General features: G+C 38.0%; 52 protein-coding genes and 1 pseudogene (1 of these 53 running past the window's edge). 24 read left to right on the top strand and 29 right to left on the bottom strand.

The genetic code is table 11. From position 1 onward, the window contains the following. On the top strand, positions 1-1,390 hold the 3' portion of the coding sequence (locus VB691_RS18960) for a Ppx/GppA phosphatase family protein (RefSeq protein WP_323293089.1). The gene continues 230 nt to the left of window position 1, outside the view; 1,390 of the gene's 1,620 nt are visible here — the last part of the coding sequence; its start codon lies off the left edge, out of view; its stop codon occupies positions 1,388-1,390. A 140-nt stretch (positions 1,391-1,530) separates the two neighbouring features. On the opposite strand, the gene VB691_RS18955 is transcribed toward VB691_RS18960, so the two are convergent. The 6 genes from VB691_RS18955 to VB691_RS18930 form a co-directional block, all read right to left on the bottom strand. Beyond that, the gene (locus VB691_RS18955; RefSeq protein ID WP_323293088.1) at positions 1,531-2,463 is read right to left on the bottom strand and encodes an NAD-dependent epimerase/dehydratase family protein; all 933 of its coding nucleotides are present in this window, start codon (positions 2,461-2,463) and stop codon (positions 1,531-1,533) included. 64 nt (positions 2,464-2,527) lie between these two features. Beyond that, positions 2,528-3,637, bottom strand: a complete 1,110-nt coding sequence (locus VB691_RS18950) for a glycosyltransferase family 4 protein (RefSeq protein WP_323293087.1) — start codon at positions 3,635-3,637, stop codon at positions 2,528-2,530. 100 nt (positions 3,638-3,737) lie between these two features. After that, positions 3,738-4,736 carry a lysylphosphatidylglycerol synthase transmembrane domain-containing protein gene (locus VB691_RS18945; protein ID WP_323293086.1) on the bottom strand — a complete coding sequence of 333 codons (999 nt, stop codon included), beginning with the start codon at positions 4,734-4,736 and terminating at the stop codon, positions 3,738-3,740. Between the two features lie 19 nt (positions 4,737-4,755). Further along, entirely contained in the window at positions 4,756-5,688 is a 933-nt protein-coding gene (locus tag VB691_RS18940; RefSeq protein WP_323293085.1) for a sulfotransferase, read from the bottom strand. Between the two features lie 100 nt (positions 5,689-5,788). Beyond that, the gene (locus tag VB691_RS18935; protein WP_323293084.1) at positions 5,789-6,733 is read right to left on the bottom strand and encodes a class I SAM-dependent methyltransferase; all 945 of its coding nucleotides are present in this window, start codon (positions 6,731-6,733) and stop codon (positions 5,789-5,791) included. A 58-nt stretch (positions 6,734-6,791) separates the two neighbouring features. Then, complete coding sequence (locus VB691_RS18930) at positions 6,792-7,964, bottom strand: glycosyltransferase family 2 protein (protein WP_323293083.1); 1,173 nt, start codon at positions 7,962-7,964, stop codon at positions 6,792-6,794. An 84-nt stretch (positions 7,965-8,048) separates the two neighbouring features. On the opposite strand from VB691_RS18930, the gene VB691_RS18925 reads away from it, so the two are divergent. Continuing rightward, complete coding sequence (locus VB691_RS18925) at positions 8,049-9,626, top strand: hypothetical protein (RefSeq protein ID WP_323293082.1); 1,578 nt, start codon at positions 8,049-8,051, stop codon at positions 9,624-9,626. 16 nt (positions 9,627-9,642) lie between these two features. On the opposite strand, the gene nadC is transcribed toward VB691_RS18925, so the two are convergent. After that, positions 9,643-10,488, bottom strand: coding sequence for a carboxylating nicotinate-nucleotide diphosphorylase (nadC, locus tag VB691_RS18920; protein ID WP_323293196.1), 846 nt, complete (start codon positions 10,486-10,488; stop codon positions 9,643-9,645). A gap of 788 nt (positions 10,489-11,276) precedes the next feature. Between nadC and VB691_RS18915 the strand changes: the two genes are divergently transcribed. The 7 genes from VB691_RS18915 (at position 11,277) to VB691_RS18885 (ending at position 19,802) form a co-directional block, all read left to right on the top strand. After that, positions 11,277-12,875 (top strand): helix-turn-helix domain-containing protein, encoded by a 1,599-nt coding sequence (locus VB691_RS18915; RefSeq protein ID WP_323293081.1) that lies wholly within the window; start codon positions 11,277-11,279, stop codon positions 12,873-12,875. A 200-nt stretch (positions 12,876-13,075) separates the two neighbouring features. Next, a complete protein-coding gene (locus VB691_RS18910) occupies positions 13,076-14,758 on the top strand; it encodes a DUF3352 domain-containing protein (RefSeq protein ID WP_323293080.1) in 1,683 nt (560 codons plus the stop codon). An 86-nt stretch (positions 14,759-14,844) separates the two neighbouring features. Beyond that, positions 14,845-15,495: a cold shock and DUF1294 domain-containing protein gene (locus VB691_RS18905; protein WP_323293079.1), complete on the top strand. Its 651-nt coding sequence runs from the start codon at positions 14,845-14,847 to the stop codon at positions 15,493-15,495. A 198-nt stretch (positions 15,496-15,693) separates the two neighbouring features. Then, positions 15,694-17,004 carry a glutamate-5-semialdehyde dehydrogenase gene (gene proA, locus VB691_RS18900; RefSeq protein ID WP_323293078.1) on the top strand — a complete coding sequence of 437 codons (1,311 nt, stop codon included), beginning with the start codon at positions 15,694-15,696 and terminating at the stop codon, positions 17,002-17,004. A 33-nt stretch (positions 17,005-17,037) separates the two neighbouring features. Further along, positions 17,038-17,385 (top strand): phage holin family protein, encoded by a 348-nt coding sequence (locus tag VB691_RS18895; protein ID WP_323293077.1) that lies wholly within the window; start codon positions 17,038-17,040, stop codon positions 17,383-17,385. A 136-nt stretch (positions 17,386-17,521) separates the two neighbouring features. Beyond that, complete coding sequence (locus VB691_RS18890; protein ID WP_323293076.1) at positions 17,522-18,991, top strand: DNA phosphorothioation system restriction enzyme; 1,470 nt, start codon at positions 17,522-17,524, stop codon at positions 18,989-18,991. Positions 18,992-19,034: 43 nt separating this feature from the next. Beyond that, a complete protein-coding gene (locus VB691_RS18885; RefSeq protein WP_323293075.1) occupies positions 19,035-19,802 on the top strand; it encodes a YebC/PmpR family DNA-binding transcriptional regulator in 768 nt (255 codons plus the stop codon). 89 nt (positions 19,803-19,891) lie between these two features. On the opposite strand, the gene psbM is transcribed toward VB691_RS18885, so the two are convergent. The 5 genes from psbM to VB691_RS18860 all read right to left on the bottom strand — a co-directional run bounded on the left by psbM (position 19,892) and on the right by VB691_RS18860 (position 22,793). Beyond that, positions 19,892-19,999, bottom strand: coding sequence for a photosystem II reaction center protein PsbM (psbM, locus tag VB691_RS18880; protein ID WP_323293074.1), 108 nt, complete (start codon positions 19,997-19,999; stop codon positions 19,892-19,894). Between the two features lie 71 nt (positions 20,000-20,070). Continuing rightward, positions 20,071-20,364: a 2Fe-2S iron-sulfur cluster-binding protein gene (locus VB691_RS18875; protein WP_323293073.1), complete on the bottom strand. Its 294-nt coding sequence runs from the start codon at positions 20,362-20,364 to the stop codon at positions 20,071-20,073. A 164-nt stretch (positions 20,365-20,528) separates the two neighbouring features. Then, positions 20,529-20,864 carry a ribulose bisphosphate carboxylase small subunit gene (locus VB691_RS18870; RefSeq protein WP_323293072.1) on the bottom strand — a complete coding sequence of 112 codons (336 nt, stop codon included), beginning with the start codon at positions 20,862-20,864 and terminating at the stop codon, positions 20,529-20,531. 32 nt (positions 20,865-20,896) lie between these two features. Further along, positions 20,897-21,292 carry a RuBisCO chaperone RbcX gene (gene rcbX / locus VB691_RS18865; RefSeq protein ID WP_323293071.1) on the bottom strand — a complete coding sequence of 132 codons (396 nt, stop codon included), beginning with the start codon at positions 21,290-21,292 and terminating at the stop codon, positions 20,897-20,899. A gap of 82 nt (positions 21,293-21,374) precedes the next feature. Continuing rightward, complete coding sequence (locus VB691_RS18860) at positions 21,375-22,793, bottom strand: form I ribulose bisphosphate carboxylase large subunit (RefSeq protein ID WP_323293070.1); 1,419 nt, start codon at positions 22,791-22,793, stop codon at positions 21,375-21,377. Between the two features lie 540 nt (positions 22,794-23,333). Between VB691_RS18860 and VB691_RS18855 the strand changes: the two genes are divergently transcribed. From VB691_RS18855 to VB691_RS18845, 3 genes are all read left to right on the top strand, one after another. After that, positions 23,334-24,632: a hypothetical protein gene (locus VB691_RS18855; protein WP_323293069.1), complete on the top strand. Its 1,299-nt coding sequence runs from the start codon at positions 23,334-23,336 to the stop codon at positions 24,630-24,632. Between the two features lie 118 nt (positions 24,633-24,750). Beyond that, a complete protein-coding gene (locus VB691_RS18850; RefSeq protein ID WP_323293195.1) occupies positions 24,751-25,326 on the top strand; it encodes a Uma2 family endonuclease in 576 nt (191 codons plus the stop codon). Between the two features lie 143 nt (positions 25,327-25,469). Then, positions 25,470-26,072, top strand: a complete 603-nt coding sequence (locus VB691_RS18845) for a Uma2 family endonuclease (RefSeq protein ID WP_323293068.1) — start codon at positions 25,470-25,472, stop codon at positions 26,070-26,072. Positions 26,073-26,130: 58 nt separating this feature from the next. Here the strand turns inward: VB691_RS18845 and VB691_RS18840 are convergent, their stop codons facing one another. After that, entirely contained in the window at positions 26,131-26,274 is a 144-nt protein-coding gene (locus tag VB691_RS18840) for a hypothetical protein (protein WP_323293067.1), read from the bottom strand. A 114-nt stretch (positions 26,275-26,388) separates the two neighbouring features. On the opposite strand from VB691_RS18840, the gene VB691_RS18835 reads away from it, so the two are divergent. Beyond that, positions 26,389-26,793 (top strand): DUF4259 domain-containing protein, encoded by a 405-nt coding sequence (locus VB691_RS18835; protein WP_323293066.1) that lies wholly within the window; start codon positions 26,389-26,391, stop codon positions 26,791-26,793. A 36-nt stretch (positions 26,794-26,829) separates the two neighbouring features. Here the strand turns inward: VB691_RS18835 and VB691_RS18830 are convergent, their stop codons facing one another. The 5 genes from VB691_RS18830 to VB691_RS18810 form a co-directional block, all read right to left on the bottom strand. After that, complete coding sequence (locus VB691_RS18830) at positions 26,830-27,522, bottom strand: transferase (protein ID WP_323293065.1); 693 nt, start codon at positions 27,520-27,522, stop codon at positions 26,830-26,832. Between the two features lie 53 nt (positions 27,523-27,575). After that, complete coding sequence (locus VB691_RS18825) at positions 27,576-29,564, bottom strand: ribulose bisphosphate carboxylase small subunit (RefSeq protein ID WP_323293064.1); 1,989 nt, start codon at positions 29,562-29,564, stop codon at positions 27,576-27,578. A gap of 112 nt (positions 29,565-29,676) precedes the next feature. Further along, positions 29,677-29,976 (bottom strand): EutN/CcmL family microcompartment protein, encoded by a 300-nt coding sequence (locus tag VB691_RS18820; protein ID WP_323293063.1) that lies wholly within the window; start codon positions 29,974-29,976, stop codon positions 29,677-29,679. A 19-nt stretch (positions 29,977-29,995) separates the two neighbouring features. Continuing rightward, positions 29,996-30,331 (bottom strand): BMC domain-containing protein, encoded by a 336-nt coding sequence (locus VB691_RS18815; protein ID WP_323293062.1) that lies wholly within the window; start codon positions 30,329-30,331, stop codon positions 29,996-29,998. 60 nt (positions 30,332-30,391) lie between these two features. Next, positions 30,392-30,703: a carbon dioxide-concentrating mechanism protein CcmK gene (locus tag VB691_RS18810; protein ID WP_323293061.1), complete on the bottom strand. Its 312-nt coding sequence runs from the start codon at positions 30,701-30,703 to the stop codon at positions 30,392-30,394. A gap of 804 nt (positions 30,704-31,507) precedes the next feature. Between VB691_RS18810 and VB691_RS18805 the strand changes: the two genes are divergently transcribed. Beyond that, positions 31,508-33,406 carry an NAD(P)H-quinone oxidoreductase subunit F gene (locus VB691_RS18805; RefSeq protein WP_323293060.1) on the top strand — a complete coding sequence of 633 codons (1,899 nt, stop codon included), beginning with the start codon at positions 31,508-31,510 and terminating at the stop codon, positions 33,404-33,406. On the opposite strand, the gene VB691_RS18800 is transcribed toward VB691_RS18805, so the two are convergent. Next, positions 33,372-33,650: a hypothetical protein gene (locus VB691_RS18800; RefSeq protein WP_323293059.1), complete on the bottom strand. Its 279-nt coding sequence runs from the start codon at positions 33,648-33,650 to the stop codon at positions 33,372-33,374. The genes VB691_RS18805 and VB691_RS18800 overlap by 35 nt on opposite strands. Between VB691_RS18800 and radC the strand changes: the two genes are divergently transcribed. The 8 genes from radC (at position 33,649) to VB691_RS18760 (ending at position 42,815) form a co-directional block, all read left to right on the top strand. Beyond that, the gene (gene radC, locus VB691_RS18795; RefSeq protein ID WP_323293058.1) at positions 33,649-34,380 is read left to right on the top strand and encodes a RadC family protein; all 732 of its coding nucleotides are present in this window, start codon (positions 33,649-33,651) and stop codon (positions 34,378-34,380) included. The genes VB691_RS18800 and radC overlap by 2 nt on opposite strands. A gap of 142 nt (positions 34,381-34,522) precedes the next feature. Next, positions 34,523-35,224 (top strand): phosphate ABC transporter permease, encoded by a 702-nt coding sequence (locus VB691_RS18790; RefSeq protein ID WP_323293057.1) that lies wholly within the window; start codon positions 34,523-34,525, stop codon positions 35,222-35,224. A 126-nt stretch (positions 35,225-35,350) separates the two neighbouring features. Further along, positions 35,351-36,862 carry an MBOAT family O-acyltransferase gene (locus tag VB691_RS18785; protein ID WP_323293056.1) on the top strand — a complete coding sequence of 504 codons (1,512 nt, stop codon included), beginning with the start codon at positions 35,351-35,353 and terminating at the stop codon, positions 36,860-36,862. Positions 36,863-36,880: 18 nt separating this feature from the next. Further along, complete coding sequence (locus VB691_RS18780) at positions 36,881-38,113, top strand: hypothetical protein (protein ID WP_323293055.1); 1,233 nt, start codon at positions 36,881-36,883, stop codon at positions 38,111-38,113. Between the two features lie 17 nt (positions 38,114-38,130). Then, positions 38,131-39,120: a glycosyltransferase family 2 protein gene (locus tag VB691_RS18775; protein ID WP_323293054.1), complete on the top strand. Its 990-nt coding sequence runs from the start codon at positions 38,131-38,133 to the stop codon at positions 39,118-39,120. Between the two features lie 74 nt (positions 39,121-39,194). Continuing rightward, positions 39,195-40,199, top strand: coding sequence for a glycosyltransferase family 2 protein (locus VB691_RS18770; protein WP_323293053.1), 1,005 nt, complete (start codon positions 39,195-39,197; stop codon positions 40,197-40,199). A 2-nt stretch (positions 40,200-40,201) separates the two neighbouring features. Then, the gene (locus tag VB691_RS18765; RefSeq protein WP_323293052.1) at positions 40,202-41,071 is read left to right on the top strand and encodes a Tab2/Atab2 family RNA-binding protein; all 870 of its coding nucleotides are present in this window, start codon (positions 40,202-40,204) and stop codon (positions 41,069-41,071) included. A 424-nt stretch (positions 41,072-41,495) separates the two neighbouring features. Continuing rightward, positions 41,496-42,815, top strand: coding sequence for a TAXI family TRAP transporter solute-binding subunit (locus VB691_RS18760; protein ID WP_323293051.1), 1,320 nt, complete (start codon positions 41,496-41,498; stop codon positions 42,813-42,815). 116 nt (positions 42,816-42,931) lie between these two features. On the opposite strand, the gene VB691_RS18755 is transcribed toward VB691_RS18760, so the two are convergent. The 4 genes from VB691_RS18755 to VB691_RS18740 form a co-directional block, all read right to left on the bottom strand. Then, a complete protein-coding gene (locus VB691_RS18755) occupies positions 42,932-44,308 on the bottom strand; it encodes a pentapeptide repeat-containing protein (protein WP_323293050.1) in 1,377 nt (458 codons plus the stop codon). 566 nt (positions 44,309-44,874) lie between these two features. Further along, positions 44,875-45,852: a cysteine synthase A gene (locus VB691_RS18750; protein ID WP_323293049.1), complete on the bottom strand. Its 978-nt coding sequence runs from the start codon at positions 45,850-45,852 to the stop codon at positions 44,875-44,877. Between the two features lie 184 nt (positions 45,853-46,036). Continuing rightward, positions 46,037-46,282 carry a hypothetical protein gene (locus VB691_RS18745; protein WP_323293048.1) on the bottom strand — a complete coding sequence of 82 codons (246 nt, stop codon included), beginning with the start codon at positions 46,280-46,282 and terminating at the stop codon, positions 46,037-46,039. Next, a complete protein-coding gene (locus VB691_RS18740; RefSeq protein WP_323293047.1) occupies positions 46,279-48,291 on the bottom strand; it encodes a flavin-dependent dehydrogenase in 2,013 nt (670 codons plus the stop codon). The genes VB691_RS18745 and VB691_RS18740 overlap by 4 nt, the downstream gene beginning before the upstream one ends. Positions 48,292-48,446: 155 nt before the next feature. Between VB691_RS18740 and VB691_RS18735 the strand changes: the two genes are divergently transcribed. Continuing rightward, the gene (locus tag VB691_RS18735; RefSeq protein ID WP_323293046.1) at positions 48,447-48,680 is read left to right on the top strand and encodes a hypothetical protein; all 234 of its coding nucleotides are present in this window, start codon (positions 48,447-48,449) and stop codon (positions 48,678-48,680) included. Positions 48,681-48,774: 94 nt separating this feature from the next. On the opposite strand, the gene VB691_RS18730 is transcribed toward VB691_RS18735, so the two are convergent. The 5 genes from VB691_RS18730 to VB691_RS18710 form a co-directional block, all read right to left on the bottom strand. Beyond that, a complete protein-coding gene (locus VB691_RS18730) occupies positions 48,775-51,549 on the bottom strand; it encodes a hybrid sensor histidine kinase/response regulator (protein ID WP_323293045.1) in 2,775 nt (924 codons plus the stop codon). Positions 51,550-51,629: 80 nt separating this feature from the next. Continuing rightward, positions 51,630-52,964, bottom strand: a complete 1,335-nt coding sequence (locus tag VB691_RS18725; RefSeq protein WP_323293044.1) for a TIGR03279 family radical SAM protein — start codon at positions 52,962-52,964, stop codon at positions 51,630-51,632. Positions 52,965-53,204: 240 nt separating this feature from the next. Further along, positions 53,205-54,032 (bottom strand): hypothetical protein, encoded by an 828-nt coding sequence (locus VB691_RS18720; RefSeq protein WP_323293043.1) that lies wholly within the window; start codon positions 54,030-54,032, stop codon positions 53,205-53,207. Positions 54,033-54,110: 78 nt separating this feature from the next. Beyond that, positions 54,111-54,572 carry a CBS domain-containing protein gene (locus tag VB691_RS18715; RefSeq protein WP_323293042.1) on the bottom strand — a complete coding sequence of 154 codons (462 nt, stop codon included), beginning with the start codon at positions 54,570-54,572 and terminating at the stop codon, positions 54,111-54,113. Between the two features lie 472 nt (positions 54,573-55,044). Further along, positions 55,045-55,563 carry a zinc ribbon domain-containing protein gene (locus VB691_RS18710; protein ID WP_323293041.1) on the bottom strand — a complete coding sequence of 173 codons (519 nt, stop codon included), beginning with the start codon at positions 55,561-55,563 and terminating at the stop codon, positions 55,045-55,047. A 307-nt stretch (positions 55,564-55,870) separates the two neighbouring features. Between VB691_RS18710 and dnaN the strand changes: the two genes are divergently transcribed. Next, on the top strand, positions 55,871-57,049 hold the full coding sequence (gene dnaN, locus VB691_RS18705) for a DNA polymerase III subunit beta (RefSeq protein WP_323293040.1): 1,179 nt from the start codon (positions 55,871-55,873) through the stop codon (positions 57,047-57,049). A gap of 292 nt (positions 57,050-57,341) precedes the next feature. On the opposite strand, the pseudogene VB691_RS18700 reads toward dnaN, so the two are convergent. Beyond that, positions 57,342-57,671 (bottom strand): annotated as a pseudogene (locus VB691_RS18700) (zinc ribbon domain-containing protein); the annotation flags it as partial.

Genomic DNA, 57,671 nt, shown 5'->3' with positions numbered 1-57,671 from the left:
AAAACGCTGTAAAGACTTAGCCACCAGCCTCAACGTCGATCATATCATTGCAGCGGCCACCAGTGCCACCAGAGAAGCCCCCAATGGCTTAGACTTTATCTGGCGAGTTCAAGCAGAAGTTGGCATTACCATCAACTTAATTTCAGGATATGAAGAGGCCCGTCGCATCTATTTAGGGGTCTTATCAGGGATGGATTTTCAGGAACAACCCCACGTTATTATTGATATTGGGGGCGGTTCCACAGAAATTATCTTAGCAGATGCCCACGAACCCCGTTTTTTAAGCAGTACCAAAGTGGGTGCAGTCCGTTTAACCGCAGAATTTGTCACCACTGACCCCATTAGTGAGGCAGAATTTCTCAATTTACGGGACTATGTACGGGGAATGTTAGAACGTCCCATTGATCAGTTACGCAGTCAATTAAATGATGGTGAAAAACCCAAATTAGTAGGTACTTCAGGCACCATTGAGACTTTAGTAACAATTCATGCGGCCCAAACCTTAAATGAGGTTCCCAGTCCCTTACAAGGATATCATATTAGTCGCCAAGATCTCGAAGATTTGGTTAAAAAATTTGCTTTTTTGTCCTATGAAGAACGGATCAATATTTCAGGAATGTCTGAAAAAAGGGCAGAAATTATCCTCCCAGGGGCGGTCATTCTTTTAGAAGCAATGACGATGTTAGAATTAGAAAATATTACAATTTGTGAAAGGGCCTTGCGAGAAGGAATGATAGTTGATTGGATGTTAACTCATGGGTTAATTGAAAATCGCCTAAGTTTTCAAGCAGAAGTTCGTCAACGTAGTGTTTATAAAATTGCTCGTAAATATCAAGTTGATCTGCCTCATGGGGAACGGGTTGCTAATTTTGCTATTAGTTTATTTAAGCAACTTTCTGGGATATTTCATGAGTGGGGAAAAACCGAACAGGAATTATTATGGTCAGCAGCTATTTTACATAATTGTGGAATCTATATTAGTCATTCATCCCATCATAAACATTCCTATTATTTAATCCGCAATGCAGAATTATTAGGGTTTACGGAAGTAGAAATCGAAACCATAGCTAATATTGCTCGTTATCATCGTAAAAGTTCCCCCAAGAAAAAGCATGAAGAATACAGTAAGTTACCCGATAATTATCGTAAACAAGTTAAACAACTTAGTGCTATTTTACGGTTAGCAGTTGCTTTAGATAGGCGACAAATTGGAGCAATTCAAGATATAGATTGTAAATATGATCCAGAATATAAAAAGCTACATTTACATCTAGTTCCTACTTATTCTAATGATGATTGTGCCTTAGAATTATGGAATCTAGATTATAAAAAAATTGTCTTTGAAGAACTTTTTAATGTTAAAATTGTCGCTACTTTAGAATCAAGATAGTTAATAAAAGCATGAATAAATTTATCATCTTAAATTGATAGCTATTAATATGGATATTATATTGTTTGTTATAGAAAACTTTTTTTTATTTTTCTGGATGGTTCTATCAGATTTGTTACGGCAAAATATCATGCAGAAGATTAAAAACCAACTAATTCGGCACGAGACCAGGAAATAAAAGATTCAATGCCTTTTTCTAAGGGGATAGAAGGGCTAAACCCCAATTCTTGTAACTTTGTTATAGATGCTTTCCAGCAGCGAGGTGTACCTGGAGGAACAATTCCATCGAATTGCAAGTCGAGACTGATGCCTAGTGCTTGAACAATGAGGGTAGCAACTACTGTAATTGTAGCCTCTCGCCCACTGCCTAGATTATAAACTTCACCTTTCATAACAGCAGAAGTTGCTACAAGATGCACTGCTTTAGCAATATCAAAGGCGTGAATAAAATCTCGACTTTCTTGACCAGTCCCTTTCAAAATCAGTTTATGTTCGGTGAGAGCTTTTTGACAAATATCCCAAATAACTTGGCGGCGGAGTCCTGCTCCGTAAGCTGAGAAAATCCTGAGACTGGCTGTGGGTAAGCTATAAACTTGAGCAAATTCTAAACATAACTGCTCTCCTTGCCATTTGTGGAAGCCATAGGGAGATAAGGGAGCAGGAGGCTGACTTTCGCTAACAGGTAGGGAGGCCGGATTACCGTAAACTGCCGCGCTAGAGAGAAAGATAAATCGACAATTCGGTGCATAGACACGCAACGCATTAAGCATTTCAAAAGTGATCACCGAGTTGCCATAGAAATCTGCTGCTGGATCACTGATAGATAAACCGACTGAAGCACGTCCAGCACAGTGGACACAAACCCTAGGTGAATATTCTTGTAATAGGGAAGATAAGCCAGTATTCGGTAAATGAAAACGGTCATATTTTGCTAGATAAGAAAGTGGAGCATTTTCGGGACTTGAGTTATCAATTCCGATAACCGTCCAATGTTCCTCAAAAAAGTGACGGGCTATGTATCGCCCTAGAAAACCCGCCACACCAGTGATTAAAATTGTTTTACTTTCAGACATTGCCTACTATTTCAAGATTGCTTTTTCAGAGGTGATCTAATAAACTTGGCTATGCTATCTTTTGTCATGGCAATTTTCTTGCCAAAAACTTCAGAAGATCATCAACGACAACATTCCAATCAAAGACAGTTTCTGCCATTTCAACACATCGGCGAGAAACGGGATGCCACTCCCAATAATTACAATCTCCATATCTCTCAATTTTCTCTGCTAACTCTTCTAGATTGGGATTAGCTAACCAACCAATGCCAAATTGAGTTACCACACTCACAGTACCATTATCTGGATAGATAACAGTTAGAACTGGTGTTCCGGCGGCGGCACCTTCAGCACAGACCACAGGAAATCCTTCTCTTTTAGAGGGTAACACAAGTAATGTCGATTGCTTAATCAAGTCATTTTTTTGAGACTCATCTACCCGTCCCCAAAATTTAATATTATGTTGATTATCATATTGGCTTTTTAAAGATTCATATAATGGACCACTTCCTGCTAAATTAAGTTCATATTTTTTCTCTCCTAGTTGATTATACAAGAATGCCTTAATGACATACTCAGGATTTTTGTGTTGAGCCAATCTACCCAAAAACAAAATCGATTTATTTTTCTTGTCTTCGCTCTTACAACTATAAAGACTTGAATCAATTCCGCTAATAATAGCCTTAATATTGTTTCTACTTACCCCATATTGTTCGTTGAGTATATTGCCAATTCTCTGGTTAACACAAGAATGTAATATTTCTTTACGCCATGTCATTAAACGATAAATAAACCGCCAAAAAGTAGTATCATAAATTTCACACCAGTCGATCACAAATTTATTTTTAATAAAAAATGGAAGAACAATTGAGGGAATAACAGGCCATTTATTAAAAATAATTACATCAAATTTCTCAAGCTCTTTTTTTTGTTTCAATAAATCTAAAGTGAACCAAATAACATCAGGATAATTTCTTAATCCCCAGATACTTGTAAAATAGCGAAATGCTTTGGTAATTCTATAGACAGGAATACCATTAACTATATCTTTAGCTAGATCGCTCGGATTTAATCTAAGTGTATAAATTTCAAATTCGTGTCCTTGCTTAATTAGGGTTTGACCCAACTCATTGTATCGTATTTCCATTCCTCCAATATTGGGGAGAAAAACTTCAGAAATTACACCAATTTTCATACAATATTTACAACTCCGTTTATTCTCTGCTATATAATAATAACTTCCCATATTATACCATTAAATTTTAAATGTTTTAGCATATTTATTTATTTTTAATTCAGATTTTATTAGTCTTGGCTTTCATCATTCTTTCTATCCATAGATAAATAGCGAGTACGACAAAAACAATAACTATAGATAGTGTTATCAAAAGCCGTTGAATTAACGCAAAACTAACAACATCATTAGTGGGAACATTGATCAGTCCAAGCATTCCAATCCAACTCCACTCCATTAATCCCAAACTTCCAGGCGTAAAACTTAAAACCATCGCTAAGTAAATTAAAAGACTAGCAAACAAAATGTACCAAAATCCAATATTTAAGTCAATGGCCTTAACTACCAAGAAATTTCTTATAGCTATGTTTAAGTGCAAGATGATAGTCAGCCAAAATTCAGCAACGACAAATTTTGAATCAAAAAAGGGAATTGGATTTAAGGTATTTAATTTATTGTTTTCTATCTTTTTGCGTGAAAATCGTCTTTTAATATAACTAGATGCAGTAAGAAAAAAGCGAATCAAGTTACTATGCCATTTTTGATTAACTTGAAAACCGATAAACAAAGTAACCGCAGCCAAGAAAATTGCTACAGACAGAGAAATCTTTCCGAAAAATAATAATAAGGATGTGGGCAAAAAGATTAAGGGAATTAATAAATTTAATATTTGATTATATAGAGAAGCCAACAATCCTTGAGGAACAGAACCAACTTTATTAAATCGCAAAGCCATACTTTGAGTCGTCAACATACTAACCTGGGCAGGTATAAAAATACCAATTAATGAACCTAAAGAAATATAAAATAAGTAAAATTTCTGCTCTCGTTTTTGATCAGATATCAGTTTTTGAGTAATTAACTTCCAACGATAAGCAAGCGACCAAAAATTTATAAAAGTAACAAAAGGAATTAGACTTGTATAGAACCAATTTAAGTTTTTAAGTTGAGTTAATATGTCTTGAACATTATTTTCTGTAAGACGAAGGGTCAATAATGCGAGCAAAATACCAATGCTTAAGGAAAAGATGGTGTATATTATCTTGTTATTTTTAATCATAGATGTTTAATCGACACTATTATAGTTTATCGTATCCCCATTTATTAACTAGATTCACCCCCACTAATTCTGATGTTTGAATAACTTCTTGTTTAAATCTGTTCATCAACTCTAGACGGATGTCATCATCTATCTTTCGGGAGTTGTCTCGTTTCCATACAAATTTTTCCAAAATATTCTTTCCGATTAATTCAAATAACCCTGGAGGTAATAATTTAATCGCTATTTTTCTTGTGATTGGATGATAAACGATTTGATTTAAAAGTTCAGACCGAGGCTTAGAACGGGCATTTAATGATTTATACTCAGCCATAGGGATATACTCTAAATTCAACAAATCAAGTATTTCTCTATATATAAGTTCATTGTTTTCCCGAAAATCTTCATAAATAATTAATTTGATATTAGATTTTGGAAATAAATCATAGAATCTCTTAAGCTGTTCATAATATTTTGCTCTTTCTGAATAGAAAATTACAAATGGACAACTAACTTTTTTCGGAATATACTTTCCTTCCTTTCTCAAAGGTTCTAATGCTAAAGCTTTAACAAAATCTTTCTCATTTTCTTCAAGTTGATTTACATATTGATTATGCAATGAATAGAGGAATTGCACTGGTTCTCTAAGCATTATAATAATTTTGGCATCGGGAGCAAATGTATAAATTTCACTGGCGGCAACTTTTGAATATAAGTAACCCGTGGAAGATTCACCAATAACTTTTTCTGACATAGCATTGGCAAAAAGCTTTAAATAAGAATTTTTATTCCTAAAATGAAAATATAAGGGAGAACCATGATAGCTATCACTCTTTTCATGAAAATCCTTGCAAAAAAATAGAGGTTCTTTATATTTAGCCATATATATGTCAGGATGTTTAGATAAAAAATAATGGAGTGCTGTCGTTCCTGATTTTGGCTGTCCAACAAGGAAAAGATTTGGTTTTTTCATGACTTTTAATAATACCTATGAACTCCAAAAAAGATTTTATTGTGAGTGGCTAGTTGTTGCTTTGTTTACATTATTATATTATTATCTTCAGTTATTTGTTCTACCTTTTTTGTCCTATAGCAACCAATTCATCTCCTAAGTTTGTGACTTTCAAGAAAGCATTTGCTATTTTCATTAACATAAGAAAGGCAGTGGAATCGTTAACCTTAGAACGATAATCTGTATCATTGTCATCTTCTGTTTTTTGAGAAGGTTTAATTTTTGAGAAATAATTGAGCCACTCTCGTAAATAAATTGAAAAAGACCAAATTTTACAAACTTCAAACCCGGCTAATTTTAAAGCCTGAGCCATTCCCTTTTGTGTAAAAAAGATAAGATGTTCAGGAGGATTAACTGTGAGGGCATTTTTGTTTAACAGTCTCACCGATACACCACTGCGGTTAACAGTCCCAATCAAAACTACACCTCCAGGCTTGAGTAAACGAAAAACTTCCTTCAAAGCAGATTCTATATCATTAAGGTGTTCAATTGTGTCCCAGAGGACAATTCCTGAGAACGATGCTGATGGTAGAGATGTCTTAAGCAACTCTGAGGTATAAATGACCCCTCCAGATAACTCTCCTGCTATTTTAGCTACCCTTTGATTCAATTCAATTCCTTTCAGTTCAGTCCATCCATGTTGTTTCGCAAAAACAAGAAACTGCCCCGTTCCACAGCCAATATCCAATAATGGGCCTCTTCCAGCTTGCTTTTCAATATACTCTAACCCCTCTTTCCAAACATCCCAAACGTGTTTGTGAGACTCAGCAACATCAGTCCAACAAACTTGAGAAAGTTTCTCTTGATCGCCACTGGTGTAAAATTGCTCTAGTTCAACCGATGAAGGACTGGGATAAACATATAAAGATTTACAGGATTGGCAATCAAAAATAGAGTAATTAAACTTTATAAAATCCAGTTTTGCTTTTTTGCTTTTGCAAAGTGGACAGATAGGTTTATTCAAGCCTTCTGTTGTTATATTTTGAGAAGTATTGGTCTGATTCATGTTAGGTGTTTGACAATCAATTATGAGAGATTAGTTAAAAGTTAGTTTGTCTAAATATTCAGCTTCTTTTTAATCCCAAAACACTTAAAAAGAAACTAGAAAAGATGATTTGGCAGCCCATCGCCAGAGAAGTTACTGTTGGAATAACAATTCTCATCATATCCCTAGGCTCAAAAGAACCAAATAAATTTTGTTCCCACATCCAAATAGCATAAATTGAACCACTTACCCCGATTAATAACAATACACTTCCTACAATCAATCCTACTTCAAGTGTGAAGAAATTAAATAATTTTTTTAAACGATTATCTTCGGGTAAGAGTCCTTCCGTAATCGCAAAAACTTTTGTAAAAATCGCAAAAGAAACAATTTGTAGCCCAATAATGAGAGCCGTTGCAGAATAGAGTAAACTATGAACTCTCGGACTATTTAACAACCAGATGGTACTAATTAAACCCACTAACATTAAGAATAAACCAGGATACAAAAACAGCCAACGAGGACTATATAATAAAAGAAACCGTAGATGTCGCCAACCATCTCGCCAAGTTCTTAAGTGGGGTGAACGACTACGGCCATCAGGTGATAAAGTTGTTGGTACTTCTGTTATTTTAAGATTGTATAAAGAAGCTTTAACCACCATTTCACTGGCAAATTCCATCCCTGTTGTCCGCAATTTTAATGATTCAATGGCTGTTTTTCTAAACCCTCTTAGTCCACAGTGAAAGTCATCACAAGGACAAGCAAAAAATAGCTTACCAACCCAAGTTAATACTGGGTTGCCTAGATATCTGTGTAAGGGAGGCATCGCTCCTGGTTTAATGCCTCCCTTAAAACGATTTCCCATGACTAAATCATAACCTGATCTTAATCGCTCAAGAAATAAACCTAGTTGGGTAAAATCATAACTGTCGTCAGCATCCCCCATAATAATAAACTGTCCTTCAGCCGCCGCTATTCCCCCCCGTAAAGCACTACCATAACCTTTTTCTTTCACATCAACTATCCGCGCTCCCATACTAGCAGCAATAGATTGAGAGCCGTCCGTACTTCCATTATCAGCAATTAGCACTTCCCCAGAGATATTATGCTGCTTGAGGTATCCTTGTGCTTTTTCGATACAAGTTGCCAGGGTTTCAGCTTCGTTGAGACAAGGCATCACAATAGAAAGCTCTAGCACAGAAGAACCAATTGAAAAAGATTGAGTATTATGATGTTGATTTTGTGTCATTGTTAATTTATAGAGCAAGCTTTAACCAGACTAATCTCAACTAAACATTACAATAGCGCATTATTTGCCAAAAAGGATTCACCAATGAAAACTTTTATTCAAGTAGCCTTGATTGCTTTGTTGTGGCTTACTGTTATCAACCCTGGCCAATTATATGGGGATACACCCCGTAGGCTAACAATGGCTCATGCTTTGTGGACAGGCACTGAAGAAATTTCTTCTACATATCAGCCAACAAGTAGACTGGACATTGATGCTGGTTTGAAAGGTGTTGATGGTCGGCGTTATTATGCCTATGATATGGGACAGGCTTTACTAATGCTGCCTGGCGATTGGCTAGGAACTATGTTGATGGAATGGTTCCCTTCTCTCCCCTCAAAATTAGCCTTGTCTCCCGTCCGAGTACGATCATTGGTGGTTAGCTTCCTGATTTTTGTGCCTGTGAATGTAGCGACTGTCATGGCTTGCTTTTGGCTGCTTCGGCTTTTTGAGTTTCAGGAACGAATTGCTGGATTAACTAGCCTAGCTTGGCTGATGGGAACAACTGTTTTACATTATGGTCAAATCCATCAGCAAAATAATCAAATACTTTTGCTGACGACAATTGGTTATGCAACGGCTTTAGCTTGTGTCAAACGTAAGGACTTGCGCTTTGCTATCTTGAGTGGTTTAGCCCTAGGTGGGGCCTGGTTAATTCGCTCTGATGCTGTTATTCATACCTTCACAGTGTTCCTGTTTCTCCTAGGCTGTTGTATTTATGACAATCGTGATAAGTTTAAAGTCCTACAAGTTATAGGAATGTGGATAGGTGGTTTTATCCCTTTTATCTTACTAGGACGAATATTTCAATATATACGCTTCGGAACTTGGTTACCTAGCATTCTTATGGGACAATCACAAAGGAATACAGATCCTTTTTTTGCTGGTTTACCTCAAAGACCATCTAATTATGCTTTTTCGGGAGATTTTTTGGGGGGCCTGCTGGGGGTTTTGTTTTCACCAGCTAAAAGTATCTTCATCTATGATCCATTACTATTACCCTGTTTGGGGTTAGCTTTTTTATACTGGAGAAGATTTTCTCCTTATGTACAATGGTATATAATTAACACAGGTTTTAATCTAGCTTTATATATTGCTCTATCAGGTCGTATTATTTTTTGGCACGGTGATTGGGCTTGGGGACCGAGATATCAGGTTACTTCTCTACAATTGTTACTGATTCCCTTGCTGGGATTTTTTATCATGGAGTTGCTTTCATCAAAAAGTCTCAAAGCTTGGTTGATGAGAATCATTATCTCCCTGGCTATTCTGGTACAGATTGCTTCTGTCACAATGTTTTATCGTTTAGAGGTCGATCAGTCTCTGATGATGAGTTCTACTCCTTATTGGACATTTCGTTTAGGAATGCGAGTTACAAATATCGTCTGCTTAATCAATCCCTCTTTTTCTGAACAATGTATTAGTCAAATTAGAGTGGAGAACCCTCAAGAACCAAAAGTCTTAAAATATTATCCTTTGATAGAACGCAATAATAAACTATTTTATTTGCCTTTTTGGTTTTTTCAACCTAATCGACCCACACTTTCATTAATGTTTTTCGGTTTTTGGTCATTAGTATTGGTACTTGCTACTTTCACAACGATCAAATTTTGTCTAGGTTAAAGTTCAAAAACTAGAATTATTCATACAGTCTCATGCTTAAATCTAACCAAGGCGATCGCGTAATTGTCGCACTACTAGAAATATAATCAACCCCTGTTTCTGCTACTTCTCTGATGGTTTCTAACGTAATATTACCTGATGCTTCAATTTTAACCCGTTCATTCTCCTTTCTAATCATCGAAACAGCTTGCTTCATTAAATCGACTTTCATATTATCTAACATAATAATATCTGCCCCATATTTTAGAGCTTCTGCTACTTCTTGAAGATTACTTGTTTCGACTTCAATGGTTAAGGGATAAGGAATAGTTTTACGAATGCGTTTAATTGCCTCTTGAATACTTCCCGCCGCTTTGATATGATTATCTTTAATCATTGCCCCATCATCTAACCCCATACGATGATTAACTCCACCCCCTACCCAAACTGCATACTTTTCTAATATCCTTAATCCTGGGGTGGTTTTACGGGTATCCACTAACTGGGTGGGTAAATCGGCAATTTTATCCACATATTGCCGCGTCATGGTTGTAATGCCACTCAGTCGCATTCCTAAATTTAAGGCGACTCTTTCCCCAGTTAATAAGGCATCTAATGGCCCCTCAATCTTAGCAATAACCTGGCCAGGTTGGACAGTTTCACCTTCTTTTACCACAGGGATGAAAGTAACACCAGGATTTAATAATTGAAATACCCTAGCAGCGACAGGTAAACCTGCGATCGCACCCGATGCTTTAGCGATCCATTCTCCCGATCCCAAATCTGACAGCAATAATCCGTCCGTAGTGCGATCGCCGCGACCAATATCTTCTTGTAACCAATGAACAAGTAACGGATCTAAAATAATGGCAGAAGGTAACATCATTCTTTCATCTTCAATGATAACAGCTTTTTTTACTGGTTGCTCAACAATTTTTAAATAATTGTGATAAAAATATACATAATCAGAGAGGCTCGATGGCTGAGAATGCTTACCGTAAATCATAACGAATAGCTGAACCAATTGTCTAGTCTTGATCAGCCCCATTAAGCAAAGATTACAATTTGATCAATTAACTTTAATTTAATTTACAAATAATCAATTATACCATCTGTAGTTTGAGAGCAGTTAAGCTGTGCTTGTCCCAAAACTATACCAGATAACTATAGGTTTGCTTTTGCTTTTTTCTGAGTAATTCTCGGCTAAAATCCTTTGACAATAAGGCTTAGAGGGATTAATCTTGCCCAAAACTGGAGAGATATCCCCCTTAGTATTATTCATAAAATTCATTAAGGATTGCTAAATAAGGATAATTATTCTAGAGAAATAATAAAGTATACCTAAAAATTATAGAGACAGAGGTCTAGCAAAATGTTCATTATAAACAGATTATAAACACAATAATTAAATACTATGAAAACTGTGAGAAGTGTTGATCAACACCAAAAATGCAACGTTCAGTTAGAGGCTTTTAAACAAAAAGTTTCTCTATCTGATAAACTGACCAATCAAGTCAGAATTAAATCGATGTTGTGTGAGTGATAAGTCAAGGAATTATTATGATCAAGATGCTTGACTCATTAGAGGTTCCTAGGATTAATATTTAATTCAACCGAATCGATAACATGATGGTTTCTTGATTGATTTGTCGCCATCCACCATGAACTACCATGTCTTATACAATTTCTGATAGTTGTTCAATCTGTGAAAGCTGTCAAATCAAATGTCCTACGGGTGCCATCAAAATAGATGATGGTGAATATTGGATCGATCAAAAACTGTGTAATAATTGCGAAGGTTATTATGAAGAACCTCAGTGTATTGTCCAATGTCCCATCAGTAGTCCTAGCCCAACACAAGCTAAAAAAGGACGCTATAAAACTGTAGCCAGAGTTTCCACATCTCCCGAATTATTTATTAATGGAAAAAACACCCCATTTGCCTCATCAATGGTGATCTGGGAAGGGTGTAGTGTATTAACTCGTGCCACCGCTTTACCTTGGGAAAAAGACCCCGAAGGATACCTATATTATGAGCGATCTGTCAAACAAGGGAGAGGTAAAATCATCTTTCGCTTAAATGATACCTTAGATTTTTCATGCGAATCCATTGAATATTTATCCGACCCATCTAAACTAGAATTAATTGATATTAGAGCCGCTTGTTTGCATCTTTTATTTGCCGCATACACCACCACATTAGAGAAACCTTGGGAAGAAGAATTTATCATTAGCGATCAACAAATCGAGCAATATTTAGGCTTAGATAAACGTAAAGATTTAAGTAAAGCTACCAAATTAACCTTAATTAAGACCTTAGTACAACAACCCTGTCAATTACTAGCATCCATAGACTGGCCACAACAGGGAAAAGTCAAAGGGTTTACCGTCCCAGAAAATCCCCTTTGGCACTTATTAAAAATTCAACATCATTTTCAAATCGATGATTCCGGTTGTCAACATCTTACGGGTTTAACCTTTACCTTAAAAGCCGGAATTTGGGCTAAATACTTCTTAAATAAACAAGCCTATAGTCAACGTATTGCCTTCTATCAATATGGTTCTTTGCCTCACTTTTTATTAAATACCGTCATGAGTATTTGGCAACAACATCAAGGGGCCGTAAGAATCATGTTGTGGTTGCTCTTTAAAAGTAAAATGGGCAGAAAACAATGTATTACCGTTCCCACCTTAATGCGAGTTGCCTACGGCCAAGAAAAGATGGCTCAAGCAGACATTCAACGAGAGCAACGTAAACGGCTATTACGCACCTTTGAAAGTGATTTAGAAGTATTAAATCATTATGGAATAAAAGCCGTTTTTGACCCCGTTTCCTATCCCTCAACCATTCAACCTCTCTGGGTAAAATTAGCGGAACTTCCTGATGATGCCGAAGAAGCTTTAGACTTTTGGATTAATGATGGCTCTCAAGAACATCGTTTAACTGATGCGGGGCCTAGGGGTAAATGGAATTGGTTAATGAAAGCCAGAATTTTAAACTTTGAACTCCCTGCGGAATGGGAAGAACAACTTGCCAAATTTGAGCAGAAAAAACAACGCAAAAGTAATCGCAAAACTCGTGTTAAAAAATCACCCGAATTCTCCGCCGAGCAAATTCTCGCCGCGAGACAAAGCAAAGGATTAAGTCAAAGAGCTTTAGCGGAAAAAATAGGTAAAAGCCAAAGTTGGATTCGAGACTTAGAGAATGGGAGATTTTCCGCTAAACCAGAAGATCGAGCCATTTTACAAAGCGTCTTAGAAATCTCTTGAAGCGGGCGGAAGTTCCTAGCCGAATAACCTCTAGAATAATTGAAGACAATACAAACAGGACTTACCTGCTTCAACTTTTCAACCCGTAAAGAAATAAAATATAGCGTTTTAAGTTTAAATCTTTTTGAGAATCTTTTCTCGGTTTCGGACACAGAATGTCACAATGAATAATGGTAGTTAGTCATTCCCTACAGGTAACAGTGAAGCTTCGTCCTTTTTTCCTTACTCTCACTCTTAGTGTTATTCTGCTTCTGTCCCTTGCGGGTGGGAGTCTCTCTTGGATCTTGGGGCAAAGTCCCCTAAACTTATTACAGGGAGGGGTTACAAAAGAACCCACGGCAGCGATTTTTGTGCCGAAACAAGCCCCTGTTATGGTATCTTTGTTAGTGAATCCCGATCGCTTAGATGCCCTCGCTCGTTTGATCGCTTCTCCTCAAAATCGACGGCGATCGCATAAAGAATTATTAACCCTAGAAAAAACTCTCTTAGCAAAAACAGGATTAGATTATCAAACCCAAATTCAACCCTGGTTAGGGGAAGAAATTACCCTCGCGGTGACTTCTTTGGACTTCGATCATGATCCTGATAATGGGGTTAAACCAGGATATTTATTAGCAGTTTCTACTAAGGATCAACAATTAGCTAAAGAATTCCTCCAAACTTCCTATTCTAAGGAAGCGATCGCAGGAAGTTCTGATTTAATTTTTGAATCTTATAAAGGGGTTAATTTAATCGCACAACGGAATCCAAACCTGACCAAAAATACGCCATTATCTGCGAGTGCGGTGGTAGGAAATATGGTACTTTTTGCCAATGATACTGCTGTCTTAAGAGAAGCAATTAATAATGTTCAGGTTCCTGATTTAAACCTAAGAAATGCGACGGGTTATCAAGATGCGTTAAAGACCATTACTGATCCCAAAATTGGGGTAGTATATACCAATTTTCCGGCCCTTTCTGCTTGGTTAGCTAATTTACCTATTCCTGAATTACCAGAAATCACCCAAACCCTAACTATTGCTTTTTCCATCAAATCTGATGGGTTAGTGGCCCAAACTGCCTTAATTGGAGTCTCAGGAGAAAGTGATCGTCTCCCTGCTTTATCGGCCCCGGTGGGTGCATTAGCTTATCTTCCTGCTACGACTTTATTAACAGCAACGGGAACGGACTTAAATCAATTATGGCAGCAAATTGAAACAGGATTAGATGTTGATAGTCCCTTACAACAGGTCTTAAATCGTTCAATAAGCTATCTCCAAGAACCTTTAGGATTGAATTTAACTAAAGATGTGTTTCCTTGGGTGCAAGGGGAATTTAGTTTAGGCTTAGTGCCTGATCATGATGGGGGTGAACCAGATTGGATTTTTGTGGCTCAAAAAGTTCCTGATGTTGATATAAATGGGGTGTTAAAACAATTTGATGAATTGGCAAAAAGTAAGGGTTATAGTGCGGGTAATTTATCTTTGTCAGGGCAGACAGTTACGGTTTGGACAAAGCTAAGAACGGCAGTTAAAACTGATAAAAATAGTTTAGCCCGTTTGGAAGCACAAGTTAGCGGTGTTTATGGAGAAATTGATGATTATGTCATCTTTTCTACCTCAGTAGAAGCCATGTCTCAGGCAATTTCTTCTGATTCTCTAAAGTTAGTTAATACGGAAGAATTTCAGAACATTATTGCAGGATTATCCCCAGAAAATGACGGTTATTTCTATCTAAATTGGCAGGAAAGTGAGCCAATTTTAACCAAGAAGTTACCCATTGCACGGGTTGTAGAATTTGGGGTTAAACCTTTATTAAAAAATCTCCGATCTTTTACCTTAAGTAGTGAAGGAAGTGAACAAGGAATTCGTCGTGCAACCATTTTCTTTAATGTGGGGGTTTAACGGATAATAGTAGGTTGGGTTGAGGAACGAAATCCAACCTGCTTACTACAAATAAGCGTCTAAATATTAAGGTGAATAAAACAATAATGGAACCTGGTTTGCGTCAAGGAAAACTCATCAAATGGAAAGATGAAAGAGGATTTGGCTTCATTCAACCAACCGATGAAAGTCTAGAGGTTTTTCTGCACATTTCTGAACTTAAAGACTCAACTCGCCGCCCACAAGTAGGGGATATAATTTGTTATTATACTGTAACTGAAAATGGAAAAACTCGTGCTTGTAATGCTTTCATTTTAGGAGCAAGGATCAAGAAAAATTCTTCATCTACATCTAATAATATTAGTAAATACCCGTTTCCAATTTTAGAACTATTACTGTTATCAAGTCTGCCTTTGATCGGATCAATTCATTTTACTTGGATAACGGCAAATCCTATCCCACTGATTCTTTATCCTCTTATGAGTTTCCTAACTTTTGCTTTATATGCTAATGATAAGTCTCGTGCAAAACGCGGAGACTGGAGAATCTCAGAGCAAATGTTACACCTATGTGAACTTGCTGGTGGATGGTTAGGGGGATTTGTTGCTCAAAGAAAACTGCGACACAAAAACATCAAACGTTCTTATCAAGTTGTATTTTGGATAATCGTTACATTACATATTGCATTTTGGGTAGATTGGTTGTTTTTAAGTGGGACAATAATGAAAATATTTCTCCGTAGTAATTTTAAAAATTGATACTCTCTCGATTATTACTTCTTGTTAAATTCTCTTGATTAATCAATAGAGCAATTTTTTGAGTCATCAATTAGCAATGATAATTATTCTTCGATATTTTAACGTCAATTGATTGTTAAGAATATATGCAAAATAAATTAATAATTAATATAATTTGTTATGATTATAACATCACAAAAATAACTATCTTAATTGATTATGGTATCAACTCAAAATAAATCATTATCTTTAACAGAAATTGCTCAAAAAACCCGTGAAGCTGCTCGTCAATTGGGCATACTTTCAACAGGCGATCGCAACCAAGCTATTGAAGCGATCGCCCAAGCTTTAGAAAGCAATACTAAAGACATTATTCAAGCCAATGAAACTGACTGTCAAGCGGCAGAAACAGCCGGAATTCCTAAACCTTTATATAACCGTTTAAAGCTTGGAGAAACTAAACTTAAAGCCACTATTAAAGGGATCAGAGATGTTATTAAATTAACTGATCCAGTGGGTAGTATCTCCATGCACAGAGAATTAGATGAGGGCTTAATTTTAAAACGTATAAGCTGCCCTTTAGGAGTCTTAGGTATTATTTTTGAAGCCCGTCCCGAAGCCTTAATTCAAATCACCAGTTTAGCCATAAAATCAGGCAATGGGGTTATATTAAAAGGCGGTAAAGAGGCCATTAATTCTTGTCAAATTTTAGTTAAAGTGATTCGAGAAGCTTTAAGTAATACTAAAGTTAATCCTGATGCGGTACAATTATTAACAACCCGTGAAGAAATTCATAGCCTTTTAAAATTAGATGATTATGTAGATCTAATTATCCCCAGAGGATCAAATGAATTTGTTAGATTTATTCAAGAAAATACTAACATTCCAGTGTTAGGCCATGCGGATGGAATTTGTCATTTATACATCGATAAAAAAGCTGACTTAGAAAAGGCAATTTCCATTACAGTTGATTCTAAAACTCAATATCCTGCTGCTTGTAATGCCATCGAAACTTTGTTAGTTCATCAAAATATTGCCCCTCAATTTTTACCGGAAATAGCCAAAGCTTTAGCAACTTATCAAGTGGAATTAAGAGGAGATAAACTCACCCTAAAATATCTTGATATTACACCCGCAACAGAAGAAGATTGGAAAACAGAATACAGTGATTTAATCTTATCTATTAAGATTGTAGACTCTTTAGAAACAGCTATTAATCACATCAATATTTATGGTTCAAAACATACCGATGCTATTGTGACTGAAGATGAGAAAAATGCTCAAATATTCATGAACAAAATTGATGCTGCGGGAGTCTATCATAACTGTTCAACCCGTTTTGCTGATGGGTTTCGTTATGGGTTTGGGGCCGAAGTGGGAATTAGTACCCAAAAAATGCCCCCAAGAGGCCCTGTAGGGTTAGAAGGTTTAGTGACTTATAAGTATCAAATTACAGGAAATGGTCACATTGCGGCCACTTATTCCGGTGAAAATGCCAAACCTTTTACTCATAAAGATTTATCATTATAATAAGGGTAAAATTTTGTTTTAGGACATAGTATCATGGATTTTTTGATTGCTTGGCTCATAACTGCTATCAGTTTATTAATTATTGCACAGTTACCCATTGGGGTTGAAGTGGATGATTTTTGGAAAGCCTTAGTTGCTGCCATTGTTTTTGGGATTTTAAACGCTTTAGTTAAACCAGTGTTAATCTTCTTGACAATTCCCTTAACCATCATAACATTAGGGTTATTTCTCTTTATCATTAATGCCATTGTTTTTGGTTTAGCTGCTGCTTTAGTGCAAGGTTTTCGTTTAAGATATGGTTTTTTGAGTGCTATTTTTGGCTCAATTTTTCTGAGTATTGTTAATAGTTTATTAATGGGGGTTGTGGGAGGGGTAAAATAATCAGTTGTAGAGATATTTTTGTAACACAATTAAGATGCTTGTGACAAACTAGAAGTCTGTGTTACATTAAGCGGTAGAGGCAATTCATGAATTGCCTCTACATAAGTCAAAATTTAATTATAATAAGTGCCTAAATATGGACGAATATAATCAAATAAATTTAACAATTGATTGGGATAAATTAGTTAAAGAATATGAAAAGCGATCGCGTAATTATCGAGTTTCTGAAAAAAGCAGTTTCTACCAAACATTTCCCACCGGAACACCTAAAATTCCCAACTCAATAAAATTAAGAGACTATCAACAACAAGCAGTTATTAATTGGTTTAAAAATAAGGGAAGGGGAACTCTAAAAATGGCAACAGGAAGTGGTAAAACTATTACTGCTTTAGCCATTACTACAGAATTATATGAAAAAATTGGACTACAAGTTTTATTAGTGGTTTGTCCCTATCGTCATTTAGTTATTCAATGGGAAAGAGAATGTCAAAAATTTAATCTTAATCCAATTTTAGCCTTTGAAAGTGTTCATAATTGGCAAAGTCAACTTTCGGTAGAATTATACAATATTCAAGCTAAAAATAAATTATTTTTAACAATTATTACTACAAATTCAACCTTAATTAATCAAGGATTTCAATCTCAAATTAAATTTTTTTCAGAGAAAACCTTAATTGTTGGTGATGAAGCTCATCATTTAGGTTCCCCGCGTTTTGAAGCAAGTTTACCCCGAAATATTGGTTTAAGATTAGCCTTATCTGCTACCCCAGAAAGATACTTTGATGAAGAAGGAACCGATGCTTTATTAAATTACTTTGGGGAGGTTATTAAGCCCGAATTTACTCTTTCAGATGCTATTAAAAAGAAAGCCCTAGTCTCTTATTTATATTATCCAATTTTTGTCAACTTAACAGAATCAGAAGCCTTTAACTATGCCAAATTAACACAACGAATTGGTTGGGCATTGGGTAAAAATGATAGTATGAGAAACAATGAAAATTTAACCGCATTATTAATGCAAAGATCGCGCTTAATAGGGACAGCAGAAAATAAATTAAACGCTTTACGAGACTTGATGCAAACTCGCCGAGAAACCAAACATACACTATTTTATTGTGGAGATGGTTATTTAGACAATGGCAACCTGAATTATCAAAGACAAATTGAAGCTGTCACCCGCATTTTAGGAGTAGAATTAGGTTATCGTGTTAATACTTATACCGCAGAAACCCCATTAGAAGAACGAGAAAAAATTCGCCAACAATTTGAGAGAGGAGACTTACAAGGCTTAGTTTCAATTCGCTGTTTAGATGAAGGAGTAGACATTCCAGAAATACAACAAGCCGTGATTTTAGCTAGTACGGGAAACCCCCATCAATTTATACAGCGAAGGGGCCGAGTTTTACGACCCCATCCTAATAAAAAACAAGCCATTATTTATGATATGATAGTTATGCCACCCGATTTAGATCGGCAAACCTGGGAAGTGGAGCGAAACCTATTACGAAAAGAACTAAAACGGTTTATGGAATTTGCTAAAACTGCCCAAAATGCCGAAGAAGCAAGCCAAAAATTAATGGTGATTCAAGAACAATATCAACTCTAAATATAGTAAACTATAATTAAGTAAACCCGTTAGAATAATTCCAATGGCAGGACATAGTAAGTGGGCTAATATTAAACGCCAAAAAGAAAGAGTAGACGCGAAAAAAGGTAAAACTTTCGCTCAGTTATCCCGTGCTATAATTGTTGCTGCTAGACATGGAGTTCCTGACCCCACAGGTAACTTTCAACTACGCACTGCCATTGAAAAAGCTAAAGCTGCTGGTATTCCTAATGATAATATTGAACGGGCGATCGCTAAAGGGGCAGGAACCTACGAAAATGATGATACTATCTATGAAGAAATACGCTATGAAGGCTATGGCCCTGGGGGTGTTGCCATTCTCATAGAAGCCTTTACTGATAATAGAAATCGCACTGCAGCAGACTTACGTTCAGCTTTTAATAAAAATAGCGGAAACTTAGGGGAAACGGGCTGCGTAAGTTGGATGTTTGATCAAAAAGGGGTGGTAAGATTAGAAGGGAAAATTAATGAAGATGCCCTATTAGAAGCTTCTCTTGAAGGGGAAGCAGACAGTTATGAATTATTTACAGATGAGGAATATCTAGGGGCTGAAGTGTTTACCTCTGTCTCAAATTTAGATACCTTAACCCAGATCTTAAAAGACAAAAATTTTAATGTGACAGAAGCAGAATTAAGGTGGACTCCTAATAATAATATAGAAATAAATGATCCAGATCTAGCAAAATTTTTACTCCGGTTAATGGATGCTTTAGAATCTTTAGATGATGTACAGAATGTGACTGCTAATTTTGAGATGGCGGAAGAATTAATGATGTTGACTGTCGGTTAATACTATTCTCTGTTCCTCAAAAAAAATGGAGTAAACCAGATCTGTCTAGTTACCCCATTTTTCAACATTAAGCATTCGTAAAAAACGGCTTAAGATTCGGTTTCTTTGCGAGTTTGAATGAATAAAATCAGCAGAAACACGGTAGGAACTAGCACAAAAAGAATACTAGCAATAAAACCAAGATTGTTAACTTGCATGGATCTCCTTCCTCTCCGTCATCAAACGAAAACAACAACTCTTAGAATATCATTACCAAGGCCAATTATAGTTAGGGTTTAGTTTTCACTGTCACCGGGCCATTAACCATAGTTTGACAGGCTAAACGGTAACTATCAGGTTTTCTCTTGAGGACACGCTGTTCAAAATCAGTACGAGGCGATAGATTTTCCATCCCTGACACGATTTCGACAACACAAGTACCACATTGTCCATAACCCCCGCAGTTGGTCAATTTTCCTTTAAAGGTATAGATATCAACTTTATTTTGCAAAGCTTTTTCCCGTAGGTTGGAACCCTGTGCAAATACTACCTCTTTATTCTCTTTGACAAAATTAATCGTCATCTGCCCTCCTTTCACTGTCAGTGCTAAACTTGCTTCCTTAATATTAAGAAATTATAAGATATTTTGCGAAATGATCCAGATCTTAAGAAAAAAGACAAAAAAAACCTACCTAAAAACTAGCGTAGGTAGGCGGCAAAATTTTGTCTCGAAGCCTTTAAAACCTATTAGAAGGCACGAGTATTAGGCTTATGAACGATAAAGCTGGTGGTTTGACATTGTTTGATGTTGTCAAAACCAATCACACGAATATAAGCATTAGGATACTCAGAACGGCATTCCCGCACTTCAGCTAACACTTCTTGAGGAGAAGAAGCACTAAATAAAGGTAACTTCCACATTGTCCAGAAGTAGGTAGTGGGTTCGGGGGCTTCTTCAAATTCAACCCCAGGAATCATACCTTGATCTAACAAATATTGAATCTGCTTAACGATTTGTTGATCAGTTAAAGGGGGCAAATAGGACAGAGTTTCGTAACGACGCTCTTTAGGTAATGTTTTCATTGTTGGTTTATTCCTATCTCGGTTAATCACAGTTAAAGACAGTTTGAGTCATCACTCTCCGACTCAGGATGAGAGGATGAGGAGACAGAGAAAGAACTGGTAAGCCTCTCCAATAGCTGACGACGGTGTTCTACATTGGCCTGACTAATGCGATGACGTACCATCTGGGGAATAAATTCCAGCACCTCCGATGCGAGATATTCCCGCACCTTCAGAATTCGCAAGACTAACTCCTTATCTTCCGTCATTAACCCTTCAATAAACGGTTCTCCCTGTTGAATATTATGGGAGGACACATATTGTCTCAACCAAATGGCTTGTTTCGGGTTAGTTTCCGATAATTGGTCGATGATAACGCGAACCGCTTGATAAGTCAGGTAACTTTGCAAAACCTCTGCTGTGTCATTAGCAATTTTTTTGGGATACATGAGTACCTACCTGTCCTTCCTGGGACACTGTTGTTAGTTAATAGTGTTTGATATTCCCTAAAAACTAACAACTAACCCTAAATTAGAGTGTATCCATTGCCTCAAACTCAAATTTAATTTCTTTCCACAGTTCGCAAGCTGCGGCTAATTCAGGACTCCAGCGACAAGCCTCACGAATAACATCATTACCTTCACGAGCGAGGGAACGACCTTCGTTACGAGCTTGAATACAAGCTTCCAGAGCCACACGGTTAGCGGTTGCACCAGGAGCATTACCCCAGGGGTGTCCAAGGGTTCCACCACCAAACTGTAAGCAGGAGTCATCACCAAAGATTTCCACTAAGGCGGGCATATGCCAAACGTGGATACCACCTGAAGCAACAGGCATGGTTCCAGGCATAGAAGCATAGTCTTGGGTAAAGAAGATACCACGAGCGCGGTCTTCTTCAACGTAGTCTTCACGCATGAGGTCAACAAACCCCATAGTGATGCCTTTTTCCCCTTCTAATTTACCGACAACGGTTCCAGAGTGGAGGTGATCACCACCAGATAAACGTAAACACTTGGCTAAAACGCGGAAGTGAATACCATGATTTTTCTGACGGTCAATTACTGCGTGCATAGCACGGTGAATGTGCAGTAATAAGCCATTATCACGACAATACTTCGATAAACTGGTGTTGGCTGTGAAACCACCCGTTAAGAAGTCGTGCATGATGATGGGAGTGCCAATTTCTTTGGCGAACTCGGCCCGCTTCATCATTTCTTCGCAGGTTCCGGCGGTTACGTTGAGGTAGTGACCTTTAACTTCGTTAGTTTCTGCTTGAGCTTTTTCGATAGCATCTTGTACAAACAAGAAGCGATCGCGCCAACGCATGAAGGGCTGAGAGTTAATATTTTCGTCGTCTTTGGTGAAGTCTAAGCCACCCCGTAAGCACTCATAAACAGCGCGTCCGTAGTTTTTAGCAGACAGACCGAGTTTGGGCTTAATGGTACAACCTAATAAGGGACGACCATATTTGTTTAATTTATCCCGTTCAACGGTGATACCGTGGGGAGGGCCAGGGAAGGTTTTGATTAAAGCAACAGGAAAACGAATATCTTCTAAACGTAATGCCCGTAATGCTTTGAACCCGAAAACGTTACCTACTAAAGAGGTGAGAACGTTGGTGACAGATCCTTCTTCAAACAAATCTAAAGGATAAGCAATGAAGCAGAAATACTGGTTATCTTCATTAGCAACGGGTTCGATATCATAACAACGACCTTTATAACGATCTAAGTCGGTTAAGTTATCTGTCCAAACTGTTGTCCAGGTTCCGGTGGAAGATTCTGCTGCTACTGCTGCACCTGCTTCTTCAGGAGGAACACCTGGTTGGGGGGTCATGCGGAAGCACGCCAGAAGGTCGGTATCTTTGGGGGTGTAGTCGGGGGTGTAATAGGTCAGGCGATAATCTTGTACGCCAGCCTTGAACCCTGATTTAGCTGTAGCTTGTGCCATTTAGTCATTCCTCCATGAATGGGCATCGTTAATTTCTCGTTTATCAGCGCGCGAGTCAGCCTCAACTCACTCGCAATAGAGAAAAATATTAGAAAGTTATTCGGTTACGAGAAGTCTGCTCTACTAACCGTTAATTCACTTATCTGCTTTTCGAGTCCTAATCATATCATGAGAGGTTGATCGTTTTAACATTCTCTTTACCGCTAATTTTGTGTTTTTATATTACAATTCGTAGACAGTCTGATTAATTTAACTAATCAGTCCCTAATACCGGATTTATCGTAGTTCATTCGGTTTTCTCCCTTATCAGACATTGGATCATTTATCCTAAAAAATTTATAAATATTTACATAAGTTGAATGAGTGCTATGAGTATGATTGCTTAGTATCCTGGGGAAATTATTCGTCTGTCCTGTAAACAGATAATTTGACTATAAATTGTAAAGCCAAATTTAGCTAGAATTTTTGTGACAAAGCTTGACTCCCCCCTGTGTTAAATTCCGTAGTATAAACATTAAATTTGTCTCAAAAATAAAAACAATGATGCGAAAAAGTGCTAGTTTTTCTCTGTTAGCTGTAGCGACTTCTTTCACCGCCTTACTCGCTCCCGCCCAAGCTTTTACCCCTTTTAATTTAACCCAAACCTTCAATAATCCTACTACTGAAGCTGGCGACTGGTTTGGTGGTTTTGTGTCCACCAATCATACAAAGGCATTGATTGGGGCTGTTCTAGATGACACCGGGGCAACAGATGCGGGATCTGCCTATTTGTTTGATACGGAAACAGGCAACCTCCTTCACACCTTCAACAACCCCGACCCTCAAATTGGCGACCTTTTTGGCCGGTCTGTGTCCATTAGTAGCATATACGCATTGATTGGGGCTAATTTTGATGATGCAGGGGCAGAGAATGCCGGGTCTGTCTATCTGTTTAATACGGTAAACGGTGATCTTCTCCAAACCTTCAACAACCCCACCCCTGAAACTGGTGACGAGTTTGGCCATTTCGTGTCCATTGATGGGACAAATGCCTTGATTGGGGCTATTCGTGATAACACGGGTGCAACGGATGCCGGGTCTGCCTATTTGTTTGATACGGAAACAGGCGACCTACTCCAAACTTTTAACAACCCCACCCCTGAAGCTGGCGACTGGTTTGGCTATTCTGTCTCTGTTGATGGCACATACGCATTAATTGGGGCTAGTCAAGATAACACAGGGGCAACAAATGCGGGGTCTGCCTATTTATTTAATACGGAAACAGGCGACCTCCTCCAAACCTTCAACAACCCTGACCCTCAATCTGATGACTGGTTTGGCTGGTCAGTGTCCATCAGCGGCACAAATGCCCTAATTGGGGCTTGGGGCGATAACACAGGGGCGACAGATGCGGGCGTTGCCTATTTGTTTAACACAGAAACAGGCGATCTCCTTAAGACTTTTAACAACCCTGACCCTAAAACTGGTGACCAGTTTGGTCGTTCCGTGTCCATTAATGGCACAAATGTTTTGATTGGGGCTAATGGTGATATTAATACAGGGGCAACGGATGGGGGGTTTGCCTATTTGTTTAACACAGAAACAGGCGATCTCATTAAGACTTTTAACAACCCTGACCCTCAACCTGGCGACCAGTTTGGCAACTCCGTGTCTATTAGTGGCGCAAATGCCTTGATTGGAGCTTATCGGGATAACACTGGGGCAGAGAGTTCTGGGTCTGCTTATTTATATCAGCAACAACCAGAAGTAACTGAACAAGTACCCGAACCTGTTAGTGTGTCAGCTTTATTAGGATTAGGTTTAGGGGCTTTGGTTGCTAAAGGTAAGAAACAAGCTTAACGGTCACTTTGGTGGGCAATGAATAAAGATTTCTCAATTAATCTTTTAGTTATCTTCTTTTGCCCACCCTACAATTGTGGAAATTTTTGAATTAGAAGATAAACGAAGACGAAAAAAGATGATTACTTATACTCTAGATTTAGAACCCCTTGGCAAAATGACGGATGAGCAATTTTATCAACTGTGTCGTAAAAATCCTGAGATAAATTTTGAACGGAATGCTAAGGGAGAATTAATTATTATGCCACCGACAGGAGGAGAAACAGGAAACTGTAATGCTGAATTAACCACTGAGTTTGCTTTATGGAATCGTCAAACAAAATTAGGTAAAGTATTTGATTCTAATACTTGTTTTAAATTTCCTAATGGTGCAAATCGTTCTCCTGATGTATCTTGGATAAGGTTAGAAAGATGGAATCAATTAACCCTCGAACAACGAGAAAAATTCCCGCCTATTGCTCCTGATTTTGTTTTAGAATTGATGTCTCCTAGTGATAGTTTAAAAAATACACAGGATAAAATGGCAGAATATCAAGCTAATGGTGTTAGGTTGGGTTGGTTAATTGTGAGCAAATTACGTCAAGTTGAGATTTATCGTCAGGGACAAGCTAAAGAAGTGTTAAATGAGCCAAAGTTTTTATCTGGTGAGGATATTTTACCTGAATTTGTTTTAGATTTGGGAATAGTTTGGTAAGAAGTCATCAGACAGATAGTAGGGTGGGCAAATCCCGATAATTTAACAATTGCATCATGAATCATAACCATTTGACCACCCGACAAGTTTTTTTGAAGTAAACTAGAATAAAGGATAGAGATTGTTAAGTTATAGGGGGTAAAATGGCTTTAAATGCAACTAACCTGATGACTTTTGCTGAATTTTTGGACTGGAATCCAGAAAACGGGCGTTATGAATTAATTGAGGGGGTAGCTGTTGAAATGCAACCAACGGGAAAACATGAACAAGTGATTGCTTTTTTGTCGGGGGAGATATTTTTGCAAATTCGTGGTTTAAAACTCCCTTATTTTATATCTAGTTCTACTTTAGTTAAATTACCTAATCAAGATAATGCTTATCGTCCCGATATTTTAGTTTTAGATCGCAATTTTTTAAGTACCGAACCTCTTTGGGAAAAATCATCAACTATTACAAAAGGTTCATCGGTTCGTTTAGTGGTTGAAGTAGTTAGTACCAATTGGCGAGATGACTATGTTTATAAAATGACTGATTATGAAACTTTAGGTATTACTGAATATTGGATTATAGATTATTTAGGATTAGGTGGTAAGCGATATATAGGCTTTCCTAAAGAACCAACAATTACGATTTGTCAATTAATTGATGGCGAATATCAATTACAATTATTTAAAGGTAGCGATAGCTTAATTTCTCCTCTTTTTCCTGAACTAAATTTAACCCCAAAACAGATCTTTCAACAATAATCTTAACTTATGACTTCTGTAAGGCCTTAACAATATTAAGCCCCTACTTCTGACTTCATCAAGTTTCTTCTTGCCCACTTTCTGAAAAATTAACTCGTTTATATAATTCTTCTAAACTAATTTCAAACTGAACTGACGATAATTTTAAAATAGATTCTTTTGTCTCATATTCTGTTAAAAGCCATTTATCATCAATTGTCATCTGATTTGTCCTCAACTCCCCAAATTGTGCTAACTTTAGTTTAACAATTTTGGTTCTACCGAACTTGTCATCAGTACGACTTTTGATCACTATTTAAGTCAGGAAAGTAATATTATGGGCGTTTGGGGTTACGAAGCGTTTGAAAATGATTATGCCCTTGACTGGGTTTCTGAACTGGAAAATAATGAAGATGTTGTCTTTATTATTAAGCAATTTGAACGAATTCTTAATTGTAATCAAGATGATTATCTTGATATTTTTGAAGCAAGTATCACCATTGCTGCTGCTGAAGTTGTCGCCGCATTATTAGGAAACCCTTCTCCAGATCTTCCTCAAGAAGTAATAATTTGGTTAACCAAAAAACGACAAAAACAACTATCCCCGACAGTCGTAGAAAAAGCAAGCAATGCAGTACAAAGGGTGTTGAATAATTCTGAACTTCGGGAAGTTTGGCAAGAATCTGATGAATATGACACCTGGAGTAATAGTGTTAATAATCTTCTGGCAAGATTGGGATAATAATGAAAAATAAGGCGATCGCAACAAAGTCAAAAATTAATCGTTTTTAGTAGAATCATCTGATGAAGAATTGTTTTGAAAACGATTAAAACCTTGACGTTCAGGAAACAATGTGCATAAAAGTTGATTAATATAAATCTGACCCACCACAGGAGCATTTTTCGGTTCAGGAGAAGGTTTAGGTATTGTCGGAATTTCTGGCATTTCCGGCACCTCTGTCTCTGCTTCTAACCATAAATCTTCCATTTTTTCCATAAATGCGGGTTGTTTATCTTCAGTTATTTCTGGTTTAGGAATAGAACCATTCCTATCAGGAGAAGAACCATTATTTTCTGATTTTATTGCTTGGGAAGTTTCAGCTTTTTCCGACGTAAACCCGCGAGACATATCACCAATTAATGATCCCGCTTCAATAGTTGTTCCTGCTTCAATAGAAGTATTGATAATAGTTGTAGAAGACCCAATACAGGCATTTTTACCAATTTTACTCTGACCAACCACCAAAACCCCGGCCCCTAACATAGCACCAGATTCAATATAAATGTCTCCCTGATAAGCATTAATCAGGGTTCCCATACCAATACAAGCCCCTTCCCGTATCACAATACGACTATTAGGCGCAGCTTGCAAAATAGTCCCTGGTGCCACTACTGCACCCTCATGAATGGTAACGTCACCAATCACGCAAATATCTAACTGAGTCGGCGGATGAATAAGGGGTAAGGGCATTACTATTACTAAGTAGTCAGAAGGGGCAAGATTGTCTTACCCCCTGCACACAATTAAGGACGTTGGATAATCGCTTCTAAAACACGCCGTTTTGCTTGGCTATCAATACCAATCAAACGGACGTATTCCCCTTGATGTTCCGCTAAACAGCCTTCTAAAGCTGCAATTACCTCGGATTCACGGTTACTATCAATGGGAGAACAACTTTGCCAAGATTTGGTACGAAAACGCCGTTTATCTGCGTGTTCTGTGCCAATTTTATGTCCTTGAGAAAGTAATGAACGGACTTGAGTAACAATTTCAGCCGTTAAATTACTGGTAGCAACATGGCCATTGCCATTACTCGAATAGCTGCGGGTTCCAGGGGTAGCGGTTGCTGTTGCAGTGGTTGTACTAGCACCATTACTTGATGCTAAACCTGGCCGTTGAATAATCGTTTGTAATACTCGTCGTTTCGCTTGGCTATCAATACCAATTAAACGAACATATTCCCCTTGATGTTCCGCTAAACAGCCTTCTAAAGCTGCAATTACCTCAGATTCACGGTTACTATCAATGGGGGAACAACTTTGCCAAGATTTGGTACGGAAACGCCGTTTATCTGCGTGTTCTGTGCCAATTTTATACCCTTGAGAAAGTAAGGAACGAACTTGGGCGATCGCTTCAGCACTTAACCCACCACTGCCAGACTGAGACGCGCTATCTTTGCTCACTCTGGGAGAAGCAACGGTTCCATTGCTGTGAATTTTGCCCCCTTCTCCTGGACGATGAATCACGGTTTCGAGTACCCGTCGCTTAGCACTAGAATCAATGCCAATCAAACGGACATACTCATTATCATGTTCGGCCAAAACAGTTTGTAATTCCCGCATGACATCAGATTCTCGCTGACTTTCAATGGCAGGCCCAGTTAACCAAGAACTGGTACGGAAGCGGCGTTGACTGGCATATTCAGTTCCCACTTTATACCCTTGATGGAGTAAAGCACGAACTTGGGAGGTAATATCGCTATCCATGCTACCATTGCCGTTACTGCCAGTCTTGCCGTGGCCATTACTGGTATTTTTGGTGGTAGTCAGGCGACTGGGTTCACCAGGGGTATCCTCTGGGCGTTGCACAATCACTTCTAGGACACGCTTTTTCGCCTGACTATCAACCCCGATCAAGCGGACATATTCTCCCTGATGTTCTTGTAAACAGCCTTCTAATTCCCCTAAAACTTGGTCAACACGGCCATTAAAAGTGCCGCCTGTTAACCAAGATTTTGTACGGAAACGCCGTTGATTCGCGTGTTCTACCCCAATGGTATAGCCTTGGGACAGCAGAGAACGGACTTGGGCTACGATGTCTGAACTTAAACTCATACTTGTCACCGAATTTCTATAATCAATCTGATTAACGTCATTTATAGACTTTTCCAACTGCTCACGAATCGGCATAATGCAAGCTGAATTGTCAGCACATTGATAGCCAACTCGTAATGCGTCGTTGATTTCTACCACATGATTGGCAAAGGCGCGATCGCTCTCTGTTACATCAGGGAGACGATCCGCCTGTTGTTGGTTTGTGATAACTGCACCAGAGGGGACGTATTTTCCTGGGGGTATTTCTACATCTTGAATCAAGGCGTGCATCATGACAATGCAACCCTGGCCCACTCTGGCATTAAATACCGTTGAACGAAAGCCAATAAAACAGCCATCGCCAATATAGGCTGGCCCATGAATCAGGGCCATGTGTGTAATACAGGCCTGTTTCCCGATCCAAACCGAATATTCTTGGCCGTCATCTCCCACAACCCGTCCTTTTTCTAAGCCATGAATGACCACACCATCTTGAATATTGGTGCCTTCTCCGATGCAAAAAGGGGTTCCTTCATCGGCACGAATGGATGTTCCTGGGGCAATTAAAACATTAGCACCCACTTGAACGTCTCCAATCAGGTTAGAAAAAGAATGCACATAGGCACTGTCATCAATTCGGGGTTCGGCTAGGGTTTTTGACCAAGGTGTCGGGGGGGCCGCTGCTGTGCGGACTACCATGACAATTTAAGTCCTCCTAATTATCAGTTATCAGTTCTTGGTTGTCAGTTGTCAGTTATCAGTTATCAGTCGGCAATGATGACTAACTGAAGATTTTTGACTACCTTCCGGCTTAATAATCGTCTTTTTTGCTGTAAAGTTTACGATTTTCTACCGTGATAGTATCAATAATCCCCACTACCATCGCATCAATGGGGCGTTGTTCCATTCCACTTTCAATGCGAGCAGCACTCCCTCTTGATACTAATACCCACTCATCAATTCCTGCACCGACTAGATCCGCGGCCACTTCATATTTAGGAAGAGGTTGCCCTTGAGCATCAATGAATTGGAGCAACAAAAGCTTTGTCCCGGTTAAACTCGGAGTTTTGTGGGTACTGACAACGGTGCCTCGAACTTTAGCGATTTGCATTATGCTTGGTAATGTCTGTTTAGACCCTTCTAAAAGGAGGATTAACACTTTCGCGGAATTGTTCTACGGCTTCGGTGTAACGAATGGGTAAAACATATTCCAGGTTTTCATGGGGTCTGGCAATAATATGGGTGGACAAAACTTGTCCCCCATTAACCCGTCCGACATTTTCAATGCCAGCAGATACAGATGCTTGAACTTCGGAAACATCGCCCCGCACAATAACTGTAACGCGACCACTACCGATTTTTTCATATCCAACTAAGGTAACACGGGCTGCTTTGACCATCGCATCAGCCGCTTCAACCACGGCGGGAAAACCGAGGGTTTCTACCATTCCAACAGCAATTGACATGAGTTTTTCTCCTATGATGATACTTTTTAATTTGTTTGACGGTTTAAAGACAAAAAATGACTAATAGGCCCGGAATGCTTCTACAGCTTCGGTGTAGCGAATGGGTAGGACATATTCGAGATTTTCATGGGGACGAGCAATAATATGGGTAGACAGAACTTCTCCCCCATTAACTCGTTTGACAGCATCAACGCCAGCCGAGACTGAGGCTTGCACTTCTGACACATCACCCCGCACAATGACGGTGACGCGACCGCTGCCAATTTTTTCATACCCGACTAAGGTAACACGGGCTGCCTTAACCATGGCATCTGCTGCTTCAACAACGGCAGGAAAACCCAAGGTTTCAATCATTCCAACAGCAATTGACATAGTGTATTCTCTCGTTTGAGCCAAACTAAACAACTTTACGAACAGATCGTCTCCTAACAATTTTTTAGGAAACTTTTTAGCCTTGTTCAGACCAAATATCCCTATTTATAGGGTTCCCTAGCGCAATCCTTTGTTGCCAGTCGGCGGTCTGCTATCCTTGTCTTACAACAAGCTCTTAGGGCATAGACTTGATCTAAGTCTATGGGGTTGGGTTGTTAGTCTTGACTGACTGGCATAAACCTAGTCCCACCGGAAAAAACCGACGGGGGTAGCTAACTTATCAACCTATATCTATAAAGAATAGGGAACCTTGGCCCCTTTGACAATATAAATCACCATGATATTTTCTAATCTGATGGTTAATGAAAGTTAATAGTCCAGGAGAAGACTCTTGAAGTTCTTACCCTATCAATGACTGAGACTTTCCAAGAAGGGGTCAGACTGTTTTATAATTTTTTCATCATCACTGTTGAAAACGCGAAACTCACTGACGGGCCAGAACTCAAACAAGATTCGTTTTTGGGTTATTATTCCTCTTATGGGAAATAATTATCGAGGGTTTGGGGAGATTCTCTAGGTAATAATACTTGAGAGACGCAACAAAGTTGACGATCATCAGGGGCAATGACTGATAAACTATTGTCAGGCAAAGTGGCTGATTTTTTTCCAAGAAATCAGACCTGAATCTGAGGATTAAGATAAATTGATTCTCTGATTGACCAAAATCATTAAACATGATAAAGAGATGAGTTAACTTAAAATCCGATTAAAACTAATGTTGTCCATTCACAGTCCCTTAAGTTAATGAGTGATTTTCTCCTACAAAATAGTTGGTTTATTCCTTTTTACGGTTTAATTGGTTCTTTATTAACTTTACCCTGGTCATTGGGCATTATTCGCCGCACTGGGCCAAGACCAGCGGCCTATTTTAACCTATTAATGTCCATTTTTGCCTTTATTCATGGCTCAATTGCCTTTAATCTCATTTGGCAAGGACAGACAGAACAATTAGTCTTTCAATGGTTGACCGTCGCTGATTTAGAATTATCCTTAACAGTAGAGTTATCTCCCATCAGTTTAGGGGCCTTAGCAGTGGTCACAGCCATTAGTCTTTTAGCTCAAATCTATGCCTTGGGCTATATGGAAAAAGATTGGTCTTTAGGGCGATTTTATGGCTTAATGGGGGTGTTTGAAGCAGCTTTAGGTGGCATTGCCTTAAGTGACTCTCTGTTACTCAGCTATGGACTATTAGAAATTTTAACCCTATCGACTTATTTATTAGTGGGTTTTTGGTATGCTCAACCTTTAGTCGTAACGGCAGCGCGAGATGCGTTTTTAACTAAGCGGGTTGGGGATATTATTTTATTAATGGGGTTAGTCGCCCTTTCTAGTTATGGGGAAGGTTTAACCTTCTCTCAGTTGGAAACCTGGGCTAATAGCTCCCCTGTTGCTCCCCTAACGGCGACTTTATTGGGATTATCTTTAATTGCAGGGCCAACGGGTAAATGCGCCCAATTTCCCTTAAATTTATGGTTAGATGAGGCCATGGAAGGGCCAAACCCCGCAGGAATTATGCGAAATTCTATTGTGGTGTCAGCCGGGGCCTATGTGTTAATTAAACTTCAGCCTGTATTTACCCTCTCTCCTGTGTCTGCGGATGTTTTAATTATCTTGGGGACAGTGACGGCGATCGGTGCATCTTTGATCGCTATGGCCCAAATTGATATTAAACGGGCTTTATGTCATTCTACCAGTGTTTATTTAGGGTTAGTCTTTATTGCCGTTGGTTTGGGCCATGTTGATATTGCCTTTTTACTACTGTTTACCCATGCGATCGCCAAAGCCTTATTATTTATGAGTGCAGGGGCCATTATTCTCACCACCAGCGATCAAAATATCACTGAGATGGGAGGCTTATGGTCACGAATGCCCGCTACTACAACGGCTTTTGTGGTGGGTTCATCGGGTTTAGTGGCCCTTTTGCCCATGGGGATGTTTTGGACATGGCAACGCTGGTTTAATGGCTCTTGGGATGTTCCTACTTGGTTATTAGGCCTGTTGATGTTTGTTAATGCCTTATGTGCCTTTAATTTAACTCGTGTCTTCCGTTCTGTCTTTTTGGGAACCCCTCAAAAGAAAACCCGCCGCGCCCCCGAAATTCCCTGGCCAATGGCGTTACCAATGGTAACTTTAACAATTTTGACCTTAATTGCACCTTTAGCACCCATTCGTTGGTCATTCTGGTTATCACCAACAACTCCTTTATCTGAAAATACCTCCCTTGCAGTTCAATGGGCTGTACCATTATTGGTGGTTTCTGGCTTAATTGGCTGTTTAGTTGGCATTTTGCGGCCTGTCAGTCGTGTTTGGGAAAGACTGACTAACCGATATCTGCGATTTTTCCAAGATTTATTTGCCTATGACTTCTATTTAGACAGGGTTTATGAGGTGACTGTGGTGGCAGGGGTGGCAGGAATTTCCCGTTTAACTGCTTGGTTTGATCGCTATATTGTTGATGGGGCGGTTAATTTAGTCAGTCTGGTGACAATTTTTAGTGGCAATGCCCTTAAATATAATGTTTCTGGACAGTCACAGTTTTATGTTTTGACTATTTTGATTGGTGTTAGTGTATTGATGTGCTTTATGCTGAGTGGTCAATGGTCAATTATTACAAATTTTTGGTCATCTTTTTTACCTCAATAAAGCTGATTCTTTCTGCGGAATAATAAGACTTTAACTCAATCTTCTCAGAGTGGGCAAGGCGAAAGTATGAATGTTTTTTATGAGGGGAGAAAATTTTTTGATGCCTTGCCCCTACAAAAATCACAGAAAATGACAGGCTATGTAGATTAGAAAGAGAATACAGATCACTGACATATAGCAAAATATCGGCTATAAGAGAAAAATATCCAAAAGCAACTGTATTAATCTCTTGTGGCTGCATCATGACTTATAGCTTGAGAATTGCTGATATTCCATTGAGTGAAAGACCCCGTGAACGCTTATTATCCTCTGGGGCCGAAAATTTAGCCACGGCTGAATTATTAGCCATTCTGTTAGGAACAGGACAAGGCAAAGGAAAACTTTCTGCGGTAGGATTAGCACAGTATATTCTTCAAGAATTAAGTCAACATCGCCGAGATCCCTTGGATCTTCTCAGAGATATCAATTCCCAAGAATTAATGGCTATTAATGGTATTGGCCCCGCTAAAGCAACAACGATTTTAGCGGCAGTTGAGTTAGGAAAAAGAACCTTTCAAATACGTCCTATGGAAAAAATTGTTGTTGAAAATCCTGTTAGTGCTGTCGCTGCTTTAAGCCATGATTTAATGTGGCAAACTCAAGAACGCTTTGCGGTTGTTTTTTTGGATGTGAAAAATCGACTGATCGGAACTAAAGTGATTACTATTGGGACAGCCACAGAAACTTTAGTTGCTCCCTCAGATATTTTTCGAGAAACCCTTAAACAAGGGGCCGTTAGTATTATTGTGGCCCATAATCATCCTTCAGGCAATTTAGAACCGTCTCAAGAAGATATTGATTTAACAGAAAGACTCCTACAAGGGGCAACCTATCTCAATATTCCTCTGTTAGATCATTTAATTTTAGGGGAAGGTAATTATCATAGTTTACGAGACACAACGAATTTATGGCAGCGTTACCCCCAAAATGGGTAAGCTATACCCCTACGGGAAAGGCAAAAGTCAAAAGGCAAAAGTCAAAAAAAAATTTTTCTTTGACTTAGGTCATTGGTTGTTTAAATGCACAACAGTTTAAGCTAGGATCAATTATTAGTTCATCTGAATATTTTGGTTATTAATGCTAGTTCCTCTCACTCGTGAAGCGTTTGAACAAATTGTTCCCCTCGTTGCTACTGGGGGGCAATATTCTTTTTATTGGGGGAAATGGCCCGATTTATTGAGACGATTATTTATTTCATTGATCGCCCTGGTGGTTACTTGGCTATTGGGTAAATTAGCGGGAGCAGGGGCAGAAGCCATTAAACTAATTTTTGATATTATTGCAGGGTTATACTGGCTATGGTCGCCTGTTTTATGGGCTAGTGTGCGTAATGGTCGATATCGCCGTTATCCCTATGCTGGTTTTTGGCAGGGAGAGGTGTTAGATGTGTTTATTACAGAAGAATTGATTTCGGAAGAACAGACGGTTAATAAATGGGGTGAATTAGTTGTAATTGAAAATCGAGAACGACGGATTAATGTGGAAGTGGGGGATCAAGAGGGGTTCAGCGCAACGGTACAAGCCCCCATACGTCGTCTTTATAAGGTCATTAAGGCGGGACAACTGGCAGAAATGTTAATTTTGTCAAAACAACCGGATTTAAGCCGTATTGATAAGGTTACAGATGTTTATTTTCCTCAGCATAATTTATGGGTGGGAGATTATCCCTATTTACGTCGGGATGTGTTTCTACAAGTGAGTAAGGAATTAGGGGGAAATGTTCGTTCTGGTGAGACTAGGGGGGTTAAGACTCGTGCAATTAGACGACGTAGACGTTAAAATTTTGTAGGGAATGTCCCCGTAGTTGCCCTAAAACAGATTAGTGTCATCTTCAAGATTTTTATGGTAAAGTCTTTAGTTAATCCTTCTTATTCCTCAAACTAACATTAACACTTTCCCATTAATATGTTATTTAATTCTTCAATTTTTATTTTAGGGTTTTTACCCCTCACATTATTGATATTTTGGTTGTTAAGCAAATTTCGTTTAACCCAAGGGGTTATGATTTGGCTGTTGCTGAGTTCTCTATTTTTTTATTCTTATTGGAATATTTTTGCTCCGGCTGGCCAAGGACAAACAATTCAATATATTATCTTGATTGTTCTTTCAATTGTAATTAATCATCAGTTGGGATCAGCGATCGCATCTGCCCCATTGTCTAGCCCAAAAGCCAAATTGTTATTGTTTTTAGGAACTTGTCTAAATTTAGGGGTGATTGTTTATTATAAATATGCTAATTTTTTGCTTGGTTCCTTTAATCATATTTTTGCCAGCAATTATAATTTGGGACAGTTAATTCTGCCTTTGGGTATTTCTTTTTATACCTTTACTCAAATCGCTTATTTAGTTGACGCTTATCGAGGAGAAATCAAGGAAGAGAATTATGAATTACCTACTTATGGTTTATTTATTCTTTTCTTTCCCCAATTGATTGCTGGTCCAATTTTGCGCCATGATGAATTAATTCCTCAATTTCGTCGATTAAGAAATTTTATTTTCTCCTCTAAAAATCTGGCCCTAGGATTAACTTTATTTAGTCTTGGATTATCAAAAAAGGTAATTATTGCGGATACCTTATCCCCCTGGGTGGGAACCATATTTGCTCATGCTAATTCTCTGACATTTATTGAAGCTTGGGTGGGAGCATTGAGTTATACCCTTCAATTATATTTTGATTTTTCAGGTTATTCTGATATGGCCATTGGTCTAGGTTTAATGTTTAATATTATTTTGCCAATTAATTTCGATTCTCCCTATAAATCTTTATCAATAATTGAGTTTTGGCGACGTTGGCACATTACCCTATCTAATTTTTTGAGAGACTATTTATACATACCATTAGGAGGAAGTCGTCGCGGAGAAATTCGTCGTTATACTAATTTAATTGTCACTATGTTATTAGGGGGTTTATGGCATGGTGCAGGGTGGACTTTTGTGGTTTGGGGAGGATTACATGGTTTGTATTTATCCATTAATCATGGTTGGAAAAAGTTAAATATTACTTTCCCTAAATGGTTGGCTTGGATCATAACATTTTTGGCAGTGGTTATGGGTTGGGTGATTTTTCGCGCTCAGAATTTATCCGATGGATTAACAATGATTCAAACAATGATAGGGATTAACGGTATTACCCTTCCTGGAGAAGCTCAAGGTAAACTTTCATTTTTAAGTTCTTTGGGAATTCAACTTCAATCCTGGAGTAAATTTAATTACTTACCTGAATTTTATGGTCAGAAAAATTTGAGTATTTTGATTCTATTTGTATTAGTTTTAGGTGTTGTAAAGCTTCCTAATAGTCAAGAAATTATGGAGAAAATAAAATTCAAGTCTTGGTGGGCATTAGTATTAGGACTATTAATGACTTACTGTTTACTGTCCTTAAATCGTGTTTCTGAATTTCTTTATTTTCAATTCTAGTTATTATAAACAAAAGCTATGAGCAACTTTCGTTTGATTTTTTCTCGATCAGAAACCTCTCTTAAACAAAAGAAAGGCAAAGGCTTGACTTGGAATACATACTCTCATTTTAATGTACTTTTTTTTAGCACATTAATGCTTAGCTTAACAGGGATATCTCTGGTCAATTTTTTGTTTGATCCCTATGATATTTTTAAATATTATAATCCCATTGAACCCAAGTTAGTTAAACCCGAAAAACTGAGTCATGATCGACTATTTAAAGCAATTGATGTTATTAATCTTCAACCAGAAATCATCTTTTTAGGTTCCTCAAGAACGAAACAAGGACTTAATCCTAGTCATCCAGGTTTACCCCAAGATAAAACTATCTATAATTTAGGTCTAGATGGTTCTAATACTTATGAATTATTAAGGTACTTAGAACACGCTATTAAAAATCAACCTAATCTAAAAAAAGTGATTTTAGGGATTGATCATTTCATGTTTAATGATTTCTCTCAAGTTAAAGATAGTTTTTCTAATAATCGCTTAGAAAAAACTTACATTACTCCAGAAGATTTAGTAAACTCTCTTTTTTCTCAGGATGCTTTAATTGCCAGTAATAATACCCGGAAAGCAAATCAGAAACCATTAAAAGATAGTAAGAGTTTGAGCTATGGAAACAATGGTTTTTATCCTCATAGAAATGCCCAAGATGGTAAAAATAAATGGAGATTTGAATATTCCATTAAGCAATATTTAGAGTTTCATCCTCAATATCGATTTTCTGAAAAATACTGGAATGATTTTCAAGAAATTGTTAAACTTTGCCAGACAAATAATATTGAATTGATCGTTTTTATTTCCCCATCTCATGCAACCCAATGGGAAACCTTACGAGAAATTGGCCGCTGGGAAAGTTTTGAAAAATGGAAGCGAAAAATGGTTGAAATTACTCCCGTTTGGGATTTTTCTGGTTATAATTCCATCACAACCGAACCCATTAAAGATCAAATGACTAACTATGTTGATAACTCCCATTACAGTCCAGATGTGGGAAATTTGGTTCTTAACCGCATCTTATCCTATCAAACAGACAAGGTTCCTCAAGATTTTGGGATCTTGATAACACCGGAAAATATAGACGCTCATTTAATAAACATGCGTCATGATCAATCCCAATGGTTGCAAACTCACAAAAATGAAGTAGAGTTAGTAAAAACTCTGAAACGGAACTTTGATAAATCACAAAAGTCTCAACTAAAATAAGGGAATTTTAGAGAAAAATGTTAGATCATCAACAAGAATCAGTAATTTTATCCCGTATTCGTTATCGTTTGGCCGTTTTAGTTCCCTGTCGCAATGAAGGGTTAACTATCGCTAGAGTGGTGAAACAATTTCGCGCTGAACTGCCAGAAGCGGAAATCTACGTCTATGATAATCGTTCAACCGATGATACCGCAGCACAAGCGCAAGCAGCAGGGGCTATTGTTCGCTATGAACCCCAACCAGGCAAGGGAAATGTGGTTCGACGGATGTTTGCTGATATTGATGCGGATATCTACATTCTTGTTGATGGGGACAACACCTATGAGGTGGCAGCAGTGCGGCCACTCATTACCCAACTTTTAGATAATCAGTTAGATATGGTGGTTGGGGCCCGTCGTTCTGCGGCCGATAATAAAGAAGCTTATCGTTTGGGTCATCGCAGTGGTAATCTTTTTCTCACAGGGGTTGTTAAGCTATTATTTGGCGCACAGCTTAAAGATATGCTCTCAGGATATCGTATCTTTTCTCGTCGTTTTGTCAAGTCATTTCCTGCCCTTTCCAGTGGGTTTGAAATTGAAACAGAATTGACAGTTCATACCTTAGAATTAAAGCTTCCTTTTACTGAAGATTATATTTTATATGGTTCTCGTCCCCCTGGTTCAGAAAGTAAATTAAAAACCTTTACCGATGGTTGGCGAGTTTTAGGAACAGCAGTATTATTGTTTAAGGAGGTTCGTCCTTTTCTCTTTTTTAGTATGATCTCTATTCTCTTGGGAACCATTTCTATTTTATTAGGAATTCCCATATTTACGACTTATTTAGGCACTGGGTTAGTTCCCAGGTTTCCCACAGCTATTTTAGCTGCTACGATCATGTTACTGGCTTTTTTAAGCTTTACTTGTGGTCTAATTTTAGACTCGGTTGCTCGTGGCCGAAGGGAAGCAAAACGGATGACTTATCTTTCCTATTCTTTAACTGATTATAATAAAATTGCTCCCCCTTATTAACTCCATAACTTGTTAGACAGTGGCTCAGGGAATTTTGTTATCATTAATTAAAGTGCAGGGTGTGAGTGTGAATTATGAAAGAGTTATTGATTTCTCAGGTATCAACGTCCCCAGACTTTATCCCGTTAAACCCTGAAATTTCTATTATTATTCCTATCTTCAATGAAGCAGAAACCCTGGAAAACTTAATTGATACTATTGCTACTTATTTAAGTCATCACCTTTCCTATGAGATTATTTGTATCGATGATGGTTCCCAAGATGGTTCAACAGAAAAGTTACGCCAGTTAGCGAACCAAAGAACTGATTTAAAAGCAATCATTCTACGGCGAAATTATGGTCAAACTCCTGCTATGGCCGCCGGGTTTAACTACGCTCAAGGGAAAATTATTGTCACCCTTGATGGAGATCTACAAAATGATCCGGCTGATATTCCTCGCTTAATTGCTAAGCTCAATGAAGGCTATGATTTGGTCAGTGGTTGGCGTAAAAATCGTCAGGATGATGCCTTAACTCGTCTCCTTCCCTCGAAAATTGCTAACTGGATCATTGCTAAATTAACAGGGGTACAACTTCATGATTATGGTTGCTCTCTTAAGGCCTATCGTGGGGAATTAGTGGCCGATCTGAATCTTTATGGCGAATTACATCGCTTTTTACCGGCCTTGGCTTATATTGAAGGGGCGAGAATTACAGAGCTACCTGTGGGGCATCATCCCCGTCGCTTTGGTAAAAGTAAGTATGGCTTGGGGCGCACTTTTCGGGTTATCATGGACTTGTTGACCGTTGTGTTTATGAAAAAGTTTTTGACCCGTCCCATGCACGTTTTTGGTTCCCTTGGATTGGGGTTAATGACTTTAGGCTTACTCTTTGGTGGCTATTTAACTGTTCTCAAGTTATGGGGAGAAAATATTGGTACTCGTCCTCTCTTAATTTTGGCAGTATTGTTAACCCTAACTGGGGTACAATTATTGAGCTTTGGGTTATTGGCTGAGTTGGTCATGCGGACTTACCATGAGTCCCAAAAACGCCCCATTTATCGGGTTCGGGAAATCATTGGTCACAGAGTAAAGGGTTAATTATGGGTAAGGTTTGGGAACTAGATTTTTATTCACGACCAATTTTAGATGAAAATAATAAGAAGCAATGGGAAGTTTTGATTTGTGAAACTCCCACTGATACCACGCGATCGCCTGATAATTGTTTTAGATATAGTCAGTTTTGTACCCCAACAACAGTTAACTCTCTATGGCTCAAAGAAGCGATAGAAGCAGCTATTACAGAAGCGGGGGAAACCCCTAGCAAGATTCGCTTTTTTCGTCGTCAGATGAATAATATGATCGTAAAAGCTTGTGATGATGCGGGTATTCCCTCCGCACCAAGTCGCCGTACCTATGCCCTTAATCAGTGGCTAGAAGAACGTCAATCTAAATTTTATCCTAATTATCCTGGTTATGACCCTAAAGCCGTTCAATCAGCTTCTGTGGGCTATCCCCTCTTGGATGCTATTGCTCTACCAGATGCAGTGCGGGGGGATAAGATGGATAAGTGGGCGTTTGTCAGCCTTGAAGCTGCTGCCCTAGAAGATATGAATGAGTGGAATATTGGCTTTGGGGAAGGCTTTCCCATCTCCCTAGCCGGATTATCCCCTGATACCCCCATTCCTGGCTTGATTATCTTCTCAAAACGCGCTCTCCCTCTGGCGGGGTGGATGTCAGGACTGGAATTAGTCTCTCTCAAGTTACAAGCCCTACCTAGACCCATTCTTCGCTTGGAAACTGGGTTAAATGATAGCTGGATCTTGGTTAATTTGACGGATGATCGCAGTTTAGCTGAAGGCCAAGGGTTTGAAGCCACCAAGGAAAAGGCCCAAGGGGTTCATTTTCTGGCTATTCAGTCTAGTCCTGATGTAGAATCTTTTGCCGGGTTTTGGTTGTTAAAAGAAGAATAGGGTGTCTTGTTTTCCCTGAGAACATCTTGACGGGAAACAAGGAGTTTACAGGCGCACACAGATTCCCAATCCTACCGTTACTATCATTTATAAATATACAAAAAAGTAGCATGGTTTGTCAATGCTTCGACTCCGCTCAGCATTGACCCTGAGAGAAGCCGAAGGGTCAACCCCTTTCTTTCGTTACTTAATGAGAATAATTCTCGAAATTTTTGCTCATAGTGAACTATTTTTAGGGCATTTGGTATCAAGGACTACGGTTTTGAGGCGAAAAATATATATTAAAAATACAAATGTGTTACATATTTTTTATAAAGTGAGGCTTATTGTAAAATCTAAATTGAACGAATAACAATGACAGGGTATGGTTTAGATGGTATTTATTCGGTAAAATGTTTTATTTATCAATAAAAATCAAAAAATTATGCAAGAATCTATTTTTAGAAAATCTGCCATTCCTGTTGCTATTGGTAGCATTATAATGGTCATTATCTTTGGGGTAGCCTGGTTTAGAGATCGGAATGATATTTATACGTTAACCTTAGCAACAGGCAGTAAAAGTGGTCAATATTATGCCTTTGGACAGGCCTTATCCAAGGTTGTTACGAGACATAACCCTCACATTAAAATCAAAGTAATAGAAAGTAATGGGGCTGTGGAAAATGTCAAATTGCTTCAAGAAAAGAAAGTTCAATTAGCTTTAGTGCAAAGTGATACAAGCGTCAGTCCATCAACGAAAGCCGTGAGCTTTCTTTTCCCAGAAATGTTTCATCTGATTGCCCGTAAAGATTCGGGAATTAAACAAATCAAGGACTTAGAGGGAAAGCGAATTGGTTTGATGCCTCAAGGGAGTGGTTCTCATACCATGTTTTGGGTATTAAGTGAGCATTACCAATTAGATAAAACCAGACTTAAAACAAGGTCAATGATGCCATTAGAAGCACATGAGGCATTAAATCAAGGGAAAGTTGATGCCTTATTTCGTTTAGTCGCTTTGGGGAATTTTGCGGTTATTGAATTATTACAAAATCCTCAATTAGAATTACTGCCCATTGATCAAGGTGCTGCCCTTAAATTAAATTTACCAGCCTTAGAAGAAATTATAATTCCTAAAGGAGCTTATAATGGTGCTGTTCCTATTCCACCGCAAAATTTATCAGGGGTTGGGGTGCGAGCAGTTTTAGTGACTCGTCAAGGAATTAAACAGGAAATTATCTTTGAGATTACCCGAATTTTATATGAAGCGAGAAATGATTTAGTCAAAGAATTTCCCCAAGCAGCAATGATTGATGAACCGAACAATTATCGTAATTTAGGGTTTGCGTTTCATCCAGGGGCATTAGATTATTATAATCAAGGTAAACCTAGTTTTATTGTGGAATATGCTGAACCCATTGGGTTATTCGTTTCTGTCTCTGTCTTATTTATTTCAGGAATTTGGCAATTACGTTTATGGTTAAAAGGAAAGCAAAAAAATCGGGCTGATTTGTATAATTTACAATTACTAGAAATTATTGCCAAAATTCAAAATATTGAAGATTTAGATCAATTAAATCAAATTCGGTGTCAACTGTTAGAGATGTTAGAGAAAGTGATTATTGATTTAGATAAAGATCTCATTTCTGCTGAATCTTTTCAATCCTTTACCTTTCCTTGGCAGATGGCTTTATCAAGTATCCATCAGAGGGAAACTTTATTAATTAGAAAACAACCTCAAAAAATGATAGGTGTGGATGAAAATTAAAACTGAAACAAGAGATTTCATCCTAAACTGAATTAATTAATTATCCATTGATAATTAAAGCAATAAAGGATGTAGGGTGGGCAATGCCCACCTCACTTTTATTTATCAGCAGTTACTTATCTAACTAGAGCTTGACTTAAATCCACATTAGTTAAATCAACCTCACTCATATTAACCTCAGTTAATTTAGCAGAAGCTAAATTTGCGCGACTGAGATTAGCCCCAACTAAATAAGATAATTCTAGATTGGCATCACTTAAATTAGCATCACTCAAATCAGCCCCACTCATATCAATTTCTGTCAACTGAGCAGAAGTTAAATTCGCATGATTCAAATTTGCTCTGACTAAATAGGATAAATTGAGATTAGCTCCTGTTAAATTTGCATAACTTAAATCTGCACCTTCCATATTAATTTCTGTCAGTCGAGCAGAGGTTAAATCAGCATGATTGAGATTCGTTTCTAACAAATAAGCAAAATGTAAATTAGCATTTTTCAAATTAGCATTTTGTAGATTAGCATTTTGCAAATTCACATCTTGTAAATGAGCATTTTCTAAGTTAGCACCCTCAAGATTGGCATAACTGAGGTCAGAATTAATGGCAGAGAGTTCAGAAATAATCGTATCTCCAATAATACCGATAACGCCGCTAGGAATGCCAAAAGGTAGGGGTGCTGCTATTGCACTCACTGTCCCACTAGCGATCGGGTTGCCCCCAACAACACCCACACCAAGAGCGGTGGTTAGGATAGGATTACCATTGAGAAGCCCTGTAATACCACCAGGAAGCCCCATCGGAATGCCAAAGGGCATGGCAGCGGTAACGGCGGTTAAGGCAGCAGAGACGGTGGGATTACCAGGATAATCTTGGCTAAAATCTGTGTTAGAGAGATTTGCACCTTTAAGATTGGCTTCACCCATGTGAACCCCTCGCAGATAAGCTCCGCTTAAATTAGCCCCTTCGAGGTTAATTCCTTTAAGATTTGCCCTTTCCCCATCATGGGCAGTGAAGTCAGCCCCTTGGAGATTAGCCCCATTTAAGTTAGCTTTTTCCAGACTTACGCCCCGCATTTGTGCGCCTTGAAGATTGGCATTGGTTAAAATAATTCCATCCATGTGTGCATGGACAAGATTTACTCCTTCTAAATTAACCCCACTCAAATTAACCCCATCAAGTTGAGCATTTACCAAATTAACCCCACTCAAATTAATGCCATCAAGTTGAGCATTAATTAACTGAGCATCTTGTAAGTTAGCTCCTTGCAGGTTAGAATTTTTTAGATTAGCTCCTTGTAAATTCGCATTGTGCAAATTTGCTTGTTCTAAATTGACTCCTTCTAAGTTAATATTTTGAAGATCAGCATCTTCTAAGTCGCAACCAATGCAAGCTCTTGTTTGTATTAATTGTTGTTGGGGAGTGAGGGTTTCTGCACTAACAACAGTGGTTAAGGATAAGGAAGTTAATACAAGAAGTGTGGTGAGAGTTTTCATGATCTTTTCTCTTAGTTGCTATGAATTTTAGATATTTGAGCGAAAAACTAGAATTAAACAATAGAAAATTAGTGAAAATACTAGCAAGTAATTCCCATAAACTATCTGATAATTCTACTAAGTTAACTCCTCACCCTTGACTTAAAAGAATTTCTTAAGTCAAGTTCTATATTCTGACTATGCCCTTGATAGTAACCATAATTAAACAAAACTTTAAAAGTTTATAACTGTCAATATCTCTTAATAAAAAAACTTTATATTGTCGTCTAAAAAGACTTTGAGTAAAGGATTATATCAATTGCTCTCGGTAATTATAATTAATAAGCTGTACTTCTGACTTGCTAAGACGCATTTTAAATGCGTCTTACTGAGATCTTGCATCATGATTAAAAAATCACAAAACCCCGATTTTTCAAGACAGCAAATCGAGCATGACTTCCTTGCTATTTGCTAAAAAATCGGGGTTTTCAAGCTAGGTGCAAGATCTATATCATGGTGTTGCCAGAGGACTCCCGTTAAATTTCTCAGTAAAAAAAGACTCACAGAAATTAACGGGAGAGTGTCAACTAACTAACTACAGATAATCCTTTAGATGCTAACCATTCTTGGTTATAAACACGAGACTGATAACGGGCCCCACCATCACATAAAACCGTTACAATGGTATGACCTGGCCCCATTTCCTTAGCCAAAGCGATCGCCGCCCCCACATTAATACCCACAGAACCGCCCATAAATAAGCCTTCTTGGTACAGTAATTGATAGATGACCCTCAAAGCTTCATGATCATCGATTTGAATGGCATCATCAATGGCAACCCCTTGCATATTAGCGGTAATACGACTGTTACCAATGCCCTCAGTAATGGAACTGCCTTCGAGTTTAATTTCCCCTGTTTTCACATAACTGTAGAGTCCACTACCCATCGGATCGGCAACAATACATTTGATCTCAGAGTTCTTCTCTTTAAAAAATAATGCCCCTCCTGCGTAAGTTCCCCCGGTTCCGGTTGCTGATACCCAAGCATCAATTTTCCCGTCTGTTTGCTGCCAAATTTCGGGGGCTGTGGTTTCATAATGGGCCAGTCGGTTGGCTAAATTATCAAATTGATTGGCCCAAATCGCGTTATCTAATTCTTGGGCGACTCTACCCGAAACTTTGACATAATTATTCGGGTCTTTATAGGGAACAGCAGGAACTGTTCGTACTTCTGCCCCCAATGTTCTCAAAAGGTCAATTTTTTCTTGAGATTGGGTGTCTGGAATGATAATTAAGCATTTATAGCCTTTCGCATTACAAATATGGGCCAAACCGATACCCGTATTCCCTGCCGTACCTTCGACAACAGTTCCCCCAGGTTTGAGTAGGCCTTTTTTTTCTGCATCTTGAATAATATATAAAGCAGCCCTATCTTTAACAGAACCCCCAGGATTGAGAAATTCTGCTTTGCCTAAAATTTCGCATCCGGTTTCTTCACTAAAACTGTTGAGTCGAATTAGTGGTGTATTGCCAACTGTACCAACAAAGCCGTCTTTAATGTCCATAGTCTAGGGTAATTCGGTGGGCAAGTGCATCCGTTGTCGGGATAATCTATATTAATAATATCAGGCAGTCGCCCCATTATTATCGGCTGAATGTTAGATTTCTTGATACTCAATCACCGTCACAATAGCTAGACTAATTTCTGTCAATTTGTCAGGGGAAATTTCTCCTCTTAGGGGAAGATGATTAATCGTCAATGATGTCACCTGCTAAAAATTCTTTCCAGTCTGTATTCTGTTGGTAATGAGCTTCGAGATCGGCTGCTTGTTGACTTAAAATTCGACGGCGTTCGGAAAGAGGCAGTTTGAGAAAGGCACGACGTTGTTCTAAGGTAAGGGGAGATTGAATTTTCTCTGATTTGAGTTTTTGATGGTACATCTTATGAGGGAACTGAGAAACAACTAACTTAATTCTAGCTAAATTCCTGTTCATTTGATCTTTCTGCTTAAACTGGTTTGAAAGCTCAATAAACGTAACCATAACCCAGGATACTGCTTTTCTAGCAATTCTGAAAATGGCTTTAAACCTTGGGAAAACCAAGCAGAAAATAGTAAATTTTTGAGACTATCACGGGTAAAATCAAAGTAAGAACCCAACCAACGAATTAAGTCTTTATTACCTGCCATTTCCCAGATCCAAAGTAATAAAATGGGATTTTTTCTGGCTGCTTTTAAAGCAAGTCTGGTGAACATTAACCAAGTCGTTTTGTCCTTAATAAAGGTTTCAGAAACGTCAGGGGGAGAGTCTGCTAATAACCCAAAAAAGGTATTTAACATGGCATTAATTCGCTGTGGTGGCAAAGTTTTTCCTGTTGGCACCATCATGCCTTTAGAAAATAACCAAGTTACGGCTACATTACTTTGATAAGCGCGAATTTGGTTCAAATCTTCCCTGGTTAATTGGTCATGTTTTAAGGCAAAATCTAATAAACGGGTTAATCTGCCTAAATTGCGGACAAGGGAACCAAATCCTGTAAAAATTAAGGGAGATTGTAAAGAAGCTGCATCTCCGATCGCTAATAGTCGATCAAAAGCTACCTTGCGATCACTTTTCCCTACTGTAAAATGGCCAGGAATATAGCCAAAAGTTGGCTTTTTCCAGGTTAATTCTTCTAAATTACAACGCCGATATTCGGGCAAAATATGGAAGAAATCTTCATACATTTCCAATAAAGATCCAGGATTTTCAGCATTAACTTGATGATAATGAAACAAATAAAAAGTTAATTCTTTACCTTCCCCTGGAAACAATTCCCAAATCAATTGTCTTCCGCGAGAAATATCCCCATGAGAATTTAAAACATCCCCATATTTTGCATCCCAAACTTCCTCCGATAACCCTTCAATTACTGCCCCAACTGTTGGACAAACACTGTCAAACGTTCTTTTACCATTGAGTTGCCAGGCAATGGGTGAAGTTGTCCCCATAGCATCCATCAATAATCTGCCTCGGACTTTTTTGCTTTCTTTCGTGTCTAAATCAACTAATTCAACTGTTACCCCATCAGGATCAATATTAGCCTTGACAAATTCTGTTCTTTCCCAAATATCTCCCCCTGCTTCCCGTAATTTCTTACCACATAAACCTAAAAATTTAGTTGAATCAATAGCAATATTTAACACCGTTGGGGTATGCAAAACATCAGATTTCAAATGGGGAGGATTATTGCCATCAAAAAACTTACTAAATCCATCTACATATTCCCGCGCAATAATGGATTCAAATTCATCCTTTGTAAATAATCCTAACTCAATTAAACTCTGAAATTCTGAACGGGAAATATTCCATTCTCGGTTCATGCGTCCAAAGACTAACCTTTCCACCAATAACACCCGATAGCCCAATTGTGCCATGACTGCTGCATGAATGCCTCCTAAAGCCCCCCCAAGATAGATTAGGTCATAGTTAGTCAAAGACGTTTCATCGGCGGTATTTTGCAGAAAAATAACCTGTTGCGGTTGTTGCGGGTTCTTAACATTTTCTCGCCACCGTTTTTCCCACCAGTAAACCCGTTGTAAGTCTGTCTCCCCTTGGGGCATTTTACGGAAAAAATGCACCGTTTTAGGATAATAAGGGGCTAATGCTGCAAAAATTGATGTTTCCGAGGGTTCTAATTTTGGTAACTCAGAATATTGGGGAGGAAACTCCTGTCTCATCTCTTGCTGCAACTGCATACAAACATACTGTTCGCGGGGGAAAGGTTTTTCACCCCAACGAAAGATTTTGAGATAGGTGGTTCTTTGCACTGACCAGACAAAAATTGATAATTCAGTTTCTGGAATTGCCTGAGTCGAGGATGAAGAAGGATTTACAGCTTGCAAGCGAATGCCATCTGGTGTAATAATCTTGTTTCCGACGATTGGTGTCCATTGCTGTTGTAACCAGCGACAGACAAGGGGAGTATCAGGGGTTGGAACTTCTATATAGATAATTTCTTGCATTTCGATGTGTTAAGAAAACCAAAATTAAGCAAAAGTACAGATCACAGTTGGTTGAAAGTACGCTAAGCTTTCCGTTACTGTATTCTGAAAGTACACTTAAAAAAAGTTTACATTTTCCTGGTCGATTCAAATTATCCAATATTTTTTTACCCGTTATGCACTATCCCATTCCTGCCAGTCCAGAAGAAATATTTGCTTTACGAAGCAGACCAGTCGATGAAGAAATGATCGCAGTTGCCATTACTGGGGTTGTCAATCTTGCCCGTTCTCAGGGACAATCCTTGGATGAGTTAACGGCTGAAGTTTTGCAAGAAGACCCCATGTTAGATCGGGTTCAACGTCGTTGGTTGAGTGATTTAGTTGAACAGGCATGGCAAGCACTACCTTAAGGAAGTCATTCGTCAACCCACCCTACCCTCCCAGGAGGGGAAGTCATTCGTTAAAAGTTTGTTTTTATTCGCCTATCATAAAAAAGGTTATAAGTCAAGTATTTTTGAGTAAAATCTCTAATTTTTTAACAATATCTTCAAATTGATCTAGGGTTTTGGGTAAATCATCAACCGCTAATTCCTGTATTTGTTGGGTTAATATTTTTCCGTAGTTAAGCAGGGGAGGATATTGATATTCTTCTCCCCAAGCGTTTAATTTTTGGGCAAATTTTCGTAAATCACGACGAATCATCGTCTTACATAATTTTTGGCAATTTTCTCGTTCTTGATCGCAATTATCTAAGAGGTGTTGCAACATTTCTCTATTGTCTGTTGTGATCAAAATCGTGCTTTCATCAGATGCAGGTTGCTGCTGAGTTTCTGGGAGTAATAATTGTATGGGGGGAAATATTTCTCTTAATTTTAATACTAATTCCGACCGACTGACAGGTTTTCGTAAAAATCCATCAGAAACATTTTTGAGGTTTTCTTCTTCATTTTGTAGCAGAGAAGCGGTAATAATAATAATAGGAATATGTTTAGTTTTCGGATTGTTTTTTAAGAATTTAGCGGTTTTTTCTCCATCTAAATTAGGCATTCTCAAATCCAGTAAAATTAAATCGGGGAGATATTCTAGGGTTTGATCAATTGCTTCTAAACCATCAGTTGCAAACCTTAGATAATGGTGACTATTCATCAAATAGTTTTCGATTAAATCTCGATTCGATTTTTCATCATCAACAATTAGAATTTTTAAGGCAGGAAATTGATAAAAATCTTGCTCAAATCTGGTGATGTTTTGTACAGATTGAATTGTTTCTAAAATTGTAATATTAGGAAAAATAAAGGTAAAAATACTACCCTTTCCCAGTTGACTATAGAGATTAATTTGTCCTTGTAAAATATCAGTCAGTTTTTTTGTAATTGTCAGTCCCAAACCTGTCCCTTCATATTGTTTGGTACTACTTTCTTCAACTTGAGTAAATGCGTCAAAAATTTTGTCTTGTTGATTCAAAGGAATACCAATTCCTGTATCTTCTATACTTATTTTAATTGTAGTTTTTATCTCGTCATTAATTTGGTCAATATTACCAAGGGTATTGACTTTAATTTTAATATATCCCTGATCAGTAAATTTAATCGCATTGCCTACAATATTAAAGAGAATTTGACGCAAACGAACTTCATCAAATAAGATAATAGTCGGAACATTTGGGGCAATTTCTAGTTGTAAATCAAGCCGTTTTTCTGTGACTTTTTGTAAAAAAATATGATAGATTTCTTCAACCAATAAAGATAGATTAACAGGGACATAATTAACCGATAGTTTTCCCGCTTCTATTTTAGACAAATCGAGAATATCATTAATTAAAGCTAATAGGGTTTTTCCCGCAGAATTAATTGCCCTTACCTGGGAAAGAGTCTGAGGATCAATAATTGAGTCTTGCAGTAACTCACTAAACCCTAAAATCGCATTCATAGGGGTTCTAATTTCATGACTCATATTCGCCAAAAATTCACTTTTTGCTTGGTTAGCACTTTCCGCTTTTTCCTTCGCTAATTCTAACTCAATTGTTCGTTCTTGGACTCGTTTTTCTAATAAGTTAAAACTATCTTCTAATTGTTTTGTCATCAAGTTAAATGATTTGACTAATTCTCCTAATTCATCTTCTCTATTTATATCTATTTCTTGATAGTTTCCTTCTCCAATTTTCTTGGCACTTTCATTGAGTTTTACAATGGGATATGTCACCCATTTAGCAGTTAAAACACCAATAATAATAGCTAAAATTAATGCGAATAAACAAAGAACAATAGTATTATAAGTATTTTGATTGATTTTTCCCATGAAATCTGATTCAGGAACTACCACCACAATTAACCAATCTAATCCAAATTTATCTTGCCAGGGAAGCACTTGAATAAATTGGCGATCGCGGTTAATTTTAATGGTCAATTGTTGAGGTTTATTAATGCGATTAAAGTTATTAAATTTCTTTTGTAAATATTGAGTTGTTTCTTGAATTAACTTATCATTAATATCAATTGCAGCTAAGCGTTGAGGCTGATTATTTTTAATAATAAAAGGATTTTGTTGAGAGGAACTAGCCACCAAGTTTCCTGACCGTTCTATAATATAAGTTCTTCCTGATTTACCTAAATTTAAACCCCGTAAAAAATCACTGATTTGAGCAATAGTTAAATCCGTTGCTAGTATTCCTTGAAATGTTCCTTTATTATCATAATAAGGCTGACCTAATGTAATTGCTAAAGTGGGAGGACTCACCCAAGAATAAATATCAGTCCAAGCGGGTTTATTCGCTTGTTGAGGAACCAGATACCAAGGTCGAATACGAGCATCAAAATTAGGAGAAACTTTCAACAGTTTGCCCCGTTTTCCTTGGGGATCAATTTCATAAGTTCGGAGGGTTCCAGTAAATTCTGTTAATTGATAATTAAGGGTTCCATCATCATTAACTGCAAGACCGACAAATTCCCCATCTTTACTACCAAATTGAATATAACTAATTAAAGGAAAAACCTTACTTTGTCGCCAAAAATGAGGTTCTATTGTTGGCAGATTATTGAGATCTAAATGTCCTAAATCTAGAGCATTTTTGTTAAGTTTATTAACTTGATCTGGGGCTTCTAAATAATCTTGAAGACGGGCAGAAATTCGGTTAGTAACCTCTCCTATTAATTGATTAGCTAAATTATTAACCGATGCTTGTCCATTGCGAAAAGAAATATATCCAACTAATCCAACTGTCCCCACAATTTGTAACACAAATGGAACAATTAATACTGCTTGTAATGGCAGCTTTTTCATGAGTCGGTTAGTTCTTTTTAGACACATTCTTATCAATTATAATGAAGAATAAAAAATATAACTACAATTCTTAACTTATCCTAATCATCCAAAAGTGTACCAATTAATTCAGAAATGCTACTAATGGGAAAAATGGGGATTTGTAACTGGGTAGAAAGTTCATCAATTGTCATGTCATCTAAAAAACAAGTATCATCATGTTTGAGCATAACTGATGGCAATAAAATCCCATTTCCTAGGTCTTTATCCTTCAACCCTGACAGTAAATCTTGACCCGTTAATAGTCCTGTAACTGTAATTTCTTGCCCCCAATAATTACTACGTAAAGCGGCTAAATTAATTGTCAAATTTTCAACCCGGTTTAATTGTTTAACTAAAGGTTGAAAAGCTTGTTCAACTGCATTTCCTACTACCCAAGTTAAGTTTTTTGGGGTATCTATTTTTGAGGGTAATAACTGGTTTGCTGTTGTTTGAAATTCCTTAATAAACTGACGAATAGAACCCACCCCGTTGCCAATTTGGGGATAATCTTCATAATGAGATTCTGGGGGTAATTCTGCTTGAGCAATTAAAAACCATTCATCGGCTAACCAAGCAAAATTACTGCCCAATTTATGATAAAATTGTTGTTGTAAGCTTTGTACCTGTTTAATGACTTCCTGGGCTTTTTCTGGACTAACTGGGATTAATTCATCTTCCTGGGGACGAAAACGAGTTAATCCCACAGGAACCACTGCTGCGGAGATAATTGTGGGGATTTCTCCTTGATGAAAACTAGCTAAATTAAGCAAGGTTTTTTCTAAATGAATATCATCATTAATACCAGGACAAACTACCACTTGTGCATGAACTTGTAAGCGTCTTTCTTGAAACCATTTAAACTGTTCTATTATTTGTCCTGCCCGATTATTTTTTAAGAGTTTAATCCTAATATCTGCTTCCGTTGCATGGACAGAAACAAAGAGAGGAGACAAGCGCATTGCTTCAATTCTATCCCATTCTTTTTCTGTCAAATTAGTTAAAGTTAAATAACTCCCATAAAGAAAACTCAAACGATAATCATCATCTTTTAAATACAAACTATCTCGCTTACCTGGAGGTTGTTGATCAATAAAACAAAAAGGACAATGATTATTACATTGCATTAACCCATCAAATAAAGCCGTTTCAAACTCCAATCCTAAATCATCATCATAGTCTTTTTCTAGTTCAATTTGATGAGTTTTTCCCTGGGTATCTAATACCTCTAATTCTAAAAATTCCTCGGCACATAAAAATTGATAATCAATCAAATCACGGGGTTTAGTGCCATTGATAGAAATAATGGCATCACCCACTTCAAAACCAACTTCTTCAGCAATAGAATTCGGTAAAACATAACTAATTTTAGCGGGACTAATACTTAGGTTACTCATGGTTAAAAATAAAATAAGAAACAGTATAATTGGTCTGTTTAATAAGGCTCATCTATTTACCAATAATATCTTAAAAATAGGGTTCTACTAAACCTAATGGACTGACAGAACGAATTTTGTGCATTACGATGAGGTTTGTAGTAAGCCCTCACTACGAACTTAATCTATACACTATTTTAGCTGTGTCAATCCACTAGGATGTAAAAGAATTTAAAATCAATGAATTGTAAATACTGTATCTTAATTAAGAGGAGGAGAAGGAGAAATAGGATCAATAATGGAAGAACGTGGCGTAATTTTACTTGGTTTTTCTTTTTCTATGGCAATAATTTTCCTTTGCAGTTTTGTTACTTCTTGCTGTAACTGAATCAGCCGATTTTCTAAACGAGAAACATTTCTTTGATTCGTTTGCTGATTCATCTGTTCAACGGCCATTAATTCAGCTTGAAGTTCCTCTTTTTCCCGTCTTAAAACATTAATTTCCTGGGTTAAGGTTTGTTCTAATTTCTCAAATTTAGACTGTTTTTGAAACAACTCAGGAAAACCGTCCCCTAATAAAAAAACGCTCCCCATGCCCACAAAAACGCCCCCTAAACCAACGGCGATCGCCTTGACAATACGACCACGCCATTTTTGGTAATTAGACAATCTTGCCAGCAAATTTAAAGCCTCATCACAATCAGGTTTAATCGCTAAACATTGACGAATTCTCAAGCGAATATTATTGGCATCTTCCCTGTGATGGGTTTCTTGCCAACGTCCCATGTGAGCAGATGCTAAACTTAATAACATATCCAGATGAGAGGGATTAAAGGCCACCGCTTCTTGTAACTCAGCGATCGCATCATCCCAATGTTTCAAGCGCATATACCCTTGAGCGCGAATATAATGATCATTGGACTTTTTTTGTGCGGCCTGGATTTCAGTGGGTTCAATACCTAATTCAGCCGCAATTGTTTCCAATTCTTCGGTTGTCGGAATTCGCTGACTAGAGTGACTCCATTCTGTCACTCGCTCAATATAATTTTCAATGACATTATTTGAGACATTTTTGGCAACTGATGTCATTTTTACCCTATCTCCTACGCCTGAGTTAAGCCTTAATCCATCATACAAAAAATTAATGATTAATTAAAATTGTAACGTTTAACCTTGGGCCATGGTGCGAATAATATCCCCTTGGGTGAGAATACCAATGATTTTTGTCTCACTATCATCAATAACGGGTAAACGACGAACTTTCTTTTCGTGCATGAGATGGGCAGCTTCCCGCAATGATTGAGAAGATTTAATGCTAATGGGTTTTGCTGTCATTACTTCCCCAACGGTTTGCCCTAATGCTTTATGAATTTCTTGCTCATGACGGGCGGGATTTTGTAAATAAATTACGCTATCGAGAATCATAATATAAGGCGGGGTGTCTACTCCCGTTTCTTGCCACATTAAATCCGTTTCAGAAATAACCCCAACCAGCTTACCGTTTTCATTAACAACGGGCAAACCACTAATCCGTTTTTCCGCTAAAATTTTGATGGCTTCGGATAGGGGTGTTTCTGGCGTAACCGTAATGGGGTTAGGGGTCATTACATCTGCAACAATCTTGGTCATGCCTTACCTGGGAAACAGTTTGATTGGGTACTCCGCTCCATTGTAAGCAATTTTTGAGCCTAAACTTTCAGGGAGTAACGAGATTGTTACACAAAAAAAAACAGTTAGTTGTGTCAATTAGCTTGATGAGATGTGATTGTCTGCCTTATGGGATGCAGGAATATTCAATCACCCAGATTCAGACTAAAATGTTAGCTGACTAAAATATTAGTCTGAATCTGTTTCTCTTCAGCTAAGCACAGCGATACTAACTGCTCCACTGTTGTTCCCTAACCACCTTCTATCTTCTAGGAAATGACTGAGATAAACAACCGAAGTTTAGGCACTTAAGGACAGAAGTTAAGAAAATTCTTATAAAACCCCCCAATTACCCTTTAAGACTGGATTTGAAGGATTTACTCACAACCACACTATCCTGTCTTAACTTCGGAAATTTGGGCTTAACTTCCTTATCTTCTAAAATTGGGTTAACTTAAGTGAGAGAATGGCCACAACTTGAACAAAAGCGATCGCCTGATGTCACTGAGTTACCACATTGACTACAAAAACGTTTCTGAGTTTGGGATGTTTCTCCCATTCCCATAGTCATATTGCCCATTTTCATCGTCATAGGGTTCATATTCATCTGCATATCTCCCATTTTCATCGGTTGCATGGGTTTCATGGTTTCCATTGGAGAAGTAGAAACTTGAGTGACTTGCTCAACGGGTAAAGGTGAAACATTACCTAATGATGGGGAAGCTTCCATAATGCTCATACTGTTTCCCTGAATTTGGATCAATTTGTCTCCCGTTGCTGTAGTCAACTTGATCATAATTCCTTGGGATATTGGGTAAATTTGTGGGGGTAATGTCCAACTTCCTGTCAAAAAACCACTACTTGATTGTTGTTGTTGCCCCATATTTCCACTGATAGAAGTAATAACCGTTTGATTACCTGAGTTTTCTAGGTAAACTTGATGATTAGGGGTGAGTTGACACACATAAGCCATAATGAACCTCCTTGGTTAAATGAATGTTATGGAGAGAGGGAAAAATGGGAGAAAATCAGGGCCCTTTTAGAAATTTGTGGAAAACTTTCAGCTTTTTACCGAGGAGAAAAATTGAGAGAATAAGTCAAAATATCAGAAATATAACCCTTTTCATCCTAAACATCTCAGACGACTTGTGGAAAACTTCAGAACTTTTTCCACACCTTTTCCACAGAAGTCGAAGTAAAGGAAGGAAAGATTTAAGAAATAAAAGGCAAATTTTAAGTCAAAATACAACTGATCTACTGTTAACATCTGCCAACTAGCCATGAAATTCGTTTGTAGTCAAAGTGACCTCAATAGTAACTTATCTTTCGTCAGTCGTGCGGTTCCCTCCCGTCCCACCCATCCCATTTTAGCGAATGTATTAGTCGTCGCGGATGCTCAAAAAAAACGGGTTAGTTTAACCGCATTTGATCTCAGTTTAGGCATAGAAAGCAGTTTTAGTGCTGATGTTACGGAAGAAGGAAAAATAACGTTACCCGCAAAACTTCTCAACGATATTGTTTCACGCTTATCAGAAGGGGAAATCACCCTAGTCGCTGAAGAAACTGAGGATGATGAAACCCAGTTAGTTCTTCTCAAGTCAGTCTCAGGACAATTTCAGGTGCGGGCCATGAACGCAAATGAGTTTCCTCCTTTACCTACCATTGAAGATGGGGAGTCTGTTCAATTACCCATTATCATGTTAACAGAAGGGTTAAAAGGGGCTTTATTTGCCGCTAGTAGTGATGAAACTAAACAGGTGTTAACGGGGGTTCATTTAACGGGAACCCAGGATAGTTTAGAATTTGCTGCTACAGATGGCCATCGTTTATCTGTGGTGCAAACTACTTTACAACCTAAAACCGATGAAGATGAGGCAGGAGAAACAGCAGAAATGCCCAATTTGGAAGGGTTTTCTGTCACCATTCCGGCCCGAGCTTTACGGGAACTTGAACGGATGATTGCTGGTCGCTCAGATACAGAAGCGATCGCCTTACAGGTGGATGAGGCCCAAGTGGTGTTTGAGTTGGGACAACAACGGTTGACGGTTCGTAAATTAGACGGGGCCTATCCTAATTATCAAATGTTAATCCCCAAAAACTTTAGCCGCACTATTAGTTTAGAACGGAAAAGATTGTTAACCAGTCTGGAAAGGGTGGCGGTTTTAGCAGATCAAAAAAACAATTTAGTCAAGTGTACTTTTGACAGTGAAGAAGGACAGGTTTCTTTATCTGTAGAAACCCAAGATTTAGGAAGTGCCAAGGAATCTATGCCTGCTGAAATAACGGGAGACAGTGGAGAAATTGCCTTTAATGTTAAGTATTTGATGGATGGTTTAAAAGCTTTACCCGCTAAAGAAATTCAGATGCAATTAAATGAGGGTAATCAACCCGTTATTTTTAGTCCTTTGGGTGGGTTGAAAATGACATATTTAGTAATGCCTGTACAAATCGTTAAATAATTTACTATAAGTAGTCGGACAACATTAAGTTTGACGGTGAGGTCAGGGAAAAGGCAAAAGAGAAAAGTTTCTGATTCCTTCCTATTTCTTAACAAAAAACTGTCTTATTATAAGCTGTTGTGCATTTAAACTGCTTATTTGTTAAATTGAAGTAAAGAGGGTTGTAGCTGTTTCCTTTTGCTTTTTGCTTTTTGCCTTTTGCCCTGCTAATACGCATTTTAAATGCGTATTAGCTTATGTCCGACTACTTATCGTTTACACAAATTTTGGCAATTCAATCAAGTTTAGCGGGTCAATGGTGTGAACTACCCACGCAGTCCGCGTAGCGACCTGCGGGGCTTCTAACTTCACAGGGGATTGCGTCTAACAAAACCGAAGTTTTACCAGTCCGTCTTACATCCCCTCCATTAGCAGTGTCGCTAGTTCAAGAGCGACAATACTTCGGCTCCGCTCAGCACAAGTATCCGTAAGGCTTCATTTTTGATGTTTATTGAGGCGTTTATGTCGCGGTCATGGTTAGTTTGGCAATGTTCACAAGTCCAATTTCTAATATCAAGAGGTAAGCTACCAACTTGATTGAGACAGACATTACAAGTTTTTGATGAGGGGAACCATCTATCAA

It is taken from the genome of Crocosphaera sp. XPORK-15E (assembly GCF_034931425.1).
GTDB lineage: Bacteria > Cyanobacteriota > Cyanobacteriia > Cyanobacteriales > Microcystaceae > UHCC-0190.
Note: the sequence above shows the minus strand (reverse complement) of the source record. Positions and strands in the feature narration are given on the sequence as shown.

Bases quoted from the DNA above. Each gene is read 5' to 3' on its own strand.
- VB691_RS18955 (WP_323293088.1), bottom strand. From the start codon at position 2,463: ATGTCTGAAAGTAAAACAATTTTAATCACTGGTGTGGCGGGTTTTCTA.
- VB691_RS18950 (WP_323293087.1), bottom strand. From the start codon at position 3,637: ATGAAAATTGGTGTAATTTCTGAAGTTTTTCTCCCCAATATTGGAGGA.
- VB691_RS18945 (WP_323293086.1), bottom strand. From the start codon at position 4,736: ATGATTAAAAATAACAAGATAATATACACCATCTTTTCCTTAAGCATT.
- VB691_RS18940 (WP_323293085.1), bottom strand. From the start codon at position 5,688: ATGAAAAAACCAAATCTTTTCCTTGTTGGACAGCCAAAATCAGGAACG.
- VB691_RS18935 (WP_323293084.1), bottom strand. From the start codon at position 6,733: ATGAATCAGACCAATACTTCTCAAAATATAACAACAGAAGGCTTGAAT.
- VB691_RS18930 (WP_323293083.1), bottom strand. From the start codon at position 7,964: ATGACACAAAATCAACATCATAATACTCAATCTTTTTCAATTGGTTCT.
- VB691_RS18925 (WP_323293082.1), top strand. From the start codon at position 8,049: ATGAAAACTTTTATTCAAGTAGCCTTGATTGCTTTGTTGTGGCTTACT.
- nadC (WP_323293196.1), bottom strand. From the start codon at position 10,488: ATGTTACCTTCTGCCATTATTTTAGATCCGTTACTTGTTCATTGGTTA.
- VB691_RS18915 (WP_323293081.1), top strand. From the start codon at position 11,277: ATGTCTTATACAATTTCTGATAGTTGTTCAATCTGTGAAAGCTGTCAA.
- VB691_RS18905 (WP_323293079.1), top strand. From the start codon at position 14,845: ATGGAACCTGGTTTGCGTCAAGGAAAACTCATCAAATGGAAAGATGAA.
- proA (WP_323293078.1), top strand. From the start codon at position 15,694: ATGGTATCAACTCAAAATAAATCATTATCTTTAACAGAAATTGCTCAA.
- VB691_RS18895 (WP_323293077.1), top strand. From the start codon at position 17,038: ATGGATTTTTTGATTGCTTGGCTCATAACTGCTATCAGTTTATTAATT.
- VB691_RS18890 (WP_323293076.1), top strand. From the start codon at position 17,522: ATGGACGAATATAATCAAATAAATTTAACAATTGATTGGGATAAATTA.
- VB691_RS18885 (WP_323293075.1), top strand. From the start codon at position 19,035: ATGGCAGGACATAGTAAGTGGGCTAATATTAAACGCCAAAAAGAAAGA.
- psbM (WP_323293074.1), bottom strand. From the start codon at position 19,999: ATGCAAGTTAACAATCTTGGTTTTATTGCTAGTATTCTTTTTGTGCTA.
- VB691_RS18875 (WP_323293073.1), bottom strand. From the start codon at position 20,364: ATGACGATTAATTTTGTCAAAGAGAATAAAGAGGTAGTATTTGCACAG.
- VB691_RS18870 (WP_323293072.1), bottom strand. From the start codon at position 20,864: ATGAAAACATTACCTAAAGAGCGTCGTTACGAAACTCTGTCCTATTTG.
- rcbX (WP_323293071.1), bottom strand. From the start codon at position 21,292: ATGTATCCCAAAAAAATTGCTAATGACACAGCAGAGGTTTTGCAAAGT.
- VB691_RS18860 (WP_323293070.1), bottom strand. From the start codon at position 22,793: ATGGCACAAGCTACAGCTAAATCAGGGTTCAAGGCTGGCGTACAAGAT.
- VB691_RS18855 (WP_323293069.1), top strand. From the start codon at position 23,334: ATGATGCGAAAAAGTGCTAGTTTTTCTCTGTTAGCTGTAGCGACTTCT.
- VB691_RS18850 (WP_323293195.1), top strand. From the start codon at position 24,751: ATGATTACTTATACTCTAGATTTAGAACCCCTTGGCAAAATGACGGAT.
- VB691_RS18845 (WP_323293068.1), top strand. From the start codon at position 25,470: ATGGCTTTAAATGCAACTAACCTGATGACTTTTGCTGAATTTTTGGAC.
- VB691_RS18840 (WP_323293067.1), bottom strand. From the start codon at position 26,274: ATGACAATTGATGATAAATGGCTTTTAACAGAATATGAGACAAAAGAA.
- VB691_RS18835 (WP_323293066.1), top strand. From the start codon at position 26,389: ATGGGCGTTTGGGGTTACGAAGCGTTTGAAAATGATTATGCCCTTGAC.
- VB691_RS18830 (WP_323293065.1), bottom strand. From the start codon at position 27,522: ATGCCCTTACCCCTTATTCATCCGCCGACTCAGTTAGATATTTGCGTG.
- VB691_RS18825 (WP_323293064.1), bottom strand. From the start codon at position 29,564: ATGGTAGTCCGCACAGCAGCGGCCCCCCCGACACCTTGGTCAAAAACC.
- VB691_RS18820 (WP_323293063.1), bottom strand. From the start codon at position 29,976: ATGCAAATCGCTAAAGTTCGAGGCACCGTTGTCAGTACCCACAAAACT.
- VB691_RS18815 (WP_323293062.1), bottom strand. From the start codon at position 30,331: ATGTCAATTGCTGTTGGAATGGTAGAAACCCTCGGTTTTCCCGCCGTG.
- VB691_RS18810 (WP_323293061.1), bottom strand. From the start codon at position 30,703: ATGTCAATTGCTGTTGGAATGATTGAAACCTTGGGTTTTCCTGCCGTT.
- VB691_RS18805 (WP_323293060.1), top strand. From the start codon at position 31,508: ATGAGTGATTTTCTCCTACAAAATAGTTGGTTTATTCCTTTTTACGGT.
- radC (WP_323293058.1), top strand. From the start codon at position 33,649: ATGACTTATAGCTTGAGAATTGCTGATATTCCATTGAGTGAAAGACCC.
- VB691_RS18800 (WP_323293059.1), bottom strand. From the start codon at position 33,650: ATGATGCAGCCACAAGAGATTAATACAGTTGCTTTTGGATATTTTTCT.
- VB691_RS18790 (WP_323293057.1), top strand. From the start codon at position 34,523: ATGCTAGTTCCTCTCACTCGTGAAGCGTTTGAACAAATTGTTCCCCTC.
- VB691_RS18785 (WP_323293056.1), top strand. From the start codon at position 35,351: ATGTTATTTAATTCTTCAATTTTTATTTTAGGGTTTTTACCCCTCACA.
- VB691_RS18780 (WP_323293055.1), top strand. From the start codon at position 36,881: ATGAGCAACTTTCGTTTGATTTTTTCTCGATCAGAAACCTCTCTTAAA.
- VB691_RS18775 (WP_323293054.1), top strand. From the start codon at position 38,131: ATGTTAGATCATCAACAAGAATCAGTAATTTTATCCCGTATTCGTTAT.
- VB691_RS18770 (WP_323293053.1), top strand. From the start codon at position 39,195: ATGAAAGAGTTATTGATTTCTCAGGTATCAACGTCCCCAGACTTTATC.
- VB691_RS18765 (WP_323293052.1), top strand. From the start codon at position 40,202: ATGGGTAAGGTTTGGGAACTAGATTTTTATTCACGACCAATTTTAGAT.
- VB691_RS18760 (WP_323293051.1), top strand. From the start codon at position 41,496: ATGCAAGAATCTATTTTTAGAAAATCTGCCATTCCTGTTGCTATTGGT.
- VB691_RS18755 (WP_323293050.1), bottom strand. From the start codon at position 44,308: ATGAAAACTCTCACCACACTTCTTGTATTAACTTCCTTATCCTTAACC.
- VB691_RS18750 (WP_323293049.1), bottom strand. From the start codon at position 45,852: ATGGACATTAAAGACGGCTTTGTTGGTACAGTTGGCAATACACCACTA.
- VB691_RS18745 (WP_323293048.1), bottom strand. From the start codon at position 46,282: ATGAACAGGAATTTAGCTAGAATTAAGTTAGTTGTTTCTCAGTTCCCT.
- VB691_RS18740 (WP_323293047.1), bottom strand. From the start codon at position 48,291: ATGCAAGAAATTATCTATATAGAAGTTCCAACCCCTGATACTCCCCTT.
- VB691_RS18735 (WP_323293046.1), top strand. From the start codon at position 48,447: ATGCACTATCCCATTCCTGCCAGTCCAGAAGAAATATTTGCTTTACGA.
- VB691_RS18730 (WP_323293045.1), bottom strand. From the start codon at position 51,549: ATGAAAAAGCTGCCATTACAAGCAGTATTAATTGTTCCATTTGTGTTA.
- VB691_RS18725 (WP_323293044.1), bottom strand. From the start codon at position 52,964: ATGAGTAACCTAAGTATTAGTCCCGCTAAAATTAGTTATGTTTTACCG.
- VB691_RS18720 (WP_323293043.1), bottom strand. From the start codon at position 54,032: ATGACATCAGTTGCCAAAAATGTCTCAAATAATGTCATTGAAAATTAT.
- VB691_RS18715 (WP_323293042.1), bottom strand. From the start codon at position 54,572: ATGACCAAGATTGTTGCAGATGTAATGACCCCTAACCCCATTACGGTT.
- VB691_RS18710 (WP_323293041.1), bottom strand. From the start codon at position 55,563: ATGGCTTATGTGTGTCAACTCACCCCTAATCATCAAGTTTACCTAGAA.
- dnaN (WP_323293040.1), top strand. From the start codon at position 55,871: ATGAAATTCGTTTGTAGTCAAAGTGACCTCAATAGTAACTTATCTTTC.